Below are 57,671 nucleotides of genomic sequence, written 5' to 3' on the forward strand. Positions count from 1 at the left end.
TGGCAATTATTTATTAGAACAAGGGTGTTCATTTATCAAATTACCGGAGTTGCACTGGAAAATTGACCTCAGCCGCGCACCTTTTAGCGATGAGGGATGAGGACGAGATCACGAGTGCTATATCCAAGAGAGTCTAGCTCCCTGATGGCCCTAGCAACGATTTTGGAAGCGTAGTCCTTAGAGTATTTACGAGACATGATCCACAGGTACTTTTCATTAGGGACACCAATGGCAACCCACTCGTACTTAGGATCAAGAGCGATCACAAGATAATCAAATTTCAGTGGCCAAAAGAGCTGTATTTTCCAATGAGCATTGGTCTTTGAATCTTCAATCCATGCCTTCTGTTTTAATACTTCTTTTTCACCATCAAAGGCGTCTTTATTGAAGACAAAGTTAACGTCAATTCGATTCTCTTCTTCATTCCAAGTATATGTTTCGATTGAATTATGTTGGCCATCTTCTAAAAATGTCCCACGTGCTGCGAGCACATACCAATCCCCCATGAAACGATCAATATCAACATAGTCGACAGTTTTTTCATAAGTCGTCGAGCTACAACCTATAAGAAAGAAGCTAAATATGAAGAGTAAATACTTTAAAACCACCATTTCTTTGTAACATATTCCTGTTCATCAAAAGAGACAATTTCTCCTAATTTAGGTGCCATTAACTTAAGAAGTCCCAAATTTGAAAATTCATCTAACTTCTCAATTGGCTCCTGCCATGGATGAAAAGACAGCGAGAAAGCACCCCAATGAATTGGGAAGTAGTACCTAGCATTAATATCGGCGTAGGCCTTAGGCCACTCTTCAGGTAATAAGTGAACAGCAAACCAGTCAGGGTTATATTGGCCAGACTCCATAAAGGCGACATCAAAAGGCCCCAGACGACTTCCAATCTCTTTAAAGTGAATATCGTAGCCAGTATCCCCACTGAAGTAGAGATTATTATTTTGAGTTTTTATAACCCATGAAGCCCACAGAGTCGTATTCTCATGGGCCTGATCTCTGCCAGAGAAATGCTGGGCAGGTGTTGCCGTAAATTTAATGTCTTCAAACTCCACATCTTGCCACCAATCGAGTTCAGTAACTCGATTCGCTTCAATGCCCCATCTCTTTAAGTGTGATCCAACTCCAAGTGGAGTGATAATTTTGACGTCCTTCTTTTTAGCAAAGAATTTCATCGTCGTCATATCAAGATGATCATAGTGATCGTGAGAGATAATAATATAGTCAATTTCGGGAAGTTCTTCTAAAGAAAGAACAGGAGGTGCAAAACGTTTTACAAAGAGTGGAACTGGAGAAGATGCGCCCGAAAAAATAGGATCAATCAAAACAATCTTAGAGTCGACATTTAGTAGAATCGTCGAGTGTCCAAACCAAATCGACTTTACATGATCTGACTTTTCTAGAAACTTTTCCATATCAGGCTTTACTGAAGGAAGAGGTTTTTCAGGGTAGCGCCCTCCACCTTTACCTAAGAATTCAATGAACTTAGAAAGGCCAAATCCATCTTTTTGTATTGGCTGTTCTTTCGTAATATTAGGCCTGCGATTAACAAAAATTTGCTTAGAAGCATCGAAGTTCTCCGACTTTTCAAATGTTCTTAATTCGCTCTTATTTGGGTGGGCCCCAAGTGAAGACATGAAAACTGAAGCAACTTTATTCATAGCTGTACATCCAGAAAAATTAATTAAAACTATAAATAGCAATAATTGTTTAAGCATTAAGTTCCTACTTTTTTAACAAAACTAATGAAATTGCCATTATCCTTGAAAAATCTCCAATTCGAAAAAAGTGTAAAGATCACTGTAATAATCACAGGAACTAAGAATGAGAAAATGAACGATGTTCCCGTAAATCGCACGGGAAGAGAACGATCGACAAACATTGCTGGCATAATGACAGGAGAAAACTGCGCTAAAAGCGTCAGCACAATAAAACTAAGAAGGTTACCGACTGCTATTGCAAAAACTGTGATAATTGCAATATTAAGTCCTCCATACTTTTTGATTTGATCCATACTCATGCCAAGTATCCAAAATGAAGCAAAATCATTTCTAACTCTTGCATAAAATATTGAAAGACCTGAAATAATCGAGAATGTTACAAGAACAATTGTTGCTAAGAATAAGAATAGAACAACATTATTTTCGAGAGCAAGAGCATAAACAAGGTTCTGATTCAATTGCTCCCATGTTTTAAAGCTTGCACCTTGTGCAGTTAAATACTGCTCTAAATCCCTTTCACCTGATGCAGACAAAACGCTAAAAACCCTAAGTTTATTGTATCGACGTGACTTTGCAATTGAAAAGGCACTATAGGCATGCCCCCAAGCATGAAGCTCATCGATATCTGGGTCCATTGAATCGGTGAAGTTTTCAATCATAAGAGACTTAAATCGAGGAAGCTCTCCAAAGAAGACATCAGTATGAGCTGGTGAGATAAATTGAATTTTATCATCAAGGCCTGCATAAATCTTTCTGGCCAAATAAGGAGACATCAGAATTTCTTCTCTACCTGGCCAGTGATCAATTGCCTTAGGTCGTAGTGTTGAGGTTTCGGCAGTAATCCCATGGAAAATAACAGGGGCCAAGTAACCTTCAAGACGAATTAAACCTTCAATTTCATATTCAAATGAATACTTATAGTTTTTATCATCTAAATAAGCTTGGACCTTTTTAAAATCGAGATCTTTTGGAAGATCAATAATGTAGCGGCCCAGAGTCTGCTTTCCACGCTCGATGCGATTTGTTTGTAGCCCTTTAAGAACAGACTGAACACTTAATAGTGAAAAGCTTGATATGATTAGACTCGCCAAGGCCATGATGAGAAGCCTTTGGCGAGTCTTAGCTTTAAATAAGTAATTTAGAAAAAATCTAAAAAAACTTAGAAACATTGAATCTATAACTCGTAGAAAGTTGAGTTTTCATCTGCAAGCTTATTCACAAGCGCACACGGAGTAAAGCGCTCTTTGCTTACACTCTCTGAGAACTTAAGCATCTCATCTCTAAGACGTGCAATACCTTGAGTATCTGCATATCTTAGAAGGCCACCTCTAAATGGAGGAAAACCGATACCAAAGATTAGACCAAGATCAACGTCTTTTGCCTTAGCAACAATTTTATCTTCAAGAGTTGTTGCAGCTTCGTTGATCATAGGTAGAAAGATTCTCATTTGAATCTCTGTTTCACTCATTTTCTTAGAAGCTTTAGGAAGCATATTCCAAGCTTCTTGGTTAGGACCAGTTGGCTTACCTTTCTCATCGTAAAGGTAGAAACCTTTAGCATTTTTCTTTCCAAAGAATTCCTTTTCAAGCATTTGCTTTCCAATACCATTTGAGGCCTGTCGCTCACCTAATCCATCATAGATAATTTTAGAAACCTTATCCCCTACATCAATTCCAACTTCATCAAGAAGTCTAAATGGACCCATTGGCATTCCAAAATTAAGACAAGCATCGTCGATATCCTTAATTGAAACCCCTTCTTCAAGTAAGAAGCCAGCTTCATTCATATATGGCATAAGGATTCTATTTACAAGGAACCCTGGCCCATCATTAACAACAACCGGAGTCTTCTTAACTTTTACAACCCAGTCATACAGAGATTCAATTGTTTCATCAGAAACACCATCGTGCTTAATGATTTCTACAAGTGGCATCATATGAACAGGGTTAAAGAAGTGAAGCCCGGCAAATCTTGAATTGTCTTCAAGTGCGCTTGCCATCTCTTGAATTGAAAGAGATGAAGTATTTGAAGTAAGAATTGTATCTTTACGAACTTTTGTTTCAGTTTCAGCAAATACTTTCTTTTTAATATCCATATTTTCTACAACGGCCTCAATAACAAGGTCAGTATGTTCAAATCCACGATAATCTGTTTGCGCACTAATTGATCTCATCTTGCGTTCAAAATCATCCTTAGACATACGCTTTCTTTTCACAGCACCAGCAAAATTACTCGATGCTTGTTTTAAACCAAGTTCAAGCCCATGCTGATTAAGATCTTTCATGATTGGAAACATATCATTCTTGGCCATAAGCCAAGCGATACCACCACCCATCGTACCGGCACCAAGACAAGCTCCACGACGAAGCTTTCTTCCAACACCCTTGGCATCATCCATCTTCTTAGACCCTTCCATTAGGAAGAAGATATGGCGTAGGTTCTTCGATTGCTCACCAATACATAACTCTCCAAAAGCTTGTGCTTCAGAAGTCAGATAAGATGTACGACCTTTCATAACTCCAGCTTCCATAACATCAAGAATCTTAAGAGGTGCTTGATAGAAACCTTTTGTTTTCTTTAAAACAGACTCACGTGCTTTTTGAAAAATAATTTTCTTAGTGAATACATTATCAGTTGCAGCGTCCTGCATCTTATCCATAAGGCCACGCTTATCGACTTTCTTTTTAAAATGATTTGGAGCTAAATCAACAAGACGCTCTTTTGCATAAATCTCATCAGCTAAACCTGCTCTCTTAGCTTTCTTAGCATTAAGTGTTTTTCCTGAAAGAATCATATCGAGAGCTGTTGGAAGTCCTACTGCTTTTGGTAGACGGAATGTCCCACCAAAACCAGGAATTAAACCAAGCTTTACCTCTGGAAGACCAAGACCTGTTGCCTTGTCATCACTTACGATTCTTGATTTACATGAAAGGGCAAACTCGAGTCCACCACCAAGGCAAACTCCGTGGATACATGCAACAGTTGGCATCTTTAAATCTTCAATGCGGTTAAAGATTGTCTGTCCTGCTTCTGCTCCGGCCTGTCCATCGGCCGCCGTATGCATTGTATCGAATAACTTAATATCCGCACCGGCCATGAAGCATCTGTCTTTATGTGAAAAGAAGATAGCTCCATCTAGCTCTTTTTCTTTTGTATGTAGATCTTCAACAATATCTTGAAGTTCTTTAAGTGTTTCTTCATCGAAAACAGTCATCGAAGCTTCGTTATTATAACCAAAGCCGATATATGCTTTCTTATCCTTGATTTCAAAACTGATTCTCTTATATGTCATTGCGATATCCTATATTTTCTAAATTAATTACTTTTGTAAGTTCTCGATAATCATGGCACCACCTTGACCACCACCGATACAAAGTGAAGCAACACCAAATCCTGCTTTTCTCTTCTTAAGCTCATGAGCAAGAGTTACGATTAAGCGTGAACCTGTTGAACCAACAGGGTGTCCAAGAGCAATGGCACCACCATTAACATTCAGTTTCTCAGCAGGAATTTCACCCCATAATTTATCAATACCAAAGAAGTCAGCAACCTTCTTATCAGTAAAAGCCTTCTTAACAGCAATAATTTGCGCAGCAAATGCCTCGTTAATTTCAATGAGATCCATTTGCTCAAGTGTCATATTTGACCTTCTAAAAACACCATCCATTGCATGAAGTGGCCCCATTCCCATACGCTCAGGCTCTAAACCATGAAAGTGATAATCAACAACTCGTGCAAGAGGCTCTAAGTTATATTTTTTAACAGCTTCTTCTGAACAGAATAGAATAGCTGAACCACCGTCTGTGATTGGACAACTATTACCGACTGTAACTGTTCCTGATTTACGATCAAAATATGGCTTCATTTTCGCAAGTCCTTCAACAGAAGATTCCTTACGTGGGCCATGATCATTCATAAGAAGTTTATCTAATTTTGAACCATAGATTAGAGGTACGATTTCATCAGCGAAGCGGCCTTCTTCGATGGCCTTAATTGCTTTATGGTGAGACTCATTTGCATAAATATCCTGTTGTTCACGAGTGATCCCAAGTTCACGAGCAAGAAGCTCAGCAGTTTGTCCCATATTAAGGCCACAGAATGGATCTGTTAGTCCTTGTTCAATTGCAATAATTGGAGAAAGATATGCAGGCTTAAAAGTTGAAAGAACTTTTAATTTATCACCAGTTGTTTTTGCTTTCATGAGTGAAGCAAAAAGCTCAGTCATCTGCTTCCCATAAATAAGAGGCATATTTGACATTGATTCAACACCACCAGCAATCACAACATCACTACGTCCACTTGCAACTTTAATGAATGCTTGTGAAGCTGCCTCAAGTCCAGAAGCACAATTTCTATGGACTGAATAGCCAGATGTTTTCTTATGAAGGCCGGCCTCTAATGCAATCACTCGCCCAACGTTTGGATACTTTGCAGGAGTTCCCGTGTTTCCAAAAATGACCTCATCAACTTCATCGTCACCAATAGAAGTTCCATCCATAATATGGCGTACTAGGTAAGCACCTAAGTAAGGAGCTTGAATATCTTTAATAATAGTTCCGGCTTTTGCATGAGGAGTTCTCACTGCCTCGACAATGTAGACTGGTTTCATTGATGATTCCTTTCTTCAAATTATTTTACTTGCTTAATATTGTAAGGATAATCAATGGCAATGAAAAGTAAAAAGGCCCCTGAGCGGAGCCTTTTTATGAGAACATGGGTTTTTTAAACAATTGTTTAGAATAGGTATGAAAGACCAACACCTAAAGTAAATGTGTCAGCATTTTCAATATTCTTAGCTTGGTCAACAAGGGCCTTTTGATTTGTTGAACCATTGTATTGGGCCTCTTCTCCAAGTCTAAAAATATTCTTTTCGTATGAAAGGCCTACTTGTGCACTAAATTCTTTAGCAAAATTAACTTCTGCTCCAAGAGATGCACTACCTGATACATACTTCATTGACTGCTTAGTCTCGTTAAAAGTATCAACTGGGTTTTGAATTTCAAATGATCCAAAGTGAATTCCAGTTCCAAGACTTAAGTATGGTTTAATCTTAGCTGAACGTGAGAAATAAAATTTACCATATCCACCAAAGTTAAACTCGTTATATGAAATCTCATCATTTTGAGAGTACGAGCTTCCAGCATTATAGCTATAATAGCCATATCCATAATTATTATAATTACTAAGCTCATTACCTTGAATCGTAAGATTCATAAATCCTGCGCTAATTCCAATTGAAACTCGCTCAGACATTACAGTTTCAACAGAAGCTTGAAAATTAATTCCTGCTGTCCATTCTTTCTGTTCACCAGTAATGCTCTTATAACCTGTCTCAATAGTTAACTTATTACTAAGTTCTGGCATAACAGGTTCTGCTACCACAGGTGCAACCGCTTGTACTCGTGCAGGTGCAGCTTGTTGGCTATTGATTTCATCCATTGCTTTAAGTTGTCCCTCAAGGGCCTTTTGAATCTTGTTTGCAATACGCTTTTCTTCTTGTAGACGCATATCTTCAACATTCTTTCTCATCATTTGCTCGTGCTTTTCTTCTAATTGGCGACGTAGCTTCTGAATCTTGTCAGCTTGTGATGGTTTCTTTTTCTTTTTGTAGAACCCGTCGATATTAATTTCGTCAGTATGAACAACTTGATCTGTTTCACTTAGTAATGGATCGTCTTGTTGTCCATATGAGGCAGCACTAGATAATAGAAGTGCAGCTAATACGGCCGAGTTAATCATTGTTGTTTTCATGATGTTCTCCCTGTCTCTTTTTTTAAATAGAGTTCAGTTTCTTATAACACATCGCGAGATATTTCTGTTCAAAAGCGAACGCTGATGAAATAATTTCATGAAAATGAAAAAAACCTATTAATATCAAATAGTTAAGACTGTCTAGCGTAGGCGGAAGGTACGAAATTTATTAGCATCAACCTCATTTGTCCCATCAATACCAATGGTTTTAAGGAAACAAAGGGGGTTTATACTCCCCTGCTGGCAAGCTTCAGGGTCGGCCTTAAAGCGCGCATCAAGAGTTTTAAAGACAGCAAATAAGATTGAGATCACTGCTACTAGAAGTAACATATACTCAACAGCGGTTTGACCGCGTTGGGAAAGAAGAATGGATTTCTTATCGCAGTTATTCATCATATATAAGTTTTAAAGTCACGGGCCTCTAATAAAGTCTGCGTGATCCCTAAGTTATTCTTCTTCAGTGGCCCTTGGTAGTAGACTCCTTTTACAGAGTCATATTTTCCACTATCGGCCATTCTAAACTTAAGGTTAATTCTTGCGCTCGAGTTAATCACACTATGATTACGGAGCATGCAAGTTTCATTTGTTAGTCGACCTTTAATGAGAGTGTCATTCTCATCAATGATATCATTAGAAAGTAGAAATTCATGCAACTCCCCTTCACAGAAATCATATTTAAGGCAGTCGTCAAATTGTTTAAAGATTTTAATTTGGCATGTTTCGTCTTTTAAAATCTCTTTTCTGATAAGAGCGATATCTCCACCAAATGAATTTTCACTAAAGTGATAATAGTCGGCACTAATTAGATTATCACTTAGTTTGTAGTCTAATTTTACACAGCGATAAAGGTCTGTGATATTGTGAGAAATATTTAACTTGTCTAAATTTGAACTAAAGATTGCAATTTTCTGCGGGGCCACGACTCCAGTAAATGATGAAAGCTGTACAGCCCAAGGCCTCTTGCTTGCAAAGCTAAACTCTTCAGCAATATCTTCAAAGCTACTTCCACCAAGGCTTTCAATTGTTTTTGTGGCCTGTTCTTCTTTATCTTCTTGCCATTGAAAGCGATAGCGAGGAGACAGCATAAGAATAAAAAAATAGATACTTTCAAGGTCAGAAAATGTCTGTTCTAGTGTCTTTGTATAAACACAACGAAAGCAGCTCGTAAATTTTTCAAGCTCTTTATTGTCTCTTAAATGTTTTTTAAATAGAGCATAAACATCATAGATATAATTTGGAAGATCTGAACGCAAAGTACTTACAGTCACCTGATGAAATGTCTTATAACGACATAGAGACTCTCCAAGTCTTTTAATTGAAGATGTAAAGTCTTGATCAAACTTCTCTTGGTCAACGTCTTCAATTCTTAGGCGATTGATAAACTCATTATAAAGTTCAGGGAAATGGCGACAAATCTGAGAGAAATTTAAATACGGGCTTAAGCCTGCACATAGCGTTTGCTTGCCATTATATTTTAAGTAAAACGGTGAATGAACAAATGAATCCTCATCAAATATATTCGTTTCTAACTCTAGGTCTTCTGCCCATGCTTTTATGAAAGCAAGGTCTAATGGGCCAAAGAACTTAAAGTAAGGGTCACTTGCCTTAATTCTCTTATCTTTCAAATAAATGGCACCAAAACCACTTTTTAAAATTTGAGTGGCCGTTAAGAAACTAGCAATATTATTTCCAATAACAAGGGTATTAATTTTTTTATTCATATGTTGATATCTTAATTTGTTAATAATGCAATTAGCTTGCGCTTTGCCATTTCGCTTTCTTCAATCATATCAGAAATCAACTCATTGGCCATCTTATTGGCCCTTGAAGTCTTCATAATCTCATATCCATTTCTCATCTCATTGATGGGCCCGACATCGACACCAGATTTAATAATCGTGTCATATTCAGTGGAGCGCTTAACATTTGGCCCACAAAATATCTGTGCCCCAGCGACAAAGGGTTCAAGAACTGAATGAATTCCTTTACCATGTCCGCCTCCGACGAAGACTTTTGAGAAATATGGATAAATCTCACATAATATGCCTCTTAGGGTACATATAATTAATCCAGGTTTGGCCTGAAAATTATCTATGAATTCATCAAGCTTGCCGTTTTCAATAGTATCATTAGAAAGCATATGAATCGGAAGCTCAGAGCAGTTAGTTTTAACAAGTTTCATAAGAGCTTCAACATTTTCTTTTTTTAAAACATGTGGGGCCATAAAGACAAAGAGTTCACCGGCCATCATTTTCTGACAAAAATTTACGTCTTCAAAGATGGCCATCTCATTAGACCAAGTCTGTGCTAGGCATATTCTTGTGTCATATTCATATAAAGATAAAACCTTATTTAATTCATCATATAAAGGATGTTTCCTAAAAAAGTGTTGGCGAGTATTAATTTGTAACATCCTAAGTTCAATAGGTCTCACTAGCCTATCCTCATCAATATCCTTTTTAATGACCTCATAATCCTCAGCTGTTGCACAAATAATTTTGGAAAACATCGAGTATATATAGCCTTTTACTTTCGGCAAACGTAGATCTTCTAAAGATCTTTCTTTTATACGAGAGCTTTTAACTGTCGCGGAAAATAGAATAAACTCTTTCATTTTGGAGCCTAAGTAAAGTAACTCAGGAAAGAAGTCATAGCGAACCATCATCATCTTATTAGCACTAGACCAGGCAATAATATTTTGGCGTGAAAGGAGTGGAAAGTAGATCATAAGCGGCAAGCGAAGATAACGAACGTTTTCACGATTAGCTTGATAGTAGTCCAATACCTTGTGTTCAACACTTGGTGAAGTAAAGATTAACTCAACATTTTTCCCTAATGAAATTAACTCATCACTCAATGGCCTAATCTGCTCAAACTCTCCTTCACTAGAAAAATGAAAGACACAATGGGCCTTTTTGCCAAATCTCATAAAGGGCCTACATCCTTCATCACGATAATTTCGTCTTTCAAAAGAAATTCTGCCGTAGAAAGGCCCTACTTTAAAAAGATAAAGCACAATAAAGATAGGATAAAGAGCAACTCTGACAATTGCCTGAATAAGAAAAATCAATAACATAGGTATATTATAATGAGGTTTTTCCTAATATAGAAGCCAAAAGAAGGTCCATTTGACACCAAATTAAGTAAATCAACATGATTTTCTGACATGTTCTTACAAACTGAAATATTAAATGCCTAAATTACAATCATTTGTTGCAATTCAATAAAAAAAATTCGATTATCGTTAGTCTATAAAAGAAAGAGGGAGATAAAATGGGAATTTTAAAGGGAGCATTTATTGCATTCGTGGCAGTGAGTACGATGGCCGCAACATCATCGACTTCAGTATCAGTGCCATCTTCAAGCTCGAGCGCTTCAACAACAGCATCGTCAACTGACGCAGCAACAACTTCAGAAGCATCAACTGGAACTTCTTGGTACCAAAAATTAAAGGACTCACCTTTTAATATGCAATACCTAGTTGAAGGTTCAAACAACTTTAAAAAATCAATCAATGGCTATAGTTTCTATAACTACTTATACCTTGGTTATAATATTGATAAAACTTTTGCTGTAAAAGTAGTTCCTTATTGGAAGACTGACTTCACAAAAGCTCAAGAAAATAAAGATGGAAGCCGTACAATTCACCAACAATATGGTGCAACTCAAGCGCGTCTTTATGTTAAGAATATCCTAAGTGACGAAAAGCACGGATATGACCTTTACGCTCAAACAAGATTCTACTGGTACCCAAAAGCGACTCAAGAACAATATGGGTATGATGCGAAAGCTCGTCTTTACCTAATTGGTGGTAAGAAAGTTACTGATAACTTCAAGATCGGAACTTATGCATTCTATGAAAGCTACATTAGAAATACTGGAACTTCTGGTTATGTAGAAAATTACTACGCAGCAGTTGCTCCTACTTACTATATCAATGATAAGTGGTACACAGCGATGTCAATTGAGTACTACAGAACGAAGAGAAAATCAGGAAACGCAGAAAGTGAAACACTTTCTATTTCACCTGAAATTGGATATTCGTTCCCAATCTGTTCACTTTCAACAGCGCTATCTCTAGAGCCAGTTGATTTCAGAGGTGAAGATCCAGACTTTGTTGATGGAACTCTAAAGAATGCTTCTTTAATTGTCTCAGCATTCTTCCCAGTTTTTTAATTCAAAACTCCATTTTAAATACTTACAAAGCCGACTTCTAAAGTCGGCTTTGTTTTTTTTAAGACTTTATTAAACTACAGGCAAAAAATTCCGATAAACCAAATAGAAAGTGACTAATCTAATCAGGGTTTGAGGAAATATGGCCACAAGTACAAAGAAAAAGATTACTGAATACCTACTGACGAAAGAACAGATTTCAGCGGGTCTCTACGAACCTAATGAAGTCTATTTTATCAAAGATGGTGACAAGGAACTTGGACCATTTTGGCAAGAAGATCTTAAAGAGTTTATCGAAGATTACTCTCTCTTTAATCAATCCGTTTTTGTTAAGAGCATGCTTGAAGAACAGTGGAGCATGATTACAGCTCACCCTCTCTTCCAAAGAAGAAAACCTGAAATTATTAAGGAATTCCAAATTGATGAAGATGATCAGTTTTTCATCTTAAAGAATAATAAGAAAGATGGGCCATATAAGAGCAGTGAAATCATGGCAATGCTCGACTCACTGGAATTGCTGTACACAGACTTTATTTCTGTTGATCAAGGGCAAAGCTGGGGAACAATTCACGAATTTGAAGTCTTTGATCGAAGAAGTCGTTCAAATGAAAGCTTACCTGACTCTCCTCAGGGTCATATTTTCAAAAACTCGATTCTTGATGCAGATAAGGCCATGGCCCTAGCAAAGAAAGACTCCGATGATCGTGAATTTATTTACGACTTGGCCTATATTGGGAATCAAAAGCTAAACCCAAATAAGGCATCCATTGATGACTTCGAACAAAAAGAAAAATCAGATCCTGCAACAATGATTCGCCTAGGAACATTTGCGGCCAGCTTTGTGCTTGTGGTTGCAGTCTTCTTTGTCTTTAGTAAATTATCAGGAACTCCAGACACACCTGTTGCCAAGGCCAAGAAAACAGCAAGAATTCAAACAAAGCGTACACCTGCTGCACAGGCGCAGAAAAAGGCACCATCGAAAACAGCAAGAACCGTAACTAAGAAAAGAGAAATACCTAATGCATTCAAAAAGAAATCAAGACCAAAGCGTCAGATTTCAAAAGGTAATGATCCAATAGGAAAAGCGGACTTTCTGGCAGACAGAAAGATGCAAGATACAGTGATGGATCCGGCGGACCTTCCACCAGAGGTTATCTTTGACGATGCCAATGAAGCATTGGAACTAGACCCAGTACGCGAAAGAATCTCAAAAGAAACTTTTGACCCTCAAGAACAGGAATTAAATAATTATGACGAACTTGATGCGGCACGAGAAATCGTTGATGAGTACCTTGATCGCTCACCTGCTGCTGGCTCTATGCCAGAAGATGGTGAGGACTACAATGATGAGTTCACACCAGAAGATGCTGTAGAAGGTGAACAATTCTAATAGGTTGCCTCCATAAAAATTAAAAGAATATGTAGTCAATAATTGATTATTTATGTTACTTTTAACCTATGGAACACACTAAAGATATCTCACAACTAACTAATGTTTTTCGCCAAGCGGCCTTCCCTGGGTCATTCTTTTTCAGCTTTGAAGGTATTGAAGGCTCAGGCAAATCAACACAAATAGTAAAAATTAAAGACTACCTAGAGGATAAAGGATTTAATGTTATCGTTATCCGTGAACCAGGTGGGACAGCATTTGGAGAAAAGTTAAGACAAGCTATCTTAACTTCAAATACTGAATTACACCCGGCCGCCGAAGCACATCTCTTTGCTAGTGCCCGTGCTCAGAACCTACACGCACTTATTCTAAAAGAATTAGAAACACCTAATACTGTTGTTATTTGTGATCGTTTTCTTGATAGCTCTATCGCCTACCAAGGTGTTGCTAGAAAACTAGGGCCGGAATATATCTTAAATATCCACTCAAGCTTCCCTTTAAATATTGTTCCTCATAAGACGTTCTACTTAAGAATCGACTTAGAAAAGTCCCTTGAGAGACAACGCTTAAGAAATATGCCTAAAGACTATTTTGAATCACGTGACAATAGCTTCCATCAAGACCTTATCGAAGGTTATGACTATTGCGCTGAGATCTTCCCAAATCGTATTGCAACGATTGACGGAAGTGCACAACTGGAAGTCGTGACTCAAAAACTAATCGAAGAAATTGAAACGATTATAAATGGATAATAAAGATATTGCATTTAATGCACTATTTGCGCGCTACAAAGAAAGCAAGCTTGCCCACTTCTACACTCTCCAAACAGGAGGTCACGGTGAAGTCTCTAAGAAAGATACTCTACTTGAGAAGTGGGCCAATGACTTTATCATCAATATTCTAGCTTATGAAAATGGCTGGGATATTGATCATGCAAAAGAGGTCCTAGAGCGTGGCCATGAAGATATTCTCTTTGTTTCCACAGACCAAAAAACTTATAAAGTAACAGATGATTGTATCGAAGAATTCTTTAACTTTATTCGCTTTAGGCCATCTAAACTCAAGTACTCATTCACAATTTTTAAGCAATCACAAAAAATCACCCAAATCTTGGCAAATAAGCTTCTAAAGACACTCGAAGAGCCACCAGAGGGCCATAGTTTTATCTTCATAAAGTCTAATGATGAGAAAACTCTTCCAACAATAGATTCTCGAACAATCAAGATCAATCTTCTTGGCAAGACTGACTCACAAAACGAAACCATTCAAGAGCTGAGCTTTAAAGACTATGTCGTTAAAAATTGTGAGGATGAGCAATTAGTCGAAATCCTAACTAAAGTCGAGCGTAATAATTTACAACTAGATGAATTAAGAGAGTTAATAAAAGAAGGACCTACTCGCGAGGCCAATATTCACCACCTTATTGCATCACATATCAACCAAAGCAGTAAATATAGTATTGAAGACGCTCAAATTTGCCTTCAGGCCACGAAAGACTCGACTTTCGAGATACCATTCAATGGATCATCTAAATCACGCCTGGCTCGCCTGCTTCAACTTGTGATTTAATGCAATTTGGCTAGACATAAGCTACCAATAATACGACAATTGAAACTACTCAAAAAAAATTGATGGGACAAAATGACGAACCAAGATCAGCAAGATATATCTGAATCACGTGACAATGATAAGTCAGGTGATAAGAAGAAAGTTAATAAATTCAATAAACACGATGACAAACTTGCAAAAGAGCAAGAAGGTAAATTCGAAGAAGGTCAAACTCTAACAATGGTAAGAGTTCGCTTTCCAGGAAATGCTAAAAGTCAGCCTTTCTTACTAGGTAAGAGAAAATTCACATATGGTCAAAAAGTTATCGCAATGAGTGACCGTGGTATGACAGTTGGTTATATCAACTCTTTCCCATATGAAGTCACATTTGATAAATCGATGCTTCCAATCCGTTCAATTTCTAAAGTGGCAACACAAGAAGATATCGACGAACAAAAAAGCTATATGAAAAAAGAGAATGAAGCAGAAATTGTCTGTCTTCGTCTCATCGAAAAATATAATCTAAATATGAATTTAACTCACGTTGAGTTTATTCAGTTTGGGAAAAAGGCCGTTTTCTATTTTACAGCACCAGAGCGTGTAGACTTTAGAAATCTTGTTAAGGATCTCGTTGCAGAAATCAAAATGAGAATTGAGCTACGCCAAATCTCAGTTCGCGATCGTGCGGCAGCACTAGGTGCCACTGGTGCATGTGGACTTCAAACTTGTTGCTCATACTTCCTGACAAATTACGGTAATGTTTCGATTAAAATGGCAAAGAATCAAAACCTTGCCCTTATTCCTTCAAAGATCAACGGTGTCTGTGGACAAGTAAAATGTTGTATCAAGTATGAAGATGATGTTTACACAAATAAAAGAGAGTTCCTTCCAGGTGAAGGCTCATATATTAGAACGAAAAATGGTGATATTGGTAAGGTTTTAAAACTACATATCCTACTAGAACAATTTGAAATGCTTACAGATAGAGGCTATATTCGCCGCTACTATAAGAACCAATTTGATAAGAGACGTTGTCGCCCACCAAAGGACTGGAGCTTCCCTACTGAGTTTAAGTCGATCACAAAGGAAACTTCAACAATCATTGGAATTGAGGAGTTAGAAGAAGAACTACGCCTAAGAAAGCAGGCCTTCCTTCAAAGCCTAAACGATGACAGCGATCAAGACGAAGATGAGGATGCTCACGAGCTACTTGATGATGAGGATAACGGTAACGATGACGATGAGGAAATTGAAAAGATCCCTCTCGATTCGACAGAAGATGAGTCAGACAATATCCCTAAGCAGAAGGTAGAAAAAAAGCGTCATCATAATAATCGACCTAAAAAACGTCCAACTAATCGACGAGGTGACAAAAAGCCTGGCCAGCAGGATGGAAAAACAGACGCAAAGCAGGAAGGCGGCAAGCAAGAAGCTAAACAAGACAGGCCTCAAAGCAAAAATCGTAACAGAAATAAAAACCGCAACAAACCAAAGAGCGGAAACTATCGAAAGCCTTCTGGAGATAATAAAGGGAAACCTGAATCTTCTGGAAACAAATCTAATCAATAATTCTTTTTAAAGAAGTATAACAACGATGGTGAGGGAATTGATTTTCCCTCACTATTTCTAGCTGAGAAACTCCCTTCAAATATTCAATATTCAGCATCTCATCTCTCGCGTCCACAATCACACGGGCCTTACACTTTGATATCTTAATATTTTCATTTAAACTAAGTATTTCACGGTAAACACCTAGTTCAACATATGAGCGCGCGCGTGACTTTAGAGGAGCAAGAGAAGGAATCGGCAAGTGATTTAAAATACCTCTAGCTGATGCCTTAACAAACTTGGCCAGTTTATTAGGTGGATAGAAAGCAGGGGCCATATAGATAAGCTTATTACCTCTTGTCTCTAGGCCCTCATTTTGAATGGCCCACTCAATTAAGAGCGCTGCTAGAGAGTGTGCAACAATGAGGCTTTTCGAATTATTTTTGAAAATTTTTCTTATCTTCTCTAGGTCTTGGGTAAGGTTTGGTTGCATTTTCTTATTAAAAGAAAGAGAAAGAAATTTAACATTTGGGTTTGAGAAGATGAAAGATGCCGGGGCCTGATTAAGCCCCGGTATAAAGATAATCGGATCGCGATTATTAGAAGTCACAATTTCCTGGAGTTCTAGGGAAAGCAATAACATCACGAATATTGCTCATACCAGTGATATACATAATTGCTCTTTCAAAACCTAGGCCAAAACCAGAGTGAGGAGCTGAACCAAATTTACGTAGCTCTAGATACCACCAGTATCCTTCTTTCTCCATTCCCATTTCATCCATGCGCTTAATAAGCTTATCAAGGTCTTCTTCACGTTGAGACCCACCTATTAACTCGCCAATACCAGGAACAAGAACATCCATGGCACGTACAGTTTTCCCATCATCATTTTGCTTCATATAGAAGGCCTTACAATTTTTTGGGTAATCAGTTACGATAACAGGTGACTTGAAGTGTACATCTGTTAAGTATTTTTCGTGCTCAGTTTGTAGCTCTTCTCCCCAATTAGTTGGGAATTCAAATTTTTGTCCACAAGCTGATAGAATATCAATTGCTTCGGTATAAGTAATTTTCTTAAACTCACTATCACGTACGGCCGCTAGTGTATCAAAGTGTGACGCATCAACATCTGTAAATGGCATTTTATACAAGAACTCAAGCTCTTTCTTACAATGAGTAAACGCATAATCAATCATATACTTGATATAGTCAGCTGCAAGCTCTGCAACATCTTCAAGGTCAGCAAAAGCAACCTCTGGCTCAATCATCCAGAATTCTGCAAGGTGACGTTTTGTATTAGAGTTTTCAGATCTAAAAGTTGGACCAAAAGTATATACCTTACCAAGCCCTAGTGCGTGACACTCACCTTCAAGTTGTCCAGTAACACAAAGAGAAACATCTTTACCAAAGTAATCTTTAGAAAAATCAACTTCTCCTTTATCTGTCTTTGCAGGGTTTTGTTTATCTAGAGTTGAAACGTTAAACATTTCACCAGCACCTTCACCATCAACAGCAGTAATAATTGGTGAATTTAGATAGAAGAAACCTTTTTCATTAAAGAAGTTATGCGTTGCCATTGCAAGAGCGTGGCGTACACGAAATACTGCTCCAAATAGATTTGTTCTTACTCTAAGGTGAGCAATATCTCTTAGGTGCTCTAGGGATGTTCCCTTTTTTTGTAGAGGGTATGATTCATCAACAGCACCGATAATATCACCAGTTACGGCCTGCATCTCAATTGTCTGTCCCTTCCCTTGTGATTCAACAACTTTTCCTGTGATAGAAACACAAGTACCAGTTAACATAGTTGAAAGGGCTTCATAATTTTCGATACCAGCATCAGCAACAATCTGTAATAGATCTTGCGAAGATCCATCATTTAAAACAATAAATGAAAACTTCTTAGACTTACGAACAGAGCGAACCCATCCTTTAACAACAACCTCTGTCCCAATGTAATCACTTGCACGATCAAATAGTTTTTTTAATTCAATACGCTTTAATTGTGTCATTTAAATACCTTCTTATAAAATTTCTTTTAAGATTGATTTTGTTTCTTCTTTTTCTAGTCTTGGCCCATATTGAGTTACTAGTTTTGCAGAACAAGCACAAGCGAGTGTTCCCGCTTGAGAGAAGTCTAGGCCATTCGTAATTCCATAAAGGAATGCACCAGCAAATAAGTCACCAGCACCATTAGTATCGATTGCCGTAACACTTGGAGCAGATACATTAACTCTTTCACTTCCATTATAAAGGAAAGCACCTTTTGCACCAGCTGTAATAGCAAATGCATGCGAAATATCCTTTAGGGCCTCAAAGGCTTCTTCAATCGAATCTTTCTCAGTAAATGATTTAGCTTCTTCTTCGTTACAAAAAAGTAGATCAAGCTTCTGCTCACCAATCATCTCCTTAAAACCATCTTTAAAGAATCCAACAATTCCTGGATCTGAAAAAGTTAGAGCAACTTTAACATCATTTTTGCGAGCAAAATCTCTTGCTGTTTGACAAGCTGCAATTCCAGCTGCACCAGTAACAAGATAACCTTCCATATATAACCACTTACTATCAGCTAGCACAGAAAGGTCAAGCTGCTCATCAGAGTAAGTTGCAGTTGTTCCTAGGAACGTATTCATTGTTCTCTCCGCATCCTCAGAGATCATTACGAGACACTTACCAGTTTCTCCCTCATATAAACCATTTTCAATATTTGATTTTACACCATTTGCTAACAGGTCATTCTTATAGAACTCTCCTGTTTCATCTTGAGCAACTTTACATGAATAGAAAGTCTTTGCACCAAGTTGAGTCGCACCAATAATAGTATTTGCAGCAGAACCACCACAAGCACGAGAGTGACCAACATTACTTCCCTTAAGGGCCGCAAGAAGGTGATCTTGTCTCTCTTTTTCAACAAGAGTCATTAATCCTTTTTCAATAAGGTGATCTGCTAAGAACTCGTCTTTAACTTTAAACTCCATATCGACAAGGGCATTTCCCATTCCATATACATCAAAACTCTTCATACTTAATCCTTTATATTTATGACTCTTTTCTTTTAAAAATTAACTCATTATTTGCTTCATCAAACTCAGCATACTTGTAGCCTGCACTATCGAATGTCTTTAGGCCTTCAATATCCTTAATCTTATTTTCAATGATAAAACGCGCCATCATCCCTCGGGCCCTCTTAGCGTTGAAAGAGATAACCTTATATTGGCCATTCTTAAAATCTAAGAAGCGTACATTGACAAGTTCAGGAACGAGCTTATCTTTTTTAACACTCTTGAAATATTCCTCAGAAGCAAGGTTCACAAGATATTTTGATTTATTTGCCTTAGCATCAGCATTGATCTTTTCAACAATCTTTTCGCCCCAGAAATTATAAAGATTAGTTAGACCTTCTCCATTAATACGAGTTCCCATCTCTAAACGGTAAGCACGTAATTCATCAAATGGTGAAAGAATTCCATAGAGACCAGATAAGATCTTGAGGTGTTTTTGAGCATAGTTCAGCTCACTCTTTTTAAGTTCACTTGCATTTAGACCTTGATAAGTATCACCTGCAAAACTAAAAATTGCAGCACCGAGGTCAGCAGTTTTCTTAAAATTATTAAAGCGATCAACATTTAGGTCTGCAAGGGCCTTAGATAATTTCATCATTTTTGAAAGATCAGCACTTTCAAAATTTGCCATCTTTGTTGCAAGCAAAGTGGCCTCTTTCATAAAAGCAGGTTTCTCAAGATTAAGACCTTGAGCAGCACTAATTTCTGAATGATCAAAATTAAGTTTCTTCGCTGGAGAAATAACGATATCCATGAAATTCCTTTAATTTGAGTTTGTGTTACTAAGCGCTTGAAATAATAACAACAACTTTATTAAAAGACTATGATTTCTTAAGATTATTAAGGAAGAAAGTAGCGTTCGTAGCGGGTTGATTTACCAGTGTAGACAACTTTTTGGTGCTTACAATTAGCTGTTATCTTGACCTCACTTGCCTTGATTGGCCTTTTTAAGCAAACTAAAGAAAATTTGGCACATAAAGACCATAGATACTGATCCTGATCCACGTCCTTACCTACTAAATCCTTAAAGACTTCCATCTCTTTTCGACTTAGCGCACTCTTGGCCTTTGACTTAGTTATTTCATACATTGGATCGTAGAAGCATCGCTCAAAACCAACAGGAACCTCTTCAATGGCCGCTTGTCCAAAATGAATATTCATATGGTTTTTAAAAATAAGCCTAATCTTTTCATTTTCACAACAAATGGCCTTTTGATAGGCCCAAAAAGCAAGTGCAAAAACATAAGGGTTTCTTTCAAAGCATTCGAGCTGACAGCCAAAGCTCAAGAGTAAGCAAGCATCCTTACCAGTTCCTAAAGTGGCATCAACTACTTTGTTATGCTCAATATCGCCGCCCTTAAGCTTTAGGGCACGAAAAAGTGGCTCTTTTGTAACAGCATAATTTCTCTTTAAATGTGTTTGTAAGTCACCGGCCCAATCAAGTTTAAGAGAGGACTCTCTTATCGGGTCAAAAAGAAAAAGTTCACTATCTTTCCAAATTAAATAGATGCCAGTTAAAGAAGCGCTCGACTTATGTAATTGAAATGATAACTCATGACTAGAGAGTGCTTGCAAATAATTACGCAGTGCTTGATTCAGAGATTCTAATTGAATATCATTATCAACCCCCTGTTCAATTACAATATCAATTTTAGTGTTTAGCGAAGTCTCATTCATATTAAAATCAAGTAGATGGCCTGTTCTTTCTATGCTATATATACTTTTCGTAAATACATACTTTAGAATTAATTTATCTAGATATAACACATACGGAGAACAGATGTCACACACACAAGACGTATCAAACTCAACTATTGAGAAACTTGGTTTTGACCCAAGAAATTTAAAAGTAAACTCTGGTGATCTTAATCGCGAATTAGCAAAGAATTATATCAGTGCAAGTGATGAAGAAATTAAGCAGATGTTAAATGAACTAGGTCTAACAACACTAGAAGAATTATTCTCTCATATTAAAGACGACGTAAAATTCTCATCTAAAATTCCTTTAAAAGAAGGATTAAGCTATGACGAACTTGTTACTAACCTTTATGAATTATCGAAGAAGAATAAAATCCCTACAAACTTCTTAGGTGATGGACTTCCTCAATTTAAAATTCATGAGATCGTTCCTTACGTTTGTAATATTAGAGGACTAACAACGGCCTATACTCCATATCAACCTGAAAGATCTCAGGGGACATTGAACACACTTTGGATCTATTCAAGTGCAATTACAGCACTGACTGGTTTTGAGGCCATCAATTCTTCATTATATGATAGATCAACATGTCTATTTGAAGCGCTTAAAACAGGGGTTCGCTTAGCACGTAAGAAAACAAAGGTTCTCGTCAGTGAAGCGATCTACCCACAAGACAGAAGTGTTATTGAAACAAATGCTGCACACACTGGCCTAGAAATCCTCTGGGCACCAATTAACAAAGAAAGTGGTTTAACTGACTTTGACAAAGTTAAAGAGCTACTTGAGACAAATAAAGAAATTGCAACGTTTGCTTTTGGACAAGTAAACTCACTTGGACTACTCGAAGATGTTGATGCATTAACTGACTTATGTCGTGATAACGAAGTATTCTCAATTGCAATCATTGACCCTATACTACTTGCAAAAGGTGGTTTAAAAAAACCAAGTGAATACGGAAGTGATAAGGCCGGTGTAACAATGATCGTTGGAGAAGGACAACACCTCTGTCTTGATGCAAACTATGGTGGCCCTGGACTTGGGATTTTTGGAATTCGTTTTAACGATGCCAATAAGAATCAAATTCGCCAAACAGCTGGACGCTACGTCGGCAACGCTGTTGATATGAACAATCAAGAATGTCTTGCCATGGTTCTATCAACTCGCGAGCAACATATTCGCCGTGAGAAGGCAACTAGTAATATCTGTTCTAACCAGTCATTTGTTGCTTCAATTGCAGGCGCTGCACTGTTAGCACTTGGTGATGAAGGATTAGCTGACAAGTTAGCGACTGCACGCCAAAATACACAATACTTCCTTTCAAATATTTTACACCTTGACGGTGTAGAGCTTGCTTTCGATGCTCCGTACTTCAACGAGGTTGTCTTAAAACTTGATAAGAAAGCAAGTGAGATACTTGCTTCAAGTGAAGAGCTAGTTGCGGGTAAAGATATCAGTGGCCGTCACAACCTAGAAGGAAATCTATTAAAAGTTTCTTTTGGTGATCAACACACACAAGTTGAGCTGGACAAGTTAATTGCACTCTTCAACGAAAGCTTTGCAGCAAATAGTGAATCTGAATTCTTTATGCCAGAGATTCCTCATACATATGTAAGAGAGGACGCTCCAGGTATTGCAACTTTCTCGACTGATGAAGTGAAAGCATTCTATGACAAGTGTGGAAGTCTTAACGTTTCTCCAGATGATGCGATCTACCCTCTTGGTTCATGTACAATGAAATATAACCCATATGTGAATGACTGGGCAGCAGGTCTTCCAGGCTTTACCATGGCCCACCCAGACTTAGACGATAAGTATACTCAAGGAACGCTTGAGCTACTTTATAACATTCAAGAAGACTTTAAGGCCATTACAGGACTTCCAGGTCTTGTAACTCAAGCTGTAGCTGGTGCTCAAGGAGAACTAGTTGGAATCAAGATGTTCCAGGCCTACCATGCAGATAGAGGAAATGCCGACACGAAAAATGTCATTCTTATCCCACGTTCAGCACACGGTACAAACCCAGCAACAGCTGCAGTAGCAGGATTCGTCCCAGTTAAAGTTGATGGTAAACAAGTAGGAATCATTACTTTAGATGCAGACGAAAGAGGCCAGATCGACCTTGAGCAATTAAAAGAGATCATTAAAACTGATGGTGAGCGTATCGCTGGTATTATGGTAACAAACCCAAATACCGCAGGTATCTTTGAAGAAAACTTTAAAGAAGTAGCAGATCTTATCCACTCTGTAGACGGGCTTGTTTACATGGATGGTGCTAATATGAATGCTATTGCAGGAATCGTTTCACTAGAGAAATTAGGTGTTGATGCTTGTCACAACAACCTACATAAGACTTGGACTATTCCACACGGTGGAGGAGGACCAGGTGATGCTATCGTTGCTGTAAGTAGCAAGCTTGTAGACTACATTCCTGGAACACAAGTTGAAAAATTAGCAGACGGATCATATAAGAAAGTTCGCGCACCAAAGTGTATTGGAGATTTCCACCGTCACGATGGTAACGTTGCTCACAAAGTACGTGCATACACATATCTTAAGGCCCTAGGCCAAGATGGTGTAGTGGCCATGTCACAAATTGCAGTCCTAAGTGCACGCTACCTATTCCAAAAACTGAAAGATGTTTATCCAATGCTTCCACATGGAGCAGATGAAACACCTCGTATGCATGAGTTTATCATTACATTAAGTGATGATATGTTTTCTCATATTGAAAAGTCTGGAACACTAAAGAACCAAATCATTGCAAAAGTTGGAAAGCTCTTCCTTGACTTTGGTCTTCATGCTCCGACTGTTGCTTTCCCAGAAGTCTTTGGACTAATGATTGAGCCAACTGAATCTTTTACAAAGAAAGAATTAGATGACTTCACAGATGTACTAGTAGCAATCAAGAACGTACTTTCAGATTCTCCAGAAGTTCTTCAAACGGCTCCTCACTTTACGGCAGTAAGTAAAGTTGACGAAGTTTGGGCAAATAAGAACCTTAAGTTCTACCGCGACCTTGACAAGCTATGGGATCTACCAAGTGATGAAATTTCACCTAAGAAATTACGTCACAAAGACACACTAGAAGTTGTAAAAATGATTCAAGATAAGCACAAAGAATTAAAGCAATAAGAAAAAAAAAGGCCTGCAATGCAGGCCTTTATATATATTAGGTGTAGCAGAGATTGAAAAACATACGAATAATTCGAGAATAACAACAACACGAAATTTAACACGAATTTGGGGAACAAAGAACAACAACACAACTTTATCGATATGTTTATTCATCAATCCCTGCTACATTAATGAGTGGTTTATACGACGCGATTTCAGATGTTACAACCTATCATTTTTGCACGTGTAAATATTACAAAAGTAGTTTGTTGACCTAATAAATCCCATTAATAAAACTTACAATTTAACTAAAATTCTAATTTTTCTTCCATAAATACTCTTTATCAATCTGCTGATACAAGCTATTCAAATGATCATAAGAGTGTTACAGTGTCGCATCATAAATTAATAAAATCAGGATATAGGTTAAATGGAAGATTTAAAAAGAGCGACCTTTGCGATTATTTCTCACCCAGATGCGGGTAAAACAACAATGACAGAAAAGCTTTTATGGTTTGGTCAGGTTGTACGTAGCGTTGGAATGGTAAAGAGTAAGCAAGGTAATTACGCAAAATCAGACTGGATGGAGATGGAAAAAGAGCGTGGTATCTCAATTACATCATCTGTTATGTCATTTCCATATAACGAACGTGCCATGCACCTTCTCGATACTCCAGGTCACAAGGACTTCTCTGAAGATACATACCGTACACTTACGGCAGTTGAAAGTGTTCTGATGATGATTGACTCGGCCAAGGGTGTTGAGACACAGACTAAGAAGTTAATGGAAGTTTGTCGTATGCGTGACACCCCTATCGTTTCTTTCTGTAATAAATTTGATCGCGATGCACTTGATCCATTTGAACTAATTGATGACGTTGAAAAGACATGTTCAATCCAGTGTGTCCCAATGACATGGCCAATTGGCTCAGGAGTTGACTTCAAGGGTGTATACGACCTTAGAAATAAAACGATCATGAGCTTTAAAGACGCTGAAGATCCATTTAGCCCTAATATCATTGATGCTAGTGACTTAAGTGCTGATCATATCAAAGAGTTTGTCGGAGAGGTTCTGTTAGAGAAACTCGAGGAAGACCTCATGATGATTAGCGAGCTTATGCCTGAGTTTAATGAAGAAGAGTTCCTTGCTGGAATTATGACACCAATGTACTTTGGGTCGGCCCTTAATAACTTTGGTGTCAAAGAAGTTCTTGATACTTTCTCAAGATATGCTCCAGGCCCTGGTAAACGAGAAGTTATCACTGCACCAATTGAAAACGGCGAAACTCGTACAGTTGATCCTAGTGAGAAAAAATTTAGTGGCTTTGTTTTTAAGATTCAGGCCAATATGGACAAGAAGCACCGTGACCGCGTTGCCTTCATTCGCGTTTGTTCAGGTCGCTTTGAGAGAGGACAAAAAGTTACTCTAGCAAGAACTGGTAAAGAGATAAAAATTGCAACACCACTTATCTTTCAAGCACAAGATCGTGAGATTACAGAATATGCTATTCCAGGAGATATTATTGGTATTCATGACTCAGGAAAGCTGCAAATTGGAGACACTTTCACAGAAGGTGAAATCATGCAGTTTACGGGGATTCCAAGCTTTGCTCCGGAGTTATTTAAGAGAGTTCTCTTAAAAGACCCAATGAAAGGAAAGCAGCTCGATAAGGGACTACAACAACTTTCAGAAGAAGGTTCAGTTCAGCTATTTCGACGTCATAATTCAACTGAGAAAATTCTAGGTGCCGTAGGGGCCCTTCAATTTGAAGTTGTCCAACGCCGACTTGAAGATGAATATAATGTTAAAGGTGAATACGAAGGCTTCCCTTACAACGGTATTAGATGGATAAAATTCCCTAGTGAAAAAATTAAGGATGAATTTATCTTTCGTTATAGTGCAAATATCGCCTTTGATATTAAAGATCGACCATGCTTTATTTATCGTACAGAATGGGATCTTAAACTTGCGACGGAAAAGTATGCAGATGTTGAATTCTTCAAAACGAATGATTTCAAGTAGTTAACTCAGTCAAACTAAATTACTTGATAAACAAATAAAAATTAACTATGATTAAGAGTCTTTAAGGCAGCGTAGCACAACACAACAGGATTTTTAGATTGAAGTTTTTATTTGTCGAAGATGAAGTTGAATTAGTAGAGCTCTATCAGTATATGTTTGATCGTATCGGACTCGATTATGAAGTCGCTTATAATGGTGAAGAAGCTCTAGAAAAAGTTAAAAATGGAAAATTTGATTATATTTTTTCAGATATTCGTATGCCTAAGATGAATGGTATCGACTTCTTAAAGAATTTAATTATCGAAGGCCTAGACTTTAAAAAATTTATTTTTGTCACGGCCCACCAAGAAGTCTCTCTTGATGAAGTTAAAGAATTAGGCGCTCATGACATTCTCTACAAGCCAATTCGTCATCAAGTCTTTATGGATTATATTCAAGATCTACAAGCATAAAAAAAGGGCCTCGATTGAGGCCCTTTTCTTTTCTATAAAATTTCGTTTAATAACTCTTCACAACTATTCGTTCTGACAAACTCACCTGGTAGTTCACGAGCTGGAACAATCTCTTGTCTCATCTCCTGAGCAGCAAGAGCTGCACGAATACGATGGTCGTTATTCATTGTATTTAGCTCATCCGCAGGCCCTGGTGTCCACTGGCGCCCTGTTGAATTAAGAGCATTCTCTGAACTTCTTGCTTCAACAGCTTTCCCCCAACCTGGCTGATGTGGGTGAATGGCCATTTTCTCATCAATACTTCTAAAGAACACTTTTTGTGACTCAAGTTGAGAGATTGATAGACCTTCCATTGCAGCTGTACGGAATTGATTTATATCAAGCCCAAGATCATCACATAGCTTCTTTAGATCATCTTCTGCCATTTGAGGCTTCTTAACGTAGTCAAAATGTGTCGTCTGATCAACTTCAGCAGATAGCTCTTCAGTACTATTTAATGCCTTATCAAGCATTGCTCTTACTAACTGAATCTGCATTGCTGATTCAGCTGCATCACGTGGAGCATTGAACATTCTAAACTCGGCCTTTCTAATTTTAGGATCAACCCTAAATGTTCTTCTCCAGTCAACAGTTGGATTTGAGATATCAAAGTCATCTGTTACAAATTCTTCTGGAATAACATCCTGGAAGTAAGCTGAAACATCAAGCTGGATATAACGAGTCTTACGCCCAAAGCGAGTGTTAAAGTACCTTTCATTGTATAGAAGTTTCTTAAGCTCTTCTTCTGTACCATTGAAGTCTTTTAGTGCCTTTCTTAGTGTTTCACTTACCTCAACAGGCTCAGATGTGTGGGTACGATTAATATGCTGAAACATTAGTGAAATGATTCCTCTATGCTCATGGAAGATTGTTAAGAATCTTGCAAGTGCTTTAGGGTTTCCATCAAATGCAGCAAGGTCAATATTTACGTGCCCCCCACCGGCCATTAGAGAAGGTAGAACATTATTCTTTTCAAAAGCTTTATAAACTGATGATACTTCTTCGATTGTCGGAGTAAACTTAGGTGTAATTAGCTCAATTGTTCCCCCACGAGGAGAATCAGCAATAATTTCACCAGAAGGAGTATAAGAGCGTCCAATACCGTCCCACTCTACTTGCCACTTACGCCCTTTATTGTCGCGGATCGCATAGGCAACATCAAGTCCATGCCCGTGACCGTCAACTTCTAGCTTAACCGGTGCCTCACCTTCTTCACCGCCAATTTCGTTATAAAGATCTTGAGCAACTCTTTTAATGATTGCTTCACGCTCTTCAGATGATAAGTCAATAACGGTTTGTACCCAAGCTCGCTTCCCATCTTCAAGTCGCTCTTTAGAAGTGATCGACTTAAGTCTAAGTGGAAATTTACCAGAGTATTCAATACCAAGATCGATTTTGTTAACATCAACCGGGTTTGCAACTCGATTAGGAGCATCTATATTGGCCTTAAAGTCCATTGTAAGCTCGTTATAATCCATTTTCTTTGGACGCATATAAGCTTCAAGATCATCAATTAGTTTTGATGCTGAAACCCAAGTGCGATTCATTTCACGAATTTCTTTCTTTAATTGCGCTTCAGGCATATTAGGATCAAGAAGAGCAACTTTTTGCGTATAATCTTTAACAAGATTTTTAATGATCTCACGCTTTGTATCACCAATGAATGCGACCTCAGGCTCTGTCCAGCCCCAGAACATTACACGGTAGTCGGCCTTAATTCCGGCCTTTTGCATATTATCGAGTGCTTGGTTTACAACATCGATTTCAATACCAAATCGAGATGCAATACTTTCAGGCTTTCTAAATTCAGGGCTATTTAAGTTATAGTCAGAAATACTTGCAATACCACTAAAGTCATTTGCCCCAATACGAGCAGCTAGAGTTGTTTGATAGAATCTAGCTGGTGCAAGGTTTTTCGTACCGGCCCTAAACTCAATTCCTAAACCACCAGTATTTTGTACCCATGGTTTCCATTGGTCATCTGGCCTAATAACACCACGTCCACCATGGTAGAGATTAGAAAGGTTTGATTCTGTTTGAACACTCTTATAATTAGCAAACTCAATTCCAGAGTTTCCTTTAATACCATTTAAAACAATATATGATTGAATTGCACGGTAAAACTCAGAAAGCTTTCCTTCATCAAGATCAGGATGCTTTCTAAAAACAATTCTTTGGTGACCAGGGGCCTGGAATAATTGAACCTTATTCTTTCCAGTTAAAGGATCACGCACGACTTGAGAAAGTGACTCTCTAAACCATGCAACCATCTCTTCAAACTCACCATAAGTATTCTGCGCCTTAAAGTTGATTTCCCAACCTCCATTACCACCACCGTGACCATGGGCATCTGTTAGGAATCTTTCGGCCTTACCAAAGTTAGGCTTCCATTCAGTGTAATCTCGTTTATTACCAAGAAACTTATGTGGCTTATTATACCAGCCGCCACCTTCTGGTTTAACAATCTTTGGAAGTCCAGGAAGGTTTCCTGTAAAGAACTTACGCCTAATTGTCGGCTTAATGAAACTCATTGCACGATCTTCCATTTGCTCAAATAGATTATAGAAAACTTTTTCTAAAGTAGCTAAGTCAGCTGTTTTAACATCAGTGGCCTTAAGCTCAGTTAAATCAATAACCTTAGGGTTACCTTCACCGTCTACGACATCTCTTGCAAGATCAATTTTCTTGCCTGTTGTGACGTCTTTATAAGTACGAAAACCATTGGAATCCTTTGCGTAATTCTCTAAGAAGTCACGAAAGAATTTCTCCTTATTTTCATCAGAGAGTGTATCGATATTCTTTTTAATGATGGCCGTCGACGGAGACATAACACGAGTAAGAAGAGAAGATGAAGCTTCTTTTTCCGCACCGTATGTAACCCCTCCAAGCATCCCTGGAAGTGTTTGGTCATCAACAAGAAGTGCCTTCGCACTGTAAGATGCTCCTGAATACTGAAGATCGGCCCAGGCTTCATAGGCCGTTTTAAAATTTCCATCTGAAGATGGGTTTCGATAATCACCATGCTTTAATTGAGATACCCCAAAGAAAGCAGCAGCCCCAATTGCAACAGTTCCGAGAACTGGCAAATAAAGATCTTTAAATTTTTTATTAGTATCACTCATACGCTATACCTTTATCTTTTATTATTTAAATTAATTATTTGAAAAAACACTTTTTAGCTTTTAACTCTTCAATACTATTTGCCGTCTCGGGAGTTTTGTCGCTGATTTTATAAAGCTGCTTATAAAACTCATCTTCTCTTTTAGAGACAGGCTTCTTGGCCGCTTCATTAATTGCCTTAGCAAGTTTTGCAGCTCTTTGAGGAGAAAATTTACCGTCAATGATTTTCCAAAAAGTAGCTTTTGCTGTAGGGCCTGCAAAAGTTACATTCCCGCTCTTATCAGAATTGTACTTGGCCACGGCTTCATAGAATTGTTTATATTCCTTTTTAGCACCACGATCATTGAAGCTCATAAATAGAGCAAGTGTTTTACGATCACCAGAATCGAGGTAACGTGTAATATCTTTCGCATTCCCCTTTCGGCTCATTTTACTAATATAGCGACTGATCGCTGTTGAGCTCTTAGGAAGTCGAGAAACTAATCTTTTTAAACTAGGATCAGCAATAACTGTAATATTTGACTTAAAACCAAGAGTAGCTAATTGGTCAGACTTACAATAAGAACAATTAAGAAGCTTACTTGAATCTTCTCCGTAGACAGAAGCGATATAAGCAAGATCATTAACGATATCTTTGAACTCTTGTCCCGTTACTGTGTCGTGATTCATTTTTAATGCCGCCTGGATGCGGCCAATCTTTGCTGCATCATCTTTTGTTGCATCTACTTTGACAGCGGCGAGGCCATCACTCAGGCTTGCATGGCCATGTGAAAGAGAAGCAACACTATTGTGAATAGAGTCTTTTAAACTAGTGATAGAGCCACCAGAAACGCCTTCTTTTACAATTTTAGATTTGATAGAGACAGGCTTTAATAATAGCTCGCCAAAAGTAAAGATACTTGCATAAGTACTTCCAGAAATTGCTACAAACGCATAAAGCGCAAGCATACTTCTTCCCATAAATTTCATTAAACTCTCCTCACGAAAAAAATGTGAATCAATTATATATATGTTAAAATTGATAAGCTTTCGTAATATCGTCATGCTTAACGGTAAACTTAACCGCATACTTTAGTCGGATACTTGTAAAATATTAAAAATCAAGCATAATCGTTGTGATATCAATTGCTTAAAAATCATAAAGGATCTCTCATGAGCGCAATTAACGGCCGTATCAAAAAGCTTTATCGACACAAGAAGAAATGGGCCAAGAGAAATAATATCGATTCATTTCGACTCTATGATCGAGATATCCCAGACTTCCCTTTTATTGTTGATATTCACGGGCAATACTGTGTTATCTACAAGCGTAGTATTGATAAGATTGACGCTGACAAGAATCACCTTCCTCTCTTAATTGAGGCAATCAAAGAACATACCCAATTAAATGAAGAGCATATTTTTATTAAGGAAAGGAAGGTTCAAGGCCAAGACTTTCAATATGAAAAATCGAAAGGAGAAACTCCACTTGTTTCTAAAGAAGGTGATCTAAAATTCAAACTACTTTTAAATAAATATATTGATACCGGGCTCTTCCTCGATCACAGGCCACTAAGGCAACTTCTTGCAAAAGAGAATTTTTCAGGAAAGAACGTTTTAAACCTCTTTTGTTATACAGGTAGCTTATCTGTTGCAAGCGCATATGCAGGGGCCACGGTAACAAGTGTTGATATGTCTAATACCTACCTCGACTGGGCAAAAGAAAATTTTAAATTAAACGAATTAGATTTCAATAAACATTCTTTTATCAGAGAAGATGTTTTGAAATATTTGAAAGAAGAAGCACAAAAACAAGAAAAGAAATATGATATCATCATCCTCGACCCTCCTTCTATGTCTAAGTCTAAGAAGATGGATGTAGTCTTTGACGTACAAAAAGATCATGAAATGTTAGTTGAGCACTGTTCAAAGCTATTAAATGAAAATGGTATCCTCTATTTTTCAAATAATTTACGTAGCTTCAAACTAAGCGATAGTGTTCAAAATAGCTTTGAAGTCAAGGATATGACCAAATGGAGCATCCCTGAAGACTTTCATGACCAAAAGATTCACAAGCTTTATAAAATCCATTTGCACAGCTAGAACGTTATCCATATAATAAGTATACATGATTAAAAACTTACTTCTTCTTTGTTCCATAATACTTACAACGCAGACGTTTTCAGCGACTGTTCTCATTGATCCAGGTCACGGTGGAGAGGACTGTGGTGCCAAGGCAAAAGTATGGAGAAAAAAGAAATTAAATATTATATGTGAAAAAGATGTTGCTCTTAAGATTGCTCTAAAGTTAAAGAAGTATATCAATCAAACAAAGAGGCACCGTGCCTACCTAACGAGAACAATTGATAAAACGGTTTCATTGCAAAAAAGAGCTGATATGGCCGATATTATTAAGGCCGACATCTTTATCTCGATTCATCTAAATGCGGCCGAAGACAGTAGCTCAAGTGGCTTTGAAACCTATTATTTAAATAATCACCAGGACGCGGCCATTGCAAAGATTGAAGCTGTTGAAAACCGTGACCTTGAAGGCAAACAGGTCATTATCAATAATATCCTTACAGATCTTGTGGTTGAAAGGGTTGCACCTGAGTCAAAGAAGCTTGGAACACAAGTCCACGATCAACTAGGTAAGCTTTTAACAAAGAATTACAAAATGAAAGACAGAGGCCTAAAGCCAGGCCTATTCTATGTATTGGCCCTTTCTAAAAGACCTTCTATATTATTAGAAGCCGGTTTTTTAACAAATTCCAGTGAAGCATCTCTAGTACTTGATGATTGGTTCCACCATCTCTATGCAAAGTATTCGGCCAAAGGAATTATTAGCTATTTAGATTCGATCTCTGGCCCAAATTTATTTTAAATACCTCAATATTTCCCTCAAGTATTAAAGAACTTATTCCGAAAAGATCAATGAAATGTATCGTTTTATTGCTACTTTATTCATATTCATCACAGCTTCTATTCAAGTCTACGCTTCAGACGAGCTGTCGGCCTGCGTGTTAAAGCGTGGAAATATTCAAGCAACAGCACAAACTGCCCAACCGATATGTAGTGCCACCATTTTAGATCGCAATACTATTGTCTATGAACAAAGCTGTACTCGAGTCCCTAACCCTCGTGCTCTTCAATTAACAAGTTATTTCGTTTCTTGTCATAACGATAGTATTAGCTACAAAATTCCGCCAGCAAGATATAACCAAAGAGATTCAAAGCATAAGATCTTAAAGCTTGATGTGCCTATTGCCTACTTTCCAACAAAGCATCATACAAATGAAAAGCTATCTAGCTGTATTCTAAAATCAGCAACTAAAAAAACACAAGTAAGGCCTACTCACCTAGCTATTGATATAGAAAAACTTAGACTTTCTAAAATGGCCAGTGCTGCACCTATAATTTGTAAAAGTGAATCAAAGCAGCAAGAACTTCTCGCTGGGATAATTTCTAGTGATGGAAAATTTATACCAATAAATAAATTACAAGAGCAATACCAACTTGAGTCAGATTTTGTGTCAACTCTTGAAGATACAACTTACAGTGAAGACTCTGCTATTGTAGTTTGCAATAATGCATCAGAGTGTATTGCAAACCTTATTACACCCGCTATTGAACTTAATGAGCAATTAAATGAAATTATCTCAAAACTAAATGGATACGAAAGAACTTCAATTGCAAAAGAAAGAGAGCAGCTTACTAACGAATTTCGCGAACTAGAAAAAGAATGTCACCGTAAGTCTCTTGAAGCAAAATTAAGTTATTCAAATATTGAAGAAGCAGACTTTGGCGACAAAACAATGGGTGTTATCGAAAGTGGGGCCATTGGCGTCTTTAATTTCTTTGGAACGATAAACCCATTTGATAAAGAAGAATTTCTCTATACGACTTTCAAAAATATTGGTGCAATTTCTCAAAACTTAAGTGATCCTAGAATTAAAGAAATCTTTGATGAAATCAATAAAAAGGATATTGGAAATTTCGACAAGATTAGAGATCTAGCAAGTGCATATTCAAAAGAAGTCGTTAATCTCTTACTAGATGATATGAAAACATTCAACAATGCCCAAGAAAAACAGGCCTTTGTTGAACCATACCTTAAAGATCTTGATAAATGCTTAGAAAAAGCAGTACGTAAGGATCAAGTTATTGAGTGTTCCAATGTATTCACCAATAATATAGCTCTTTCAATTGGTGAAAAGGAATTAGAAAAACAAATAGGACTTAACTTCACACCAGAAGATGGCCTACCTACTCTAAAGGCAAAATCAACTAATGCATATATGAAGTGTGTAAATGAAAACTTCAATAAATTTGAAAAAATCATCGATACCACTTCAGTTGTCAAAGGATGTGTTTATACAGGTATTCTTGAAAGTTACCATCGCACACGTGCAGGACGTGTTAATGATGCAATAAAGGCATATACAGGAAAAACTGAGAACAATGCAATCGTTGGAGATATCTTAAGAAAGTCAAATAACTGTAGCTATGCTCCAATTGTAAATGGAAAAGGACAAACGCCTCAAGAGTATTTAGTCCTTGCTAAAATGAGTACCGAACAATTTACGAAGACCATTGGTGAATGTATTGATAGCTTAAAAGTAAGTGCGACTTACGATGTTGTTGAGATTGCTATCTTAACAAACCCAAAAATATCAGAGAGCTTATCACAAGATGAGAAAAATCTTTTAATTGAAGAAATTAAGACCAAACATCTGCCAGCATGTATGAGTGCTAAGAAGACGACAGATGGAAATGAGTGTTCGGCCTTTATTACGGCCATGGCAACAGCACAAGCGGCCAAGTCAATACTGGCAATCGAATTTGATAAACAATTTGACTCTCTCGGAATGACTAAAGAAAAAAGAGCACAACTCTCACAGAGAATTATAAAAGATTACGAGATTTGTGTTGAACATGCTAAGCGAAAGATTTATCGAGATCTCACAAAAGATGTAAATGAGAACCTCATTAACCAGTGCTTAACTGGAGCGATTACTTCACTCTCAGGCGCTATCTTAAAAGATAGTATTTACAAGGCCACAAGTGATAAAGGAATCGCTGATAGCGTTGTTGAATCCGCAATCTCTCCACAAGAGCTTACACGTGTTCAAAATGGTATGAAGTCGTGTCTTGAAAATGATTTGGGTAAACATACGAAATTAAGTTCTTATCAAGAAAATATGAATGATACGATCTCATCTTGTACATTCAAAACACAAAGAAGTGTTATTGGTCTAATTGCAAAAGAGATGGCCAATGGGCAAGTAAAAGATTTTAACTTACCGGCCACTGAATTGAGCTCACTTGAGCGCTTTATTGAAAACCATATTAACAATAGTGGGCCAGGAAACCTTGATAGCAATGTTGATACCCTAACACCACTTCTAATTAAACGTGTTGCTCCTAGTGCTATTGATAAAACATTAGAGGACTTTAAATCTAAGTTCACGAAAGAACAATTTGAAGTTGCTAAGAATAAAATTAGTACACAACTTAACACTTGTCTTGATCATACTCTTAGAGAAAAAGAAATTAATGATGAAATTAATGCGACACAGGCAGCAAGCGTCTGTATGTCAGTGACAGTAAAAGATGCGTACCGCTCACTAGCGCCAAAAATAATTAAAGAAACGATTGCGCCTCTTTTTAGCGGTGAACCTAATAAAGTGAAAGCGCTTACTGAATCTTCTTCAAGTGATTTAATGAAGTGCCTTAATTCTGTAGAAGATGATGAAAAGGCACAAGAAAACGCTAAGGATTGCCTAAGTGGTGAGATTGGGAATATTGCGAAGAGTATTGCAAAAACACTACTTACTGATCTTAATAAATTTGCAAATCCAAATGGTACTTTAGAAGACTTCACAAGATCTCAAGCTTACCGTGAATTTGAAAGATGTATTGATCGGCCAAATAAGCCTAGTCTTGAAGAGGCCACAGCGAATATGAATACGTGTGTGACTAAGCTTGAAGAGCAGGCCAAAGAAGAAGTGAAGGAACGCTTTGTTCAAGTCTATGGTGATCAGAACCCTGATCAGCTTGGCAAGGTCATGGATATTCTTTTAACGATCCCTGCAAAGTCTCAAGAGGCAGGTTTTAAAGAGGAAGGTTCTAGTGATGGAATGCCTAATGCCCAGCTTATCTCAACACTTGAATTAGTTGGCTCTATTCTTAAGTATTCATGTGATAATAATACAGCAATCTGTGATCAAGCAATTCACAACACGACAATTGCAATGCAAAGACATAGTCTTGATAACCCAAGCTCAACGACTGCTCAGAATACCAAGGCCCTCATGGAAAGTGAGATGTTAGAGAATCTTATCACATCGCAATTAGGTATGAACCTAAACCAAGTATTCAAAAAAGAGCTGGCCACTTATAATGGACCAGATAATCTTGTTTTAGATAAAATAGACGACATTACTAATAACCGCCTATTAACAGATATTATGAGAACACGTGAGGGACGTGAACTAAAAGAATACATTCTCAAGAAAGTTGAAGAAGGAGCGATCGATAATATTGCCGAGGATCCAAACCTTAGAAAGCTATTAGCAAATGCATTAACGAAAGACACTAGTGACGGATCATTTGGAGACCAACTCTCCTACGCTCTTGTTCAAACAGAACTTAACCGTATGAAGAAGCGCTCTCGAGGCCTACGAGGTTTCTTTAGAGAGTTTACGATCAATGCTGGAGATCTTTTTAATATCATTGATAAGAAGGATTTCAAGTGGTCTAAAATCACAAAAACAAGAACAGGTGTTCGTGCTCGCGAGTATATGATTAGAGAGATTATTGCACCAGCAATTGAAGGACGAAACTTAAGCGCAGAAGCTGCATCGTCTAAGAAGCATAAGAATCAGCAAGAAGAAAGGCTTGATCGATTTAAATCAATGTTAACGGATGCATTAAAAGAGGCAAATAAGTTATAAAAAAAGGCTTCCAATGGAAGCCTTTTCTATTTTAATTCTTAATTCATTCTTTGTAGTAGGCCATCACCATTTACGTAGAAGATATCCGTTTCATCAATCGATTTTAGAACTGATGAAGCTTTGTAATTGATATTAACTACTGCAGAAGCTACTGGTGAATCCATGCTTCCTTGGTTTGCAATCGACATAATCTCACTTGAAGCTGAAAAGTTGAATCCCCAAGAAACACTCACATTACTAGCGCTTACAAAGAGCCCTGTGATATAAGAACCTTTCCCTTCAAACTTTCCACCGTATTGAAAAACAACAGTGTAAACAAATGAAATAACTTCTGATCCAAATCCATTGCGATAAGCAACTTTAAATGAGCGAACAATTGGTGCTCTCCAATGAGACATTGAAGAGAATGTTCCATTTACATCTTCCATATTTGGAATGATACTAATTGGCTTTGTAAATTTAGTGCTGCTAACAGGCTTTCCTGCATCGACAATTTTCCAAATCTTTTGCCCTAGGGCCAAGATTTTATCAACTGTCATAAAGACTTCACCAAGTCCTGCGCTACTCTTCTCGTTTGTTAGCTTGCTATAAACTAGATCATAACGAGGATAAACTTCAGTTACTTCACGATCAACGATTTCAAGATACTGTTCTTGATCTCTTGCATCGAGTTTTTCGAACTTCGCTTTATTTAGCGCTTCAGCATCTAGAGAGAATGCATTCGTACTAAATAGTAATGTAGCGATAACTGCCAAACGACTTAAACTTGTAAACGATTTCATGAACCCTCCCTTAAATTTGATGACCTATAAGTAGCTATTTCAAGGCCCTACGTCAATTCAAGAAAGGGATGAAATTTGATTGTAAGTTTTTTTCACAAAAACCGTGAAATATATTCACAAATAATGTGAATAAAACTTATGTTGACTTACGCATATCTTACGCATAACATATTAATATGGCATTAACAAAGAAACAAAACCAAGTTTATCTCTATATAAAGAATTACTTTCAGGCTGAAGGCTATGCACCTACTCAGAAAGAAATTAAGGAACATTTTGGATTAAAGTCTTTCGGTTCCGTAAATAAGTATATGCACTATCTTCAAGAGGCCGGAAAAATTGAAGTCGACTGGAATGCGCGACGTGGAATTAAAATTTTAGACGAAGAACAACTTTCACCAAAAGAGCTTGATCAGCAAATGTCGGCCTTGACGAATTCAAATGCGAACTTTAGTGAAGTCCCACTCCTAGGAGATGTGGCGGCCGGAAACCCTATTGAGGCCATTGAAAACCCAAGTGAGCACACTCTCGTGCCAAATCATATGGTGTCTCGTCCTGGTAAGTACTTTGCCCTTAACGTACAGGGTGACTCAATGATTAACGACGGTATTCATGAAGGTGATATCCTCGTTTGCCGTGCCCAAGAAAATGCCAACCAAGGACAAACGGTCATTGCACTTGTTGATAATGAAGCGACTGTTAAAAACTTCTTTAAGAAGAAGAACTCAGTAGAGCTACATCCAGCAAATGATCGCCTCTCACCTTTTATAATTACAGAAGCTAATGACTTTCGTATTGCAGGTGTGGTTGTTGGGCTAATGCGCAGTTATGAATAACACTGGTTATATCTCCAAGCTTATTAAAGATACCAATGGGCCTTTTATCTATGAAAATGGTAAATGTGTCCTTACATATGAAGAATTACGCCAAAGAATATCCAAGGTAGCTATTGAAGACTCAAGTTTTAAAGTTCTCTCTTGGCTACCAGAAAATAATATCTCTTTTCTCCTTAATTACTTTAGTTTAATTGAAAATGGGGTGACACCAATATTAGTTGATCACAGAAGACTTGAATCTTCAGCTTCAGACTATGCTCTTGATAACCTACCTCAAGCAGGGCCTAAAAAGATAAAGTCCCATCAATCATGTGCTAGTGTTATCTATACAACAGGATCAACAGGTAAACCTAAAGGCGTAAGGCTTAGCCTAGAATCATTATTAAATAGTGCAAGAGCAACTGTTAATCACTATAAAATTGACCAACAAGACAACTGGGCCTTATCCCTGCCTCTCTTTCATATTGGTGGGATCATGATTGCATGGCGAAGTCTTGTGGCAGGAAGTTCATTAACAATTGTCGATGCAGGCCAACTCGAAAATGACCTCTTAAAAAATCCACAAATATCAATTTGCTCACTTGTCCAACTGCAACTTGCAAGGCTTATGGAATCAGACCAAATGATCAAAAGGATGAAGCTATTAAAGGGAATTGTTCTTGGAGGATCAAAAGTTTCAACTGCCCTTATTCAAAAGGCCACAAGTTCTGGCATTTATCTTTCAAACTCATTTGGAGCAAGTGAAAGTTGTGCACAATTTTTAGCAACACCTTTTACAAAAGATAATGAACTCTTAAGCACCTGTGGGAAACCGATGGATGGCAAGGTGAGCATCATCGATTCAAAATGCGTCTTAGAAGGAAAGAGTATCGCCATTGGATACTTATATGGTGATGACTTTAATCAAAAATACATTACCAACGATCTCGTTAAACTAGATGAAAATGGCAATTACACTATCTTAGGGCGAAGCGATTTTGTTTTTCAAAAGGCCGCTGAAAATATTAATCCCGAAATTATTGAAGAGAAATTATCAAAATATTTTAATAATGCTTATGTGGCCCCTATAAAGAATGAGAAGTATGAGAACCTTATTGCTCTCACCTTCTGCGATAACCATTCACTTAGTGATGCTCAAAAAATTATTGAAGATGAACTCATCTCATTTGAGAGGCCTCACTTACTATACAAGGCCCATGACCTAAAAGAGCTGCAAGTCGGTGTAAAAATCGGCCGAGAAAAAATTAAGTCTCTCATGAATTTGCTTTTTATGAACTTTAATGAAGATGTCTATATCAGTGCCCAAGGAGATCCTCACGGAGATATTATCTTTATAAGTCACGGCTTTATGGGTAACGCACTTGAGCTTGAAGAAGTGACAAAGCACCTGGCCAAGGACTACTTACTCATCTATATCGATCTGCCAGGGCATGGAAAAAATAGGAAGCTAAAATCTCTTGATACTTTTAAAGAGAAATTAATTTCTTCAATCGTAGAAATCGATGCAAAGACCGACAAAAAAATTCACTTCATTACTTATTCAATGTCTGGCCGTCTTTTCAATGAAATCCTACGCGACAAGAGATTGGTAAATACCAAAGCGATAAAGAATTTTGTTAATGAATCGGGAGCACCTGGATTTATAGGCAACAAAGAAGATAGAAAAAAGCGTCTACATCACGATTCAAAATTATTTAATGATGCACAGGCCGAGACATTCTTCCACAAATGGTATGACCAAGGTGTCTTTAAGGATATCAAGCTCTCACCTAGTGCAACTAAAATGCTAAAACAAAAAGAAATTGAATTTGTTAAATATGTCGAAAGCTGGTCACAAGTCTCAGAAATGCTCTCAGTTGCCAATCAAAGAGACTTAAGAGATCTAGGTGAATTGCCACAAGGTATCTCCTATCATTACATATGCGGTGAATTAGATAAGAAGTATCAATCATTTTGCGATACCTATATTGAATCTAATCACGTCAATTTTCAAAGTTATGTAATCAAAGATGCTTCTCATAATATTCACTTTATGAAGAAAGAAAATTATTTAAATCTTCTTAAAAAAATATTCAAATCTTAACTTTCTAACAACTTCTTACTAACTCAATTACATATTTGTCGTTTACTCCCCAAGGCCCTACTATATTTCTTCACGAACTAAGGAGAGAATAGTGAAAAAATTAATCATAAGCGCATTATTGCCATTCTCAATTTTTGCCATGGATAAGACAATTTGTGGAATGGATGAGCGCGTACCATCAAGTGATCCAAAAGTAGGACGCTCACTAGAAAGAGCTAGAGATAAGGCCGGTTGTACGGTTACATTAGTATCAAACTCATGTGCAATTTCAGTAGGTCACTGTGCCGCTACATTCAATGTAATTGAATTTAATACCCCTCCTTCAACAAGAAGAGGTATTGCACACCCTGATCCAAAAGATATCTACCAAGCAGACAAGGCATCTATTAAATATAAGAGCAATGGCCAAGGTGATGACTGGGCCGTATTTAAAATCAAACCACATAAGACGACTGGCCTTCTTCCAGGGCAAGCACAAGGCTTCTACCCTATTGCAAAAGAAGCTCCAGCTGAAGGTACCCTACTTTCAATCACTGGTTATGGAAATGATAATGAATTTGAAAGAAAGTTTGCTCAACAAAATAATATTGGGCCATTAACTGAAATTGGTGGTGATTATTATGGAAGCTATAGAGCTGCAATTTTAAACCACAGAGTTGATACAATGGGTGGAAACTCAGGTTCAAGTATCCTTGACTTAAATACTGGTGAAATTGTTGGTGTACATTCTCATGGTGGTTGTTATGGAAGTAATGAATCAAATGCGAATGCAGGAACGGTACTTCAATTACACCCAGAATTTAAAGCAGCAGTTGAAAACTGCCTTGCTAGCGAATAAATCAAATATTTAATATTTAGCATATAAAAAAGGGCCCTTATTGGGCCTTTTTTTATCTATAAAGTCTACACAAAGCGTTGATAAGAATTCAGAAATCCCCTAAATTAACCCATCGCAACATAACAAGGATTTCCATGAATAGATTAACTCCTATCCTTTTAATACTATTATCACCTTCAATATTCGCCCTAGAGAAATCAATCTGTGGAATTGATGATCGAATCCCTTCACAAGATCCAAAAGTAGGTCGCGCACTCTATAGTGAAACTGCAACTGATGGTTGTACCGTGACCATGATTTCTAAAAACTGTGCTATCTCAGTAGGACATTGTCATAAATACTTTAAACTAATTGAGTTTAACACACCCGCTTCGGATGAAGAAGGCCTCAACTACTCAGCTAAGGAAGATGTATATAAAGTAAATGAGAGCTCGGTAGTTTATAGTAACGCCGGCCCAGGAAATGATTGGGCAGTCATGAAGCTTCTACCTAATACTCACACAAAAGAAAGCGCAGGAGATGCCCAGGGCTTTTATGAGCTAGACTATACAGTTCCTGAAAGCAAGGCCCTTATATCGATTACTGGCCACGGTTATGATGTTGAAGTAGAGAGATCATTTGCTCAACAAAATGGAATTGGATACCTTGAAAGTGTTGGAAGGACTGGAGTTATCCGCCATAAAGTTGATACCACAGGAGGAAATTCTGGTTCAAGTATCATTAACTTAAAGTCAGGAAAGATTATTGGCGTTCACTCTCATGGGGGGTGCTCAAATAGTCATTATGGTTATGCAACAAATCTCGGTACGAGTGTTGCCACGAATTTAAATTTTAAAAAGGCCATTCAAGCTTGTCTTAAATCAGAATAAAAAAGCCTCTCACATGAGAGGCCTTTTATTTTCTATGATTTCTTTTTCTTCTTTTTACCTTTCTTCTTTTTAGAACCTTTCTTTTTGCGATTCTTTGCGATAAAGACACCTGCTCCAACAACAAGTGCAATGATGAGATAAAGAGTCATGTCATCACCACCAGCGCCTTTTCCTTTTTGTCTCTGGCCACCGACACCAATATCATTTAGGCCAGCTTCATTATCTAAGAAGTCACCTGAGGCACCTGGAACAGCTTCTCCCTTATTACCTGCAAGCTTAAGTCCATCAGCATTATTCTTAATACGAGAGAATACCTGCATTGTTTCGATGATCTTATCAAAGATTGGTTTATAAGTTTGGTAGTGCTCTTTAGCAACAGAGAATGTTACCGCAACTCCTAACTCTCCTTTTACTGTCGCAAGATAGCGAGTAAAGAAGCCTGGAACTTCACTTGATAAGTGAAGAGAATCAACCCAAGTGTGACCTTGACCTTGAATCTTCTTCATTCTTGTATACGAAGGCTCAGAGATTTGCGTTTTACCACCAGGAAGCTTGAATGTTTTGGCCTGCTCAAGATAGGCCTTGTATTGAATAAGATCATCTTGCTTACCACGGTGCTTTGCCGCGAAAATAATGATGGCCTCTTTCTTTCTTCTGTCATTTGTCGACTGACAAACATACTCACTTCCCTCAATTGAACATTCCCAACCATTTGGTAGTTCGAACTCAAGAAAGTTAGAAGTATAAGGTTTTGCAATTACAGCTGATGTTGCCAGTAGGTAGAAAGCAATTAAGATTTGCTTCATCATCGATAATATCCTTTTTATGTTTATATTCAATATTTTAGCTTAACTTACAATTATATCAATTACTAAATATTTCCTCATTTCAACTACTTAATTCTAGCAGCGAAGCCTTTTTCTATTGGCACTTTACGATAACGAGCTACCACCTTAACAATAGCTGATGCACTCGAGACTTCATAAACCTTTCCTTGAGCAACCAAGATATTGCCACCAAAGTAGTCTGTTTTGTAAATATCAACAATATTTCCGGCCTGGATGTCATCAAGTGATCCATGATCAATCTTGATAAAAACACCTCTTGGTGAAACCTTAATAACGTTGGCCTCAACTGAGTACTCTTTGAAGCTTTCTTCAAATTTTTGTTGTGCTGTCACGCCACCAGTTGTCCAACTAAGCCCAAGCGCTGTATAGAAATCTTTGTCTGTAGACGTTCCTAAAACCTTTGTCCCAACAGTAGCGTAGGCCAGATACTTATTTCCAAATATCGTTTGCACACTAGCATCAATATTTACAAATTGACGATTAATTGAATTCCATCTTGAAGTGTAACCGCTCGCCACAACAGGTTTTGCATTAGGAGTGTCAGTGTATTCATCTCCCCCTAGTGAATAAACACCATTAGCAGAAAACCAAAATGCCCAGTCAACATAGTGCTTAACAAGACGAGCATCAAAGGTAACTTCAGATGAAATAGGGGCCCCAGGGATACGATAACCAATCTTAAAATCGTATGATGTCCACTTTGTTGATTCAAACTTTGCTAAGAAGTTTACTTCGATATCATTTCCACCATCACCTAGGATCAGCTCATCACTTGGTGCTGAACCAGAGTATGTATCGACCGTATAAGGCCTAAAACGATAGATTGCACTAAGAGCAAAATCTCTTCCGTGTTTTTTATCTAGGCCATAGAAGGCCCCAATATAAAAAGATTCAAGTCCTGCAGTGGTTTGAGTCTCATTTGTATCGCCACTACTGATATAGCGGCCTTTAAGACCTGCTAGAAGTTGAAATTTTGACATGATGGCATATTGGTAATCAATATTTCCATCAAGAAGATTATAGCTAACGTCATCATTATAAACGACTTCATTTCCATCGCTATCAACTTGTGAAAGAGTTGAAGAAAAACTTCCCTCTATCTTAACTTTAGATGCACCCTTATTTAATGCTGTGGCATCTGATTGATAGATACGAGAATTCGCCAGTGCCAGGGGACCAGCGGCAAGTAAAGTCGTTAACGCAATAAAGATCTTTATAAATTCCATATGTTATATAGAATAACCTTCTTTATTACTTTTTAATATAGATAGAATTCTTTTACCTAGCAGGCGATATTTTCTTGCCTTATCCTGAGCTTATCGATCAGGATTTTCGTAAACCATTTTTCATCGACTAAATAACTTTGAAAAACAATTCCATTCTCACTTGCGATTCGCTTCATAGATAGAAGCCCTATACCATTAGAGGTCTTATCCAAATCAGCATGCTGATCAATTTCATTTGTTAGAATGATTTGGATTTTTTCTCCAACTTCACTGATATGACAATCAATCTTGCCTTTACGCCTAGACCATAGATAGATATTCTTTGAAATATTTTTTATGAGTCGTTCAAAAATTTGTTCATCACAAGAAAATTCGATAGGGGCCAGCTCACTTTGAGAAACCTCAACAACTAAATCGACATTAAGTTGATAGATCTCAAATTGCATCTGACATGTTTCAACTAAGTCGGCCAATCGATAGGGGCCATTATCTTTTAAACGATAAAATTGTGATGAGATCTGATTTTCAAGGGCCGCAATTTCATTATAGATGACTTCTAGGCCAGACTGATCCATTTGACCATTACGTGACTCTAGATACAACTTTAATCCATGTGTATGGTTAAGTAGATCATGAAGGAAATGAAGAGCTTCATTATTTTCTTTCAATTTTGAATCAGACATAAAAAAGGCCTCTATTTTAGAGGCCTTGTTATTTCTTACTTAGATTAATCCGTCGTATTTTGCTTCACTACCAAGGGCCTCTTCAATTCTTAGCAGTTGATTGTATTTTGCAAGACGGTCACTTCTTGAAGCTGAACCTGTCTTAATTAGTCCACTTGAAGTCGCAACAGCAAGATCTGCAATAAAGGCATCACTTGTTTCTCCTGAGCGGTGAGAGATAATTGCTCTAAAGTCATTTTCAAAAGCAAGTTTTAACGTATCAAAAGTTTCACTTAGAGAACCAATTTGATTGATCTTAACTAAGATCGAGTTTGCTTGCTTCTTTTCAATACCTTCAGCTAGGATCTTCTTATTCGTTACAAATAAGTCGTCACCAACCAGTAGACACTTATCCCCTAACTTCGCAGTCAGTTTTACCCAACCAGAATAGTCAGCTTCATCCAGCCCGTCTTCAATTGAATATATCGGATATTTTGATACTAAATTTGAGTAATATTCAACCATATCTTCACTCGAGTAGCTCTTACCTTGCATTTGGTAACTACCATCTTTGAAAAACTCTGATGCTGCTGCATCTAGTGAAATCGAGATATCTTGACCAGGTTTATATCCCGCTTTTTCAATTGCGCTTAGGATTAGATCAAGGGCCTCTTCGTGTGATTTAAGAGATGGTGCAAAACCACCTTCATCACCAACATTTGTTGAATATCCTTTTTCAGTTAAAACACTTTTCAGAGCGTGGAAAGTTTCAACTCCAGCTCTTAAGTTTTCACTAAATGACTTATCCATATGTGGAATAATCATAAACTCTTGAATATCTAGGTTATTTGAAGCGTGCTCACCGCCGTTAATAATATTCATCATTGGTGTCGGAAGACGGTACTTATCACATGCTACTGGAACACCTAGGTCTTCTCTTAGGTAAGCATATAGTGGCTTACCTTTTTCAAGTGCACCAGCGCGAGCAACACACATTGAAACAGCAAGAATCGCATTTGCTCCTAGCTTTTCTTTATTTTCAGTTCCATCAACATCAAGCATTGCTTGGTCAACAGCTCTTAGATCAAAAACATCCATTCCGATAATTTTTGGTGCGATATATTCATTAATATTTGAAATTGCCTTTCTAACAGACTTTCCAAGGTAGTAAGATTTATCACCATCTCTTAACTCTAAAGCTTCTTTAGAACCAGTCGATGCCCCAGAAGGAACCGCTGCACGGGCCATAAAACCATTTTCAGTTACTAAGTCAACTTCAACAGTAGGGTTTCCTCGTGAGTCTAAGATTTGACGTGGAGTTATAGATTTAATTTTAGACATATCCAATCCTTCGTTAGTTTAAAATGTGCCATATTTTAACTTACGATTTCAAGGATCGTCACTTAGAAAAAGGGAAAACCTTCTAAATTTTGTTTTTTAACTTTGCGCCATAAATCGGGACTTCTACTATCGCGGTAATAGAAAAATTCAACGATGTCGCCATCATCACTAATAACACATTGATCGGCCACATATTTGGCCACATGATAGCAAGGAGAAATACTGTGGGCCCCAACACTGGCCTTAAAAAGATCTTTTACGAATGGGTAATGAGTACATCCCAAAATGATATAGTCATAATTCTCCTTCTCACCTGAAGGAAAAATGGACTCGGCAATCTCCTTAGAGATTTCTTCCTCATTTAAACGACCGCTGTCAAAGCTGTCTTCTATAATCTTTGCAAGATTCTTTGATACGCGGTAAACCAAATGTCCTTGAGGGTCATAACGGTCTTTCAAATTCTGAAATCGCATCGAGTCGGCCGTAATTTTAGTCGTTAAAACAACGCCCTTTTGCTGCTTAAGCTCAGGTCTAAGATTAATCACATTAATAAATGGTTCAATTCCAAAAAAGCGAATCGTAGGATAGTTTGCGCGCAGCTCATTAATGGCCATGGCCGTTGCAGAGTTACAGGCAATTAAGATTGTGTCGATTCCATGCGAGATGAAATCATCAACAATATGTCGACAAAAGTTAAATACTTCTTCTTTTGTTTTATTACCATAAGGTGCATTTAGACGGTCTGCAAGGTAATAAATTTCGCAACGATCCATAAGTTTTGCGACTTCACGCAACACGCTAAGACCACCAATGCCTGAATCAAAAATCCCTATCTTCAATATTTCACCTTAAATGCTAGACATCCCTAAAAAAGTCGTTATTTTATCCTTTATGGGTATTAAAAATAAATTCGTAAACTTTTTCACTAGAATTAATAAAAACCGTCTATCTAATGATGATAACAGAGACAAGATCTTAAAGTCTATGCAAGACTCACTACAAAATAATCCGGTGCGAGTTTGCTTGGCCCATAATAATTTTGAAAAGTCTCCTCTACGAGAGGACCGTAAAAACCTTCACGATATCTACCTTCATACAGAGGCCCAAGATAGCAACTTATTAATGCACTTCGATCAAATGAGTACTTTGAACTTAGTGGATAAAGAATTTATCGAATACCAAAATGAAGCTTTAGACTTTGATGCAAAAAAATATGAACACCTTGCAATTAAGGCCATGATCGATGGCTCTATTGACTATCTAAAGACCATTTCGCCCAAGACTGGACTAAATGAAGACAAGTCTCTTGAGTGGCTCAAAGTAACATTGCTTACTCTTAAAAAATCCCTCGCTCGCATTGATCATAGAAGTACAATTTTAAGTTACAAAGTTTTCTTTGGACAATGGGAAGAATCACCTATTCTAAGAGTGATGATTTATAATCTCGATATCAAGTTAACTTTTCTAACCGATCAATTAAAACTGGAAGTTAAGAATAAAGAGAACCGTGCAGAATTTGATTCTCAAGCAAAAAAATATGAAGCTAACTTCAGTCAGCTTCACAATGATGTATTAAATGAAGTTATTAATTTATTTGTAAGCTTAAAACAAAGTATAAACTAATTCCTAATTAAATTTAGAATTAAGCTTTGTTAAAAACTCTTGTGCACTTGTCGTAGCAATGGCCGTGTACTGATAAGAATCTAGAATTTCTGACTGTACATCTTTTTTAAGAGCATAAAGCTTCTTAAGATCAACACCCTTAGGCTTTCCTTCAGATAGTTTATTAAGTTGCTTATTGATAGAACGAAGCTCACCAATATAAGTGTTAATTTCAATCTCTGTTCCAAAATTATTCAAATTCTTTGTCGAGTTAATAAGAATCTCTGAAAGGTTTGATGTTTTCTTTTTCTCATTCTTTAATGTTGCAACAACATCATACTTACCACGACAATTTGTGATACGGCCCTTTAGAGAAGGACAATTAAAAGCAAGATTCTTAATCTCATAACGAACCTTTGTGTTATCGCGAAAACCAATTTTTGCAATCACACGATTTAGGTTTGCGACAATATCTTTTTTTAGAATTTTTGCGGCCTGATTTTTATCAAGTCCTAATCGATGATTCTTTAATTTTGTTAACACTGAAGATTTGGCATTTACTGCACTTTCAATATTAACGAGATTATTCTTTTCTAATTTAATATTAACGAGAGAGTTCTTTTCCACTAAAATAGACTCATCAATAGCAACTTCCAAAGTCTCAGTTGAAGATTTCTTGTTAAGGGCAACTTCTAGTCTCGGTCGCTCAATTCTTGTAAAGGCCAATTCCTTATACTGTCCTTGTCCATAATTTTTGAAAGTATAGATCTGTTCAGACTTAAGCTGAAAACGAATTGAATCAATATCATCCTGAATTGTTTCCAGTGCAAAAGTATTTGCCGAAAGAGCAATTGCTGTCATCACTAGAGTTGATTTGATGAATGATTTTGTTCTATTTCTCATTTAATTTTTCCCTCAAAAATAAAATTAAGCTAATTGACGCTTTTAATAATATCAGCGCAAAGGATATTTTTGGTGTCAGTTGAAAAATAGTAATGCCATGTTCATTTTCTATGCACTAAAATTTAGACAAGACCTCAGGAATCTACGTAGTTTAAATTTTATTGCATTTTATTCTAATGTAATTACAATTAATTATATGAAAATAGACGTGGATATTGACAAGTTTTCAGGGGGTTACAAAGTAACATTCCCCTTATCTGAATTCAGTGACTTAAGTGACTTTAAGATGAGTATTGCTATCATTAAGGTATTTAGCGCCGACATGGAGCTTGAACCAGAGCTAGAAATAGATGATATCAAAGAGATCGTGGAAAAGACCAAAGAGCTAGATCAGGATCGATTTATCGTTGAAATCTATGAAGATGGAATTGAAGTCGATATCTAGAAGCTCTCTTTAATTCTAAGCTGCTTTCTTCTTAACCATATCCTTAACCCAGTCAGGTGCCAAAAAGTTTGACTTTGGAAATGGCAGCTTGTGAACAACGATATCTTCAAAGAAAGTTGGCACGTAATTACACGGCACCATCTCTCCTAAATATTTTCCGGTTTGTGGATCCTTTCCAGTCTGCACCCAGCGGAAAATATCACGAACAATATAATTACCATTATTATCGACACCAAGGACTTCTGAGATATGTGAAGTACGACGTCCACCATCATGATAACGGCTACATTGAACGACAATCTGTAGAGCACTTCCTACCATCTTTCTAACAGCATCAGGTGGAATTTTTGTGTCACCCATAAGACATAGGGTCTCAAGACGCGTACAAGCATCAATTGGATTATTGGCGTGAACAGTTCCCATTGAACCATCGTGACCAGTATTCATAACTTGAACAAGATCAAGGGCCTCATCACCACGAACCTCCCCGACAATAATTCTATCAGGACGAAGTCTCATGGCAGAAATAACAAGATCACGAATCGAAACTTCTTCAATACCTTTTAGTTCATCGGCCTTTCTTGTTTCAAAATTTACTACGTGTTCGGCATCGACTTGTAACTCTGCCGCATCTTCAATAATGATAAGACGTTGAGTTTTAGGAATTCGACCACCTAAAACATTAAGCATCGTTGTCTTTCCAGAACCAGTCCCACCTGAAACAAGAATATTCTTTCCAAGATAGACACAAATATCTAAGAATCTTGCGGCGACATCTGACATTGATCCGAATGAAATAAGGTCTTTTAAAGTAAGACTATCTTTTGAGAATTTACGAATGGCCACAGTTGTTCCATTCTTTGCCATTGGAGGCAGAACAACGTGAATACGAGAGCCATCTGGAAGACGAGCATCCAAACGAGGGTTGTCTTCATCAATTGTACGATTTACTGATTGAGCAATGGCACGCATTGCAGAGATTAAAGATGATTCATCTTCAAATTGATTTGGAACTTTGAAAACAAGCCCCTTCTTTTCAACAAAGATTTCATGTGGGCCATTGATCATAACTTCTGATACACCCTCATCTTCTAGAAGGTCACCAATTGGATAAAGTAAATTCTTAATCGCATCGCTAAATACCGAAGACATAATCCCTCACAATCAACTTCTTATAAAATACTCTAGTCGTCTTTTGGACGCCAGACACGCACTCGTTCACTTTCACGAGATGCAATCTCTCTTTTTTGCTCGTCTTTCTTTGCCTTTTCACGTGGATGTTCAATGACAGTTAAAGTCCCACTTATCTGTCCTGATGGGCAATAGAATTTGAAGCGGCCAGGGGAATCAAGAAAAACAGAAGCTTCCCTAACTTCACCTTTTTTGGCCTCAACGTATACTTCGTGTTCTTTTAAAATAAGGCAACTTGGTAAGTTTGTAGCTGATGTCACATAGAGGTTAAGCTTCTCCCCTACAAATGCTGTTACTTTCGAAGGAAAGAAACCTTTGTCAGTTGCGATAATCGACAAGTCTCTTTTTGGAATATCAAACTCTCGCTTATGAAAATAAGTCTCCTTAATTCCAAAGGCATAAGTTGTCACAATCAATGTAATTAACGTCACAGCGAAGCTTTTCATAATTTATTTATCGGTAACTTATGAGCGATACTTTAGTCCTCTACTCAAACTTAGTTGAGGGCTTTACTCGTTATTTCAACAGTTTAAGAACGTTAATAAATCTTATGAATTAATTTAGTTATAAAAAATTGTAGGTGGCACTAAAATAAGGACATATTGTTTATAGATTTAAGAGCAACTTTGCGATTTTAATTGATATGGAAATCAAGACAAGGAAATCAAAATGAAGGCACTCATCATTGACGATAAAAGAACAATATCAGAATCATTAAAGTCACTTATTGCAAGTAGTGGCTACTTCGCAAATGTGTCAATGGCCTCAAATGGTCTCGATGCCTGTAAAATGATAAGAGATGATAATTATGATCTTATCGTCATTGACTTAAATCTGCCGGAGATGGGTGGTCAAGAAGTCCTACAATATATAGAGCAACTCTATGGTGTACATAGCATGGAAGGAAAGAGAAAAGATAACTACCCTCATATTATGTTAATCTCTGGCGACATTGACGTTGAGAAAATTCATGATGCTTCTAAACTAAATGTAGAAGAGGTCTTAACAAAGCCATTTAACGTTCAAGACTTTAATCATAAGCTCTATTCAATTCTTGAAAATTTAAATGGTGAAATTATAGCTGCTTAGATTTATCTATTATCTTAAAATCAAGAATAATATTTCCATCCTTCACACTCATCTTCACAGATGTCGAATCAAGCCCAGCTCGTATTGGAACAGACTGAGTAAAAGAAGACTTTGAAATACCGTTTGGAGACTTAATAACTTTTTGGCCTTTAATAATGACAAGCCCCTCTTTAACTTCAATATTGACTTCATCGTCCTTGGAAGCTTTGACAACGAGTGTGTCAGCATCCTGCCAAAAGTATTCAACCATATTCACGTGACGATTGAAACGATCGGGCAGCCCTTGGATCTGTCCCATCTTTTGCATTCTCTCAAACATTTTTTGTATTTCAGCATCAAAGCTATCACCGGCCTGCATCTGTTTCATCATTTCATCACGCATCTGCATGATCTGATCAACAAGCGGATCATTACCTTGGCCATAACTTACAACTGAGAGTGTAAAAAAAGTGATAAAAATTAGCTTCTTCATACTTATAAAATCTTATCATAATTTTAGTAAGTTAGACAGATACACAGTGAAAAACCAATCCTATTCATAATGCATCACAGCATCCAGAAACCAACAAAATCTTACATTAAGGCCCAAATCAAAAAAAGACTTTTACATAGTGTAAAAAATTCAGAAAAATCATATCTACGCTAAACCAGAAAAAGAATTGGCAAATCAATAATATACTTTTCAGGGAGGACTGATTTGAAAAAAGGAATTTTAGCTCTACTACTTGCATGTGTATCGACTTTTTCTTTCGCATGTGATGAGCACGGAACAACAGGAATCGTAGAAGACAACAACCTATGGATTCCTTCAAATGTTAAAAGTATCAACACAATTTCTGAAGGTGAATTCAATGGAATCATCGATAAGATTGAAGCGATCTATGCACCAATTATCGCTGCTAAAGGTAAGACTTTAGAAATCGAAAGAAAATGGGAAGATGGAACAGTTAACGCTTATGCACAGCAAATTGGTAACACTTGGCGCGTTTCAATGTTTGGTGGTCTAGCAAGACACGAAACAATCACTAGAGACGGGTTTGCATCTGTTGTATGTCACGAGCTTGGTCACCACCTAGGTGGAGCACCAAAGAAAGCAAGCTGGTGGGGATCTTCTTGGGCGTCAAACGAAGGTCAAGCTGATTACTTCGCAACTTCTAAGTGTCTAAGAAAGTTCATGGAAAATGACGACAACGCTTCAATCATGAGCGAAGTTGAAGTTCCAGCTTTTGCAGTTAAAAACTGTCAGACTAACTTTGTTAACGAAAATGAATATGCAATGTGTTTAAGAGGTTCAATGGCAGGTATGTCACTAGCAAACCTTTTCAGAGCATTAAGAAATATGACTACTGAGCTTAAGTTTGATACTCCAGATCCAGCTGTAGTTTCTAAAACTAATGACAATCACCCAGCACCACAGTGTCGTCTAGATACTTACTTCCAAGGTGCACTATGTACTGTTGACGCTTACACAGATGTTGATCAAAATGATGCTAACATCGGTACTTGTAACAGAACTGAAAACTTCACATCTGGACTAAGACCACTATGTTGGTTCAAGCCAGGTCAAGCTGTAGTTGAAGCACAATAATTATAAATAAAATTATTGAAGATAAAAAGGCCCGCAAGATGCGGGCCTTTGTTTTTTTAGATTAATCTTTCTTACGATCTTTCTTTGAGCGAGTTTCAAGATCACCGTTGAATACCTTAAGTTGATTTACATAATCCTTGTATCCAAAAGTATCATCATATAATCCTTCAAGCTCTTGAGCTAAAGTCTTATAAGTCTCTTTTGCTTCTTCATTAAGCTTTCCAGCTGCTGCTGATGCCTTGTACTCTTTTTGAAGAGCACCGATCATCGTATTAGCAACTCTTGAATTACTATCCCAATCAGTATCGATTTGTCTTTCAGTAGCAGTTAAGATGATTGAAATTAGTGTTTCAACACGATCTTCTTTATAACCATCATCACCAAAGTTAGTTGTTGAATTAGTTAGGATTGAGTTAAAGTAATCTGCAACTGCTCTATCAAAGTCAACACTATCACGAGATGTTGCACGTGAGTTCATTACTCTTCCAGCAACTTTAGATGTTGCTTTACCAGAAAGGCCCTGATTGATAATGAATAGTGGATCAAGTCCTGTTACACGAACTGGAACTCTCTTAGACTCACCTGCTTTCAGAGCAGAAGCTGTTGCTGTATAAGTCTTACCATCATTCATTGCCACAGAGATATCAACAGATGATGAAGTTTCTGAGTTTGATGGGTTCTTCACTGTTACAAATACTGTCGCATCACCAGCTACAACAGAGTTGATACGAGTATCTGCTTGATAAACTGGAGCGACATCAAGAATCTCAATTCTCTTAGAATCTGTACTCTTTAGTTCGTAAACTTTCTTAATATCGCTGCCGTCGATACTAACAACTAGGAACGCTGAATCAAAAACACTTAGGTTATTTGAAAGCTTACCTTGAGCACTTGCAGACTTATGAGTAAAGTTAAGTGAAGCTGGAGCAGTTACGTATTCTGAACGTGCTGAACCTGCCTCAAAAGATGAAGAATCAAGAGAAACTTTGATATTTCCAGACTTAAGACCTAAGTTTCTAAGTCCAAGAACTGACTTAAGTGACTCACCTCTTGTAAAGATTCCATTTCCATCACCTGATAGATCGAAACCAGTAATCTCAACCATTGGATTATTTACAAAATAATCAAAGTTCTTATTCCAAGAAGAGACAAATAAATTTTCATATTCTTTTGCAAATGAAGTTGCAGATTGGGCCTTGTAAACTTCATCATACGCTTGTTGTTTTGCAAGATCACGAGCAACAATTAGACCTACGGCCTTACCTGAGTCTTCACCAAGGTTACGTGCCATAGTATGTGTTGATACGAAGGCCTTACCAAAGTGTTCTTTTGCAAGGTTTCTGTATGACTCAGAGAATGCGTCTGCGTAAACATTTTTCAGGTCTTGTGCAGATTTCCCTGAAACTGTACGGTAGCGTGTTTCAAAGATTGGACGGTTTAAATCATCAACTTCCTCATAAACATATTGTCCGTTGGCGTCTTTCTTAGGTACTTTTTCCCCAGTCGGTTGTCCATTAGCATCAAGAACATCAACTTCAACGATGACTCTTTTTTGGTGGTAACCAATTTTATACTGGTAGGCTTCCTTAACATCTTGAATATTACGATAAGCAATGGCCTCTTGCTCATCAGATGCCTTGAACTTATTCCATGCACGTGATGTCGACTTCCAACCATAGTCTTTAAAGTTATACTCTCCATATGCAGAGAATAAATCCCACATTGAAACAGTGTGAAGACCTTTATCGAATAAAATAGGTGTTGAAGAACACTTATCTGCTAGACTTGATCTAAGACCAAATTGTCTAGCGACTGCACGAGCATGAATTCTCTTTCCAATTGCAGATGAAGACGAAACCCAACCAGCGTTAATTACATCACTGAATGATCCACCTTTACCATCTCTTGCATATCCATCATTGAAACCTTCGAAACGAGGAACTTCAAGTACATCTGAATAGTCTTTTGAAGGAGCAGTAACGGCCTGAGAAGCATCATTTCTAACATTATCTCTGAAGCGAGAAATGATTTCTGATTCAGTTGAGTAACGTGAATCTTTTGCTGCTTTATCTTTTCCAAGAGCAACAGCGTTCTCAATCGTAACACCCTTAAGTGCACGTTGTTCCTCTCTTAGGATATCAACAGAAGGATTTGAAGTCATATTGAAACCACGGTAAAGACCTTGTTGATAACCATCAACACAACCAAGGTGCGTCCCTTCACCAGCAGCATATACAGCGGCCATACGCTGAGCAGACTGAACACCACGCTCACACATTTGAGTGTGTTCTTTGTCCATATTTGGATCATCATAAACTTTTTTACAAACAGTTTTAGAAATATTACTTAGGTTCTCTGGCGTATAGATACCATCTAGAGAAATACCTTCGATTGAAGAATTGTAATAACCTGCGATAACAGCAGGTGCTTGCGTCATTAAAAACGCGGCAACTAGAAGTTTTTGTTTTTTGTTGTTCATTCTCTTCTCTCCTTTTCGTCTTTGTTCTTATTTTGTTTCAAAATTAATAACGTCATAGTTTAAATTTAATTCGTTATCCATTATATTTTTCTTAATTAATTCATTTAATGTCTTCTTCGCATGATTACTAATAGCGACATTTTGCGAATTCAAGTCTCTTAATACCTGCTCTTTTAAGTGATGAGCATTCACATAGTGTGGGTACTTAAGTTTTCTTCGTTCCACCTCACAAATGACATCTGTCTTATATGAGTCATAGAGATTGTCCGGCGTTTGTAGTCCTTCTGGCGGATAGATAATTTGAATCAGATTTCTTACGATTGGGATTTGATTCCAATTAGAAGTAATCACATTCCCAAATGCCCAGTTAACAAAATCCGAACATACGCCTAGCTTTCCATAGTCTTCTTTATTTTCGACCTTTTTTAAGGCCTTCTCTTTTCGACGAGTCATCTTCTTTGCACTCTTCTCATTCACTCTTAGCCAAGCAAAATTTGTGCGGTAGTCATCATATGTATCACAGCCATCTGAGTGACACTTACGATACCCTTTTTTAATTTCAACAAATGGAGGCATCTTATCTTCTTCATCTTTACCCCAGTTAAAACTTAGAGGGTAAAATCCCATTGTGTTGATTCGAGTATCTCTTTCTATTTCTGTAATAATCTCAGCATGTCTAAACTCTAGGCTTCGATCGTTAAATTTTAAAAACTCAATAAGCTTGATCGCTCCTGAAGTACGAGGGCTAAAATCTTCAAATAAGTCGATATCGCTCTCGATTGATCTTCTTAAAAGAATATTGCCTGGGCCTCCAAGTAAAGAACACGCCTGTGTAGCGCGATAAAATTTATACTCAGTTTCCTTAAGCCCAAGTGTTGGATCAAGCCTTGTAACAACTAATTTACTATTTAGGTTTTTCGCCTCTAAAGAAAATAAGTTGAACGCCTTGTATACACGAGAGAGGAGGATGCGAGCATTTTTTGTATTGGTCTTTGTAAGATTTACTAACTGTCTAGTTTCTGACACAAGCTGTGTAAGCCTTATAAACTTGGCCTCATCATTAATATCAAAATCTTCAAGCATATCTTCGACTTCATTAAAAATCTTTCTATGCTTTAGGTAATCATAAGATGACCTTGTGTAGCGCTCATGACGACGATCATGATTAGACATATGGTTGCGTCTAATAAATTGGGACAGGTGATCAATCATTTTTGTCATTGAAATTTCTAACTCATCCTGAGCATCATAGAAGTCAGCTAAGAGCTCTTCTTTTTGCGCTATAAATTCCTGCTGCTTCTGATAGGTCTTTGCAATATTATGTAATGAGCGTGAAACTTGGACATAAATATCTTCTTCTTTTAAGTATTCAACAAGAGCAATGGCACTAGCAGAAATTTGTGAAACAAGGATCTTACGAGATGAAGGCAATTTATCATGGCCTTTGGTTTTTACAAAAATAGGTATCAAGCTATCAAGGTACTTAATAAAGTCTTGAGTTTCTTTATAAGCAAGCTCATCAGAGTACTCACCATTTTTATCGCGACCTAATTGCCCCTTCTTTAAAACCCTCTTATGAAATTTCTTAATTGCCGTATGAATATTTTCAAATTGATAATACGCTGAAGTGTACTCATCTCGACGAAACTCAGAGTGATTAACTCTGGACATACTTCTTAAACGTGAAAGTACTTTTGATGAGGCCCTTTTCATGGAAAGAATTTCGCGGTGAAACTCTGTTGTAGGAGAGGCCACAATCACGAGATTAAATAAAAGAATTGAGACAAACTTTAATAAAGTCGTTTTCTTTAGGTATAGCATGGCAATTAATATGCAAAGCTAGTGCCACTACCCTTGATTAAATTATAAGCATTTAGAGACTAGAAAGTGTTCACTATTTAGACATACAGATAATAAGTGAACATCAGAAAAAAAAAGACCTCGCGAAGCGAGGCCTTTAGAAAATCGTATTACTCGTAATATTGTTGTTCTGGTTCCCCAACCATTTCTTTACTTAATTAGACCAATTTCTCTAAGACGTTGGTTTAGGAAGTCACCTGCCGTGATATCTTCCCACTTCTTACCTTCACCAACACAGCTTTCTAGGCATGCAAGAGACGCTTTTGAGTGTGGGTGTACAAAGTATGGCATTGAGTATCTTTCTTCACCAGAATTATCAGGGTTGATTACTCTGTGAGTAGTAGCAGGAAGTACATTATTTGTAAGTCTTGCCATCATATCCCCTGAGTCAACAACAAGTTGTCCAGGCTTTGAGTCAACATCTAGCCAAGTTCCATCGCGAT

The 57,671-nt window shown here is 37.4% G+C and carries 48 protein-coding genes (1 of these 48 running past the window's edge); 19 read left to right on the top strand and 29 right to left on the bottom strand.

The window, feature by feature from the left end; translation table 11 throughout:
• Positions 1 to 83: 83 nt before the first annotated feature.
• The 9 genes from ABMA76_RS12690 to ABMA76_RS12730 form a co-directional block, all read right to left on the bottom strand.
• Entirely contained in the window at positions 84 to 611 is a 528-nt protein-coding gene (locus ABMA76_RS12690; protein WP_392908534.1) for a lipocalin family protein, read from the bottom strand.
• The gene (locus ABMA76_RS12695; protein WP_393061785.1) at positions 599 to 1,672 is read right to left on the bottom strand and encodes an MBL fold metallo-hydrolase; all 1,074 of its coding nucleotides are present in this window, start codon (positions 1,670 to 1,672) and stop codon (positions 599 to 601) included. The genes ABMA76_RS12690 and ABMA76_RS12695 overlap by 13 nt, the downstream gene beginning before the upstream one ends.
• A 56-nt stretch (positions 1,673 to 1,728) precedes the next feature.
• Positions 1,729 to 2,829 (bottom strand): ABC transporter permease, encoded by a 1,101-nt coding sequence (locus ABMA76_RS12700; protein WP_393061787.1) that lies wholly within the window; start codon positions 2,827 to 2,829, stop codon positions 1,729 to 1,731.
• A gap of 77 nt (positions 2,830 to 2,906) precedes the next feature.
• A complete protein-coding gene (locus tag ABMA76_RS12705) occupies positions 2,907 to 5,024 on the bottom strand; it encodes a 3-hydroxyacyl-CoA dehydrogenase NAD-binding domain-containing protein (protein WP_392908540.1) in 2,118 nt (705 codons plus the stop codon).
• A 27-nt stretch (positions 5,025 to 5,051) separates the two neighbouring features.
• Positions 5,052 to 6,341, bottom strand: a complete 1,290-nt coding sequence (locus ABMA76_RS12710; RefSeq protein ID WP_392908542.1) for a thiolase family protein — start codon at positions 6,339 to 6,341, stop codon at positions 5,052 to 5,054.
• A 125-nt stretch (positions 6,342 to 6,466) separates the two neighbouring features.
• Complete coding sequence (locus ABMA76_RS12715) at positions 6,467 to 7,483, bottom strand: hypothetical protein (protein WP_392908544.1); 1,017 nt, start codon at positions 7,481 to 7,483, stop codon at positions 6,467 to 6,469.
• A gap of 141 nt (positions 7,484 to 7,624) precedes the next feature.
• Complete coding sequence (locus tag ABMA76_RS12720) at positions 7,625 to 7,879, bottom strand: hypothetical protein (RefSeq protein WP_392908546.1); 255 nt, start codon at positions 7,877 to 7,879, stop codon at positions 7,625 to 7,627.
• On the bottom strand, positions 7,876 to 9,204 hold the full coding sequence (locus ABMA76_RS12725) for a hypothetical protein (protein ID WP_392908548.1): 1,329 nt from the start codon (positions 9,202 to 9,204) through the stop codon (positions 7,876 to 7,878). Before ABMA76_RS12725 ends, ABMA76_RS12720 begins: the two co-directional genes overlap by 4 nt.
• Before the next feature lie 11 nt (positions 9,205 to 9,215).
• The gene (locus ABMA76_RS12730) at positions 9,216 to 10,559 is read right to left on the bottom strand and encodes a hypothetical protein (RefSeq protein WP_393061789.1); all 1,344 of its coding nucleotides are present in this window, start codon (positions 10,557 to 10,559) and stop codon (positions 9,216 to 9,218) included.
• 197 nt (positions 10,560 to 10,756) lie between these two features.
• Here ABMA76_RS12730 and ABMA76_RS12735 point away from each other — a divergent pair, with 197 nt between their 5' ends.
• The 5 genes from ABMA76_RS12735 to ABMA76_RS12755 all read left to right on the top strand — a co-directional run bounded on the left by ABMA76_RS12735 (position 10,757) and on the right by ABMA76_RS12755 (position 16,163).
• Positions 10,757 to 11,659 carry a hypothetical protein gene (locus ABMA76_RS12735; protein WP_392908552.1) on the top strand — a complete coding sequence of 301 codons (903 nt, stop codon included), beginning with the start codon at positions 10,757 to 10,759 and terminating at the stop codon, positions 11,657 to 11,659.
• Between the two features lie 139 nt (positions 11,660 to 11,798).
• The gene (locus ABMA76_RS12740) at positions 11,799 to 13,046 is read left to right on the top strand and encodes a hypothetical protein (RefSeq protein ID WP_393061791.1); all 1,248 of its coding nucleotides are present in this window, start codon (positions 11,799 to 11,801) and stop codon (positions 13,044 to 13,046) included.
• A 68-nt stretch (positions 13,047 to 13,114) separates the two neighbouring features.
• Positions 13,115 to 13,798, top strand: coding sequence for a dTMP kinase (gene tmk, locus ABMA76_RS12745; protein ID WP_392908556.1), 684 nt, complete (start codon positions 13,115 to 13,117; stop codon positions 13,796 to 13,798).
• Positions 13,791 to 14,615, top strand: a complete 825-nt coding sequence (locus ABMA76_RS12750) for a hypothetical protein (RefSeq protein ID WP_393061793.1) — start codon at positions 13,791 to 13,793, stop codon at positions 14,613 to 14,615. Before tmk ends, ABMA76_RS12750 begins: the two co-directional genes overlap by 8 nt.
• 72 nt (positions 14,616 to 14,687) lie before the next feature.
• Positions 14,688 to 16,163: a stage 0 sporulation family protein gene (locus ABMA76_RS12755; RefSeq protein ID WP_392908560.1), complete on the top strand. Its 1,476-nt coding sequence runs from the start codon at positions 14,688 to 14,690 to the stop codon at positions 16,161 to 16,163.
• Here the strand turns inward: ABMA76_RS12755 and ABMA76_RS12760 are convergent.
• The 5 genes from ABMA76_RS12760 to ABMA76_RS12780 form a co-directional block, all read right to left on the bottom strand.
• On the bottom strand, positions 16,153 to 16,752 hold the full coding sequence (locus ABMA76_RS12760) for a hypothetical protein (RefSeq protein ID WP_392908562.1): 600 nt from the start codon (positions 16,750 to 16,752) through the stop codon (positions 16,153 to 16,155). The two genes, ABMA76_RS12755 and ABMA76_RS12760, sit on opposite strands and share 11 nt — an antisense overlap.
• Positions 16,742 to 18,154, bottom strand: a complete 1,413-nt coding sequence (asnS, locus tag ABMA76_RS12765; protein WP_392908564.1) for an asparagine--tRNA ligase — start codon at positions 18,152 to 18,154, stop codon at positions 16,742 to 16,744. Before asnS ends, ABMA76_RS12760 begins: the two co-directional genes overlap by 11 nt.
• 12 nt (positions 18,155 to 18,166) lie before the next feature.
• Positions 18,167 to 19,165: an adenosine kinase gene (locus ABMA76_RS12770; protein WP_392908566.1), complete on the bottom strand. Its 999-nt coding sequence runs from the start codon at positions 19,163 to 19,165 to the stop codon at positions 18,167 to 18,169.
• Between the two features lie 16 nt (positions 19,166 to 19,181).
• Positions 19,182 to 19,958 carry a peroxide stress protein YaaA gene (yaaA, locus tag ABMA76_RS12775; RefSeq protein WP_392908568.1) on the bottom strand — a complete coding sequence of 259 codons (777 nt, stop codon included), beginning with the start codon at positions 19,956 to 19,958 and terminating at the stop codon, positions 19,182 to 19,184.
• A gap of 86 nt (positions 19,959 to 20,044) precedes the next feature.
• Positions 20,045 to 20,881: a class I SAM-dependent methyltransferase gene (locus ABMA76_RS12780; protein ID WP_392908570.1), complete on the bottom strand. Its 837-nt coding sequence runs from the start codon at positions 20,879 to 20,881 to the stop codon at positions 20,045 to 20,047.
• 103 nt (positions 20,882 to 20,984) lie between these two features.
• Here ABMA76_RS12780 and gcvPB point away from each other — a divergent pair, with 103 nt between their 5' ends.
• The 3 genes from gcvPB (at position 20,985) to ABMA76_RS12795 (ending at position 26,492) form a co-directional block, all read left to right on the top strand.
• Entirely contained in the window at positions 20,985 to 24,035 is a 3,051-nt protein-coding gene (gene gcvPB, locus ABMA76_RS12785; RefSeq protein WP_392908572.1) for an aminomethyl-transferring glycine dehydrogenase subunit GcvPB, read from the top strand.
• Positions 24,036 to 24,447: 412 nt separating this feature from the next.
• Entirely contained in the window at positions 24,448 to 26,040 is a 1,593-nt protein-coding gene (locus tag ABMA76_RS12790; RefSeq protein WP_393061795.1) for a peptide chain release factor 3, read from the top strand.
• Positions 26,041 to 26,138: 98 nt separating this feature from the next.
• Complete coding sequence (locus ABMA76_RS12795) at positions 26,139 to 26,492, top strand: response regulator (protein WP_392860572.1); 354 nt, start codon at positions 26,139 to 26,141, stop codon at positions 26,490 to 26,492.
• Between the two features lie 32 nt (positions 26,493 to 26,524).
• Here ABMA76_RS12795 and ABMA76_RS12800 read toward each other — a convergent pair whose 3' ends face one another.
• On the bottom strand, positions 26,525 to 29,653 hold the full coding sequence (locus ABMA76_RS12800; RefSeq protein ID WP_392908576.1) for a hypothetical protein: 3,129 nt from the start codon (positions 29,651 to 29,653) through the stop codon (positions 26,525 to 26,527).
• Positions 29,654 to 29,687: 34 nt separating this feature from the next.
• Positions 29,688 to 30,620: a hypothetical protein gene (locus ABMA76_RS12805; RefSeq protein WP_392908578.1), complete on the bottom strand. Its 933-nt coding sequence runs from the start codon at positions 30,618 to 30,620 to the stop codon at positions 29,688 to 29,690.
• Positions 30,621 to 30,803: 183 nt separating this feature from the next.
• Here ABMA76_RS12805 and ABMA76_RS12810 point away from each other — a divergent pair, with 183 nt between their 5' ends.
• Genes ABMA76_RS12810 through ABMA76_RS12820 form a run of 3 tightly spaced genes read left to right on the top strand, consistent with a single transcriptional unit; the run spans position 30,804 to position 36,586 of the window.
• A complete protein-coding gene (locus ABMA76_RS12810) occupies positions 30,804 to 31,733 on the top strand; it encodes a class I SAM-dependent methyltransferase (protein WP_392908580.1) in 930 nt (309 codons plus the stop codon).
• Positions 31,734 to 31,758: 25 nt separating this feature from the next.
• A complete protein-coding gene (locus ABMA76_RS12815; RefSeq protein ID WP_392908582.1) occupies positions 31,759 to 32,514 on the top strand; it encodes an N-acetylmuramoyl-L-alanine amidase in 756 nt (251 codons plus the stop codon).
• Positions 32,515 to 32,569: 55 nt separating this feature from the next.
• On the top strand, positions 32,570 to 36,586 hold the full coding sequence (locus tag ABMA76_RS12820) for a hypothetical protein (RefSeq protein ID WP_392908584.1): 4,017 nt from the start codon (positions 32,570 to 32,572) through the stop codon (positions 36,584 to 36,586).
• A gap of 38 nt (positions 36,587 to 36,624) precedes the next feature.
• On the opposite strand, the gene ABMA76_RS12825 is transcribed toward ABMA76_RS12820, so the two are convergent.
• Positions 36,625 to 37,368 (bottom strand): hypothetical protein, encoded by a 744-nt coding sequence (locus ABMA76_RS12825; protein ID WP_392908586.1) that lies wholly within the window; start codon positions 37,366 to 37,368, stop codon positions 36,625 to 36,627.
• A 176-nt stretch (positions 37,369 to 37,544) separates the two neighbouring features.
• Here ABMA76_RS12825 and lexA point away from each other — a divergent pair, with 176 nt between their 5' ends.
• The 4 genes from lexA (at position 37,545) to ABMA76_RS12845 (ending at position 41,994) form a co-directional block, all read left to right on the top strand.
• Complete coding sequence (gene lexA / locus ABMA76_RS12830; RefSeq protein ID WP_392908588.1) at positions 37,545 to 38,204, top strand: transcriptional repressor LexA; 660 nt, start codon at positions 37,545 to 37,547, stop codon at positions 38,202 to 38,204.
• Complete coding sequence (locus ABMA76_RS12835; protein WP_393061797.1) at positions 38,197 to 40,287, top strand: AMP-binding protein; 2,091 nt, start codon at positions 38,197 to 38,199, stop codon at positions 40,285 to 40,287. Before lexA ends, ABMA76_RS12835 begins: the two co-directional genes overlap by 8 nt.
• 91 nt (positions 40,288 to 40,378) lie before the next feature.
• The gene (locus ABMA76_RS12840) at positions 40,379 to 41,125 is read left to right on the top strand and encodes a trypsin-like serine peptidase (protein ID WP_392908592.1); all 747 of its coding nucleotides are present in this window, start codon (positions 40,379 to 40,381) and stop codon (positions 41,123 to 41,125) included.
• Positions 41,126 to 41,259: 134 nt separating this feature from the next.
• Positions 41,260 to 41,994 (top strand): trypsin-like serine peptidase, encoded by a 735-nt coding sequence (locus ABMA76_RS12845; RefSeq protein ID WP_392908594.1) that lies wholly within the window; start codon positions 41,260 to 41,262, stop codon positions 41,992 to 41,994.
• 32 nt (positions 41,995 to 42,026) lie between these two features.
• Here the strand turns inward: ABMA76_RS12845 and ABMA76_RS12850 are convergent, their stop codons facing one another.
• The 5 genes from ABMA76_RS12850 to ABMA76_RS12870 all read right to left on the bottom strand — a co-directional run bounded on the left by ABMA76_RS12850 (position 42,027) and on the right by ABMA76_RS12870 (position 46,910).
• Positions 42,027 to 42,803 (bottom strand): hypothetical protein, encoded by a 777-nt coding sequence (locus tag ABMA76_RS12850; protein ID WP_392911654.1) that lies wholly within the window; start codon positions 42,801 to 42,803, stop codon positions 42,027 to 42,029.
• A gap of 83 nt (positions 42,804 to 42,886) precedes the next feature.
• A complete protein-coding gene (locus ABMA76_RS12855) occupies positions 42,887 to 44,068 on the bottom strand; it encodes a hypothetical protein (protein WP_392911656.1) in 1,182 nt (393 codons plus the stop codon).
• A gap of 56 nt (positions 44,069 to 44,124) precedes the next feature.
• A complete protein-coding gene (locus ABMA76_RS12860) occupies positions 44,125 to 44,751 on the bottom strand; it encodes a hypothetical protein (RefSeq protein ID WP_392911658.1) in 627 nt (208 codons plus the stop codon).
• 39 nt (positions 44,752 to 44,790) lie between these two features.
• Positions 44,791 to 46,071, bottom strand: coding sequence for a phosphopyruvate hydratase (gene eno, locus ABMA76_RS12865; protein WP_393061799.1), 1,281 nt, complete (start codon positions 46,069 to 46,071; stop codon positions 44,791 to 44,793).
• Between the two features lie 62 nt (positions 46,072 to 46,133).
• Entirely contained in the window at positions 46,134 to 46,910 is a 777-nt protein-coding gene (locus ABMA76_RS12870) for a glutamate racemase (protein ID WP_393061801.1), read from the bottom strand.
• A gap of 52 nt (positions 46,911 to 46,962) precedes the next feature.
• Between ABMA76_RS12870 and ABMA76_RS12875 the strand changes: the two genes are divergently transcribed.
• On the top strand, positions 46,963 to 47,694 hold the full coding sequence (locus ABMA76_RS12875; RefSeq protein ID WP_392911664.1) for a hypothetical protein: 732 nt from the start codon (positions 46,963 to 46,965) through the stop codon (positions 47,692 to 47,694).
• 3 nt (positions 47,695 to 47,697) lie between these two features.
• Here ABMA76_RS12875 and ABMA76_RS12880 read toward each other — a convergent pair whose 3' ends face one another.
• Positions 47,698 to 48,576 carry a hypothetical protein gene (locus tag ABMA76_RS12880; RefSeq protein ID WP_392911666.1) on the bottom strand — a complete coding sequence of 293 codons (879 nt, stop codon included), beginning with the start codon at positions 48,574 to 48,576 and terminating at the stop codon, positions 47,698 to 47,700.
• Between the two features lie 196 nt (positions 48,577 to 48,772).
• On the opposite strand from ABMA76_RS12880, the gene ABMA76_RS12885 reads away from it, so the two are divergent.
• Positions 48,773 to 49,021, top strand: coding sequence for a hypothetical protein (locus tag ABMA76_RS12885; RefSeq protein ID WP_392911668.1), 249 nt, complete (start codon positions 48,773 to 48,775; stop codon positions 49,019 to 49,021).
• Between the two features lie 15 nt (positions 49,022 to 49,036).
• Here the strand turns inward: ABMA76_RS12885 and ABMA76_RS12890 are convergent, their stop codons facing one another.
• Both ABMA76_RS12890 and ABMA76_RS12895 read right to left on the bottom strand, forming a co-directional pair.
• Entirely contained in the window at positions 49,037 to 50,173 is a 1,137-nt protein-coding gene (locus ABMA76_RS12890) for a CpaF family protein (RefSeq protein WP_392911670.1), read from the bottom strand.
• Between the two features lie 32 nt (positions 50,174 to 50,205).
• Positions 50,206 to 50,658, bottom strand: coding sequence for a hypothetical protein (locus ABMA76_RS12895; protein WP_392911672.1), 453 nt, complete (start codon positions 50,656 to 50,658; stop codon positions 50,206 to 50,208).
• A gap of 223 nt (positions 50,659 to 50,881) precedes the next feature.
• On the opposite strand from ABMA76_RS12895, the gene ABMA76_RS12900 reads away from it, so the two are divergent.
• The gene (locus tag ABMA76_RS12900; RefSeq protein WP_392911674.1) at positions 50,882 to 51,301 is read left to right on the top strand and encodes a response regulator; all 420 of its coding nucleotides are present in this window, start codon (positions 50,882 to 50,884) and stop codon (positions 51,299 to 51,301) included.
• On the opposite strand, the gene ABMA76_RS12905 is transcribed toward ABMA76_RS12900, so the two are convergent.
• Positions 51,288 to 51,773, bottom strand: coding sequence for an Hsp20/alpha crystallin family protein (locus tag ABMA76_RS12905; RefSeq protein WP_392911676.1), 486 nt, complete (start codon positions 51,771 to 51,773; stop codon positions 51,288 to 51,290). The genes ABMA76_RS12900 and ABMA76_RS12905 overlap by 14 nt on opposite strands.
• 225 nt (positions 51,774 to 51,998) lie before the next feature.
• On the opposite strand from ABMA76_RS12905, the gene ABMA76_RS12910 reads away from it, so the two are divergent.
• The gene (locus ABMA76_RS12910) at positions 51,999 to 52,889 is read left to right on the top strand and encodes an ImmA/IrrE family metallo-endopeptidase (protein ID WP_392911678.1); all 891 of its coding nucleotides are present in this window, start codon (positions 51,999 to 52,001) and stop codon (positions 52,887 to 52,889) included.
• A 61-nt stretch (positions 52,890 to 52,950) separates the two neighbouring features.
• On the opposite strand, the gene ABMA76_RS12915 is transcribed toward ABMA76_RS12910, so the two are convergent.
• The 3 genes from ABMA76_RS12915 to ABMA76_RS12925 all read right to left on the bottom strand — a co-directional run.
• Entirely contained in the window at positions 52,951 to 55,368 is a 2,418-nt protein-coding gene (locus ABMA76_RS12915) for a hypothetical protein (protein ID WP_392911680.1), read from the bottom strand.
• A gap of 27 nt (positions 55,369 to 55,395) precedes the next feature.
• Positions 55,396 to 57,189: a hypothetical protein gene (locus tag ABMA76_RS12920; RefSeq protein WP_392911682.1), complete on the bottom strand. Its 1,794-nt coding sequence runs from the start codon at positions 57,187 to 57,189 to the stop codon at positions 55,396 to 55,398.
• 189 nt (positions 57,190 to 57,378) lie between these two features.
• Positions 57,379 to 57,671 carry the end of an isopenicillin N synthase family dioxygenase gene (locus tag ABMA76_RS12925; RefSeq protein ID WP_392911683.1) on the bottom strand. 664 nt of this gene lie beyond the right edge of the window, so only the last 293 of its 957 coding nucleotides appear in the window; the start codon falls outside the window, past its right edge; the stop codon is at positions 57,379 to 57,381.

The organism is Halobacteriovorax sp. ZH5_bin.2 (genome assembly GCF_043196375.1).
Lineage (GTDB): Bacteria > Bdellovibrionota > Bacteriovoracia > Bacteriovoracales > Bacteriovoracaceae > Halobacteriovorax_A.

What these genes read in the sequence shown, in the direction of transcription:
- ABMA76_RS12690 (WP_392908534.1), bottom strand. Translation starts at nt 611, where the DNA reads ATGGTGGTTTTAAAGTATTTACTCTTCATATTTAGCTTCTTTCTTATA.
- ABMA76_RS12695 (WP_393061785.1), bottom strand. Translation starts at nt 1,672, where the DNA reads ATGAATAAAGTTGCTTCAGTTTTCATGTCTTCACTTGGGGCCCACCCA.
- ABMA76_RS12700 (WP_393061787.1), bottom strand. Translation starts at nt 2,829, where the DNA reads ATGGCCTTGGCGAGTCTAATCATATCAAGCTTTTCACTATTAAGTGTT.
- ABMA76_RS12705 (WP_392908540.1), bottom strand. Translation starts at nt 5,024, where the DNA reads ATGACATATAAGAGAATCAGTTTTGAAATCAAGGATAAGAAAGCATAT.
- ABMA76_RS12710 (WP_392908542.1), bottom strand. Translation starts at nt 6,341, where the DNA reads ATGAAACCAGTCTACATTGTCGAGGCAGTGAGAACTCCTCATGCAAAA.
- ABMA76_RS12715 (WP_392908544.1), bottom strand. Translation starts at nt 7,483, where the DNA reads ATGAAAACAACAATGATTAACTCGGCCGTATTAGCTGCACTTCTATTA.
- ABMA76_RS12720 (WP_392908546.1), bottom strand. Translation starts at nt 7,879, where the DNA reads ATGATGAATAACTGCGATAAGAAATCCATTCTTCTTTCCCAACGCGGT.
- ABMA76_RS12725 (WP_392908548.1), bottom strand. Translation starts at nt 9,204, where the DNA reads ATGAATAAAAAAATTAATACCCTTGTTATTGGAAATAATATTGCTAGT.
- ABMA76_RS12730 (WP_393061789.1), bottom strand. Translation starts at nt 10,559, where the DNA reads ATGTTATTGATTTTTCTTATTCAGGCAATTGTCAGAGTTGCTCTTTAT.
- ABMA76_RS12735 (WP_392908552.1), top strand. Translation starts at nt 10,757, where the DNA reads ATGGGAATTTTAAAGGGAGCATTTATTGCATTCGTGGCAGTGAGTACG.
- ABMA76_RS12740 (WP_393061791.1), top strand. Translation starts at nt 11,799, where the DNA reads ATGGCCACAAGTACAAAGAAAAAGATTACTGAATACCTACTGACGAAA.
- tmk (WP_392908556.1), top strand. Translation starts at nt 13,115, where the DNA reads ATGGAACACACTAAAGATATCTCACAACTAACTAATGTTTTTCGCCAA.
- ABMA76_RS12750 (WP_393061793.1), top strand. Translation starts at nt 13,791, where the DNA reads ATGGATAATAAAGATATTGCATTTAATGCACTATTTGCGCGCTACAAA.
- ABMA76_RS12755 (WP_392908560.1), top strand. Translation starts at nt 14,688, where the DNA reads ATGACGAACCAAGATCAGCAAGATATATCTGAATCACGTGACAATGAT.
- asnS (WP_392908564.1), bottom strand. Translation starts at nt 18,154, where the DNA reads ATGACACAATTAAAGCGTATTGAATTAAAAAAACTATTTGATCGTGCA.
- ABMA76_RS12770 (WP_392908566.1), bottom strand. Translation starts at nt 19,165, where the DNA reads ATGAAGAGTTTTGATGTATATGGAATGGGAAATGCCCTTGTCGATATG.
- yaaA (WP_392908568.1), bottom strand. Translation starts at nt 19,958, where the DNA reads ATGGATATCGTTATTTCTCCAGCGAAGAAACTTAATTTTGATCATTCA.
- ABMA76_RS12780 (WP_392908570.1), bottom strand. Translation starts at nt 20,881, where the DNA reads ATGAATGAGACTTCGCTAAACACTAAAATTGATATTGTAATTGAACAG.
- gcvPB (WP_392908572.1), top strand. Translation starts at nt 20,985, where the DNA reads ATGTCACACACACAAGACGTATCAAACTCAACTATTGAGAAACTTGGT.
- ABMA76_RS12790 (WP_393061795.1), top strand. Translation starts at nt 24,448, where the DNA reads ATGGAAGATTTAAAAAGAGCGACCTTTGCGATTATTTCTCACCCAGAT.
- ABMA76_RS12800 (WP_392908576.1), bottom strand. Translation starts at nt 29,653, where the DNA reads ATGAGTGATACTAATAAAAAATTTAAAGATCTTTATTTGCCAGTTCTC.
- ABMA76_RS12805 (WP_392908578.1), bottom strand. Translation starts at nt 30,620, where the DNA reads ATGAAATTTATGGGAAGAAGTATGCTTGCGCTTTATGCGTTTGTAGCA.
- ABMA76_RS12810 (WP_392908580.1), top strand. Translation starts at nt 30,804, where the DNA reads ATGAGCGCAATTAACGGCCGTATCAAAAAGCTTTATCGACACAAGAAG.
- ABMA76_RS12815 (WP_392908582.1), top strand. Translation starts at nt 31,759, where the DNA reads ATGATTAAAAACTTACTTCTTCTTTGTTCCATAATACTTACAACGCAG.
- ABMA76_RS12820 (WP_392908584.1), top strand. Translation starts at nt 32,570, where the DNA reads ATGTATCGTTTTATTGCTACTTTATTCATATTCATCACAGCTTCTATT.
- ABMA76_RS12825 (WP_392908586.1), bottom strand. Translation starts at nt 37,368, where the DNA reads ATGAAATCGTTTACAAGTTTAAGTCGTTTGGCAGTTATCGCTACATTA.
- lexA (WP_392908588.1), top strand. Translation starts at nt 37,545, where the DNA reads ATGGCATTAACAAAGAAACAAAACCAAGTTTATCTCTATATAAAGAAT.
- ABMA76_RS12835 (WP_393061797.1), top strand. Translation starts at nt 38,197, where the DNA reads ATGAATAACACTGGTTATATCTCCAAGCTTATTAAAGATACCAATGGG.
- ABMA76_RS12845 (WP_392908594.1), top strand. Translation starts at nt 41,260, where the DNA reads ATGAATAGATTAACTCCTATCCTTTTAATACTATTATCACCTTCAATA.
- ABMA76_RS12850 (WP_392911654.1), bottom strand. Translation starts at nt 42,803, where the DNA reads ATGATGAAGCAAATCTTAATTGCTTTCTACCTACTGGCAACATCAGCT.
- ABMA76_RS12855 (WP_392911656.1), bottom strand. Translation starts at nt 44,068, where the DNA reads ATGGAATTTATAAAGATCTTTATTGCGTTAACGACTTTACTTGCCGCT.
- ABMA76_RS12860 (WP_392911658.1), bottom strand. Translation starts at nt 44,751, where the DNA reads ATGTCTGATTCAAAATTGAAAGAAAATAATGAAGCTCTTCATTTCCTT.
- eno (WP_393061799.1), bottom strand. Translation starts at nt 46,071, where the DNA reads ATGTCTAAAATTAAATCTATAACTCCACGTCAAATCTTAGACTCACGA.
- ABMA76_RS12875 (WP_392911664.1), top strand. Translation starts at nt 46,963, where the DNA reads ATGGGTATTAAAAATAAATTCGTAAACTTTTTCACTAGAATTAATAAA.
- ABMA76_RS12880 (WP_392911666.1), bottom strand. Translation starts at nt 48,576, where the DNA reads ATGAGAAATAGAACAAAATCATTCATCAAATCAACTCTAGTGATGACA.
- ABMA76_RS12885 (WP_392911668.1), top strand. Translation starts at nt 48,773, where the DNA reads ATGAAAATAGACGTGGATATTGACAAGTTTTCAGGGGGTTACAAAGTA.
- ABMA76_RS12890 (WP_392911670.1), bottom strand. Translation starts at nt 50,173, where the DNA reads ATGTCTTCGGTATTTAGCGATGCGATTAAGAATTTACTTTATCCAATT.
- ABMA76_RS12895 (WP_392911672.1), bottom strand. Translation starts at nt 50,658, where the DNA reads ATGAAAAGCTTCGCTGTGACGTTAATTACATTGATTGTGACAACTTAT.
- ABMA76_RS12900 (WP_392911674.1), top strand. Translation starts at nt 50,882, where the DNA reads ATGAAGGCACTCATCATTGACGATAAAAGAACAATATCAGAATCATTA.
- ABMA76_RS12905 (WP_392911676.1), bottom strand. Translation starts at nt 51,773, where the DNA reads ATGAAGAAGCTAATTTTTATCACTTTTTTTACACTCTCAGTTGTAAGT.
- ABMA76_RS12915 (WP_392911680.1), bottom strand. Translation starts at nt 55,368, where the DNA reads ATGAACAACAAAAAACAAAAACTTCTAGTTGCCGCGTTTTTAATGACG.
- ABMA76_RS12920 (WP_392911682.1), bottom strand. Translation starts at nt 57,189, where the DNA reads ATGCTATACCTAAAGAAAACGACTTTATTAAAGTTTGTCTCAATTCTT.